The sequence below is a fragment of the Falsiroseomonas bella genome, assembly GCF_003173615.1.
In the GTDB taxonomy this organism is placed as follows: Bacteria; Pseudomonadota; Alphaproteobacteria; order Acetobacterales; family Acetobacteraceae; genus Falsiroseomonas; species Falsiroseomonas bella.
In genome coordinates this window covers 1-55,433 of the sequence record NZ_QGNA01000007.1, presented here as the reverse complement: position 1 = coordinate 55,433, position 55,433 = coordinate 1, and the positions used below count along the sequence as shown (strand labels likewise).

58 protein-coding genes and 1 pseudogene (1 of these 59 running past the window's edge) are annotated in these 55,433 nt (G+C 70.4%); 33 read left to right on the top strand and 26 right to left on the bottom strand.

The genetic code is table 11. The annotated features are described in order from the left end of the window. The 16 genes from DFH01_RS25190 to DFH01_RS28540 form a co-directional block, all read left to right on the top strand. On the top strand, positions 1-329 hold the final stretch of the coding sequence (locus tag DFH01_RS25190; protein ID WP_109873294.1) for a phage terminase large subunit family protein. 1,642 nt of this gene lie to the left of the window's left edge; 329 of the gene's 1,971 nt are visible here — the last part of the coding sequence; its start codon lies beyond the left edge, outside the window; it ends in the stop codon at positions 327-329. Between the two features lie 14 nt (positions 330-343). Beyond that, the gene (locus DFH01_RS25185) at positions 344-697 is read left to right on the top strand and encodes a hypothetical protein (protein WP_109873293.1); all 354 of its coding nucleotides are present in this window, start codon (positions 344-346) and stop codon (positions 695-697) included. Beyond that, a complete protein-coding gene (locus DFH01_RS25180) occupies positions 694-1,302 on the top strand; it encodes a hypothetical protein (protein ID WP_109873292.1) in 609 nt (202 codons plus the stop codon). The genes DFH01_RS25185 and DFH01_RS25180 overlap by 4 nt, the downstream gene beginning before the upstream one ends. Continuing rightward, entirely contained in the window at positions 1,302-1,538 is a 237-nt protein-coding gene (locus DFH01_RS25175; protein ID WP_109873291.1) for a phage head-tail joining protein, read from the top strand. The genes DFH01_RS25180 and DFH01_RS25175 overlap by 1 nt, the downstream gene beginning before the upstream one ends. Continuing rightward, positions 1,535-3,022: a phage portal protein gene (locus DFH01_RS25170; protein ID WP_233256280.1), complete on the top strand. Its 1,488-nt coding sequence runs from the start codon at positions 1,535-1,537 to the stop codon at positions 3,020-3,022. The genes DFH01_RS25175 and DFH01_RS25170 overlap by 4 nt, the downstream gene beginning before the upstream one ends. A 49-nt stretch (positions 3,023-3,071) precedes the next feature. Next, positions 3,072-5,189, top strand: coding sequence for a prohead protease/major capsid protein fusion protein (locus DFH01_RS25165; RefSeq protein ID WP_109873290.1), 2,118 nt, complete (start codon positions 3,072-3,074; stop codon positions 5,187-5,189). Between the two features lie 90 nt (positions 5,190-5,279). Then, positions 5,280-5,630: a DUF2190 family protein gene (locus DFH01_RS25160; RefSeq protein WP_109873289.1), complete on the top strand. Its 351-nt coding sequence runs from the start codon at positions 5,280-5,282 to the stop codon at positions 5,628-5,630. Beyond that, positions 5,627-6,283: a structural protein gene (locus DFH01_RS25155; protein WP_109873288.1), complete on the top strand. Its 657-nt coding sequence runs from the start codon at positions 5,627-5,629 to the stop codon at positions 6,281-6,283. Before DFH01_RS25160 ends, DFH01_RS25155 begins: the two co-directional genes overlap by 4 nt. Continuing rightward, positions 6,280-6,555 (top strand): hypothetical protein, encoded by a 276-nt coding sequence (locus tag DFH01_RS25150; protein ID WP_109873287.1) that lies wholly within the window; start codon positions 6,280-6,282, stop codon positions 6,553-6,555. The genes DFH01_RS25155 and DFH01_RS25150 overlap by 4 nt, the downstream gene beginning before the upstream one ends. A 6-nt stretch (positions 6,556-6,561) precedes the next feature. Continuing rightward, complete coding sequence (locus DFH01_RS25145) at positions 6,562-6,870, top strand: head-tail joining protein (RefSeq protein ID WP_109873286.1); 309 nt, start codon at positions 6,562-6,564, stop codon at positions 6,868-6,870. Position 6,871: 1 nt separating this feature from the next. Beyond that, complete coding sequence (locus DFH01_RS25140; RefSeq protein ID WP_109873285.1) at positions 6,872-7,594, top strand: DUF6441 family protein; 723 nt, start codon at positions 6,872-6,874, stop codon at positions 7,592-7,594. Then, on the top strand, positions 7,591-8,019 hold the full coding sequence (locus DFH01_RS29085; protein ID WP_109873284.1) for a hypothetical protein: 429 nt from the start codon (positions 7,591-7,593) through the stop codon (positions 8,017-8,019). Before DFH01_RS25140 ends, DFH01_RS29085 begins: the two co-directional genes overlap by 4 nt. Positions 8,020-8,040: 21 nt before the next feature. Next, entirely contained in the window at positions 8,041-8,997 is a 957-nt protein-coding gene (locus DFH01_RS25130) for a phage tail tube protein (protein WP_109873283.1), read from the top strand. Between the two features lie 70 nt (positions 8,998-9,067). Continuing rightward, positions 9,068-10,078: a hypothetical protein gene (locus tag DFH01_RS25125; RefSeq protein WP_199231404.1), complete on the top strand. Its 1,011-nt coding sequence runs from the start codon at positions 9,068-9,070 to the stop codon at positions 10,076-10,078. A gap of 166 nt (positions 10,079-10,244) precedes the next feature. Next, positions 10,245-10,622: a phage-derived protein YdaY family protein gene (locus tag DFH01_RS25120; protein WP_109873281.1), complete on the top strand. Its 378-nt coding sequence runs from the start codon at positions 10,245-10,247 to the stop codon at positions 10,620-10,622. Positions 10,623-10,786: 164 nt separating this feature from the next. Further along, on the top strand, positions 10,787-10,939 hold the full coding sequence (locus DFH01_RS28540) for a hypothetical protein (protein ID WP_199231403.1): 153 nt from the start codon (positions 10,787-10,789) through the stop codon (positions 10,937-10,939). On the opposite strand, the gene DFH01_RS25115 is transcribed toward DFH01_RS28540, so the two are convergent. Next, on the bottom strand, positions 10,936-11,538 hold the full coding sequence (locus tag DFH01_RS25115; RefSeq protein WP_233256279.1) for a PIN domain-containing protein: 603 nt from the start codon (positions 11,536-11,538) through the stop codon (positions 10,936-10,938). The two genes, DFH01_RS28540 and DFH01_RS25115, sit on opposite strands and share 4 nt — an antisense overlap. Before the next feature lie 3 nt (positions 11,539-11,541). Continuing rightward, positions 11,542-11,997: a helix-turn-helix domain-containing protein gene (locus DFH01_RS25110; RefSeq protein WP_109873280.1), complete on the bottom strand. Its 456-nt coding sequence runs from the start codon at positions 11,995-11,997 to the stop codon at positions 11,542-11,544. Between the two features lie 90 nt (positions 11,998-12,087). Between DFH01_RS25110 and DFH01_RS25105 the strand changes: the two genes are divergently transcribed. The 9 genes and pseudogenes from DFH01_RS25105 to DFH01_RS25065 all read left to right on the top strand — a co-directional run bounded on the left by DFH01_RS25105 (position 12,088) and on the right by DFH01_RS25065 (position 22,063). Then, the gene (locus tag DFH01_RS25105; RefSeq protein ID WP_109873279.1) at positions 12,088-14,256 is read left to right on the top strand and encodes a tape measure protein; all 2,169 of its coding nucleotides are present in this window, start codon (positions 12,088-12,090) and stop codon (positions 14,254-14,256) included. 5 nt (positions 14,257-14,261) lie between these two features. Further along, entirely contained in the window at positions 14,262-14,948 is a 687-nt protein-coding gene (locus DFH01_RS25100; protein ID WP_109873278.1) for a hypothetical protein, read from the top strand. After that, entirely contained in the window at positions 14,948-15,523 is a 576-nt protein-coding gene (locus DFH01_RS25095) for a hypothetical protein (RefSeq protein ID WP_109873277.1), read from the top strand. The genes DFH01_RS25100 and DFH01_RS25095 overlap by 1 nt, the downstream gene beginning before the upstream one ends. After that, on the top strand, positions 15,520-15,873 hold the full coding sequence (locus DFH01_RS25090) for a DUF6950 family protein (RefSeq protein ID WP_109873276.1): 354 nt from the start codon (positions 15,520-15,522) through the stop codon (positions 15,871-15,873). Before DFH01_RS25095 ends, DFH01_RS25090 begins: the two co-directional genes overlap by 4 nt. 1 nt (position 15,874) lies before the next feature. Continuing rightward, a complete protein-coding gene (locus DFH01_RS25085) occupies positions 15,875-17,875 on the top strand; it encodes a phage tail protein (RefSeq protein WP_109873275.1) in 2,001 nt (666 codons plus the stop codon). A gap of 10 nt (positions 17,876-17,885) precedes the next feature. Beyond that, the gene (locus tag DFH01_RS25080; RefSeq protein WP_109873274.1) at positions 17,886-19,718 is read left to right on the top strand and encodes a hypothetical protein; all 1,833 of its coding nucleotides are present in this window, start codon (positions 17,886-17,888) and stop codon (positions 19,716-19,718) included. Positions 19,719-19,881: 163 nt separating this feature from the next. After that, on the top strand, positions 19,882-20,463 hold the full coding sequence (locus DFH01_RS25075; RefSeq protein ID WP_109873273.1) for a cytochrome b/b6 domain-containing protein: 582 nt from the start codon (positions 19,882-19,884) through the stop codon (positions 20,461-20,463). Positions 20,464-20,532: 69 nt separating this feature from the next. Further along, positions 20,533-20,841, top strand: a pseudogene (locus DFH01_RS25070) (VIT1/CCC1 transporter family protein); the annotation flags it as partial. A gap of 68 nt (positions 20,842-20,909) precedes the next feature. Then, positions 20,910-22,063 (top strand): IS3 family transposase gene (locus tag DFH01_RS25065; protein ID WP_109873272.1). Its coding sequence is split into 2 segments (ribosomal slippage): positions 20,910-21,186 and positions 21,186-22,063, totalling 1,155 coding nucleotides; the frame shifts between segments, so codons are not numbered across the junction. A gap of 31 nt (positions 22,064-22,094) precedes the next feature. On the opposite strand, the gene DFH01_RS25060 is transcribed toward DFH01_RS25065, so the two are convergent. Beyond that, entirely contained in the window at positions 22,095-22,451 is a 357-nt protein-coding gene (locus tag DFH01_RS25060; protein ID WP_109873271.1) for a hypothetical protein, read from the bottom strand. A gap of 59 nt (positions 22,452-22,510) precedes the next feature. On the opposite strand from DFH01_RS25060, the gene DFH01_RS25055 reads away from it, so the two are divergent. After that, a complete protein-coding gene (locus DFH01_RS25055) occupies positions 22,511-23,062 on the top strand; it encodes a hypothetical protein (RefSeq protein ID WP_109873270.1) in 552 nt (183 codons plus the stop codon). A gap of 790 nt (positions 23,063-23,852) precedes the next feature. On the opposite strand, the gene DFH01_RS25045 is transcribed toward DFH01_RS25055, so the two are convergent. The 10 genes from DFH01_RS25045 to DFH01_RS25000 all read right to left on the bottom strand — a co-directional run bounded on the left by DFH01_RS25045 (position 23,853) and on the right by DFH01_RS25000 (position 36,662). Then, positions 23,853-24,926 carry an ABC transporter ATP-binding protein gene (locus DFH01_RS25045; RefSeq protein WP_109873268.1) on the bottom strand — a complete coding sequence of 358 codons (1,074 nt, stop codon included), beginning with the start codon at positions 24,924-24,926 and terminating at the stop codon, positions 23,853-23,855. Further along, a complete protein-coding gene (locus DFH01_RS25040; protein WP_109873267.1) occupies positions 24,923-27,136 on the bottom strand; it encodes an ABC transporter permease in 2,214 nt (737 codons plus the stop codon). Before DFH01_RS25040 ends, DFH01_RS25045 begins: the two co-directional genes overlap by 4 nt. Positions 27,137-27,145: 9 nt before the next feature. Next, positions 27,146-28,171: an ABC transporter substrate-binding protein gene (locus DFH01_RS25035; protein ID WP_109873266.1), complete on the bottom strand. Its 1,026-nt coding sequence runs from the start codon at positions 28,169-28,171 to the stop codon at positions 27,146-27,148. A 22-nt stretch (positions 28,172-28,193) separates the two neighbouring features. Further along, positions 28,194-29,216 carry an ABC transporter substrate-binding protein gene (locus tag DFH01_RS25030; RefSeq protein WP_109873265.1) on the bottom strand — a complete coding sequence of 341 codons (1,023 nt, stop codon included), beginning with the start codon at positions 29,214-29,216 and terminating at the stop codon, positions 28,194-28,196. A 60-nt stretch (positions 29,217-29,276) separates the two neighbouring features. After that, complete coding sequence (locus DFH01_RS25025) at positions 29,277-30,311, bottom strand: ABC transporter substrate-binding protein (RefSeq protein WP_109873264.1); 1,035 nt, start codon at positions 30,309-30,311, stop codon at positions 29,277-29,279. 31 nt (positions 30,312-30,342) lie between these two features. Continuing rightward, a complete protein-coding gene (locus DFH01_RS25020) occupies positions 30,343-31,383 on the bottom strand; it encodes an ABC transporter ATP-binding protein (protein ID WP_109873263.1) in 1,041 nt (346 codons plus the stop codon). Then, complete coding sequence (locus tag DFH01_RS25015; protein ID WP_233256278.1) at positions 31,380-33,122, bottom strand: ABC transporter permease; 1,743 nt, start codon at positions 33,120-33,122, stop codon at positions 31,380-31,382. The genes DFH01_RS25020 and DFH01_RS25015 overlap by 4 nt, the downstream gene beginning before the upstream one ends. Positions 33,123-33,131: 9 nt before the next feature. Beyond that, a complete protein-coding gene (locus DFH01_RS25010; RefSeq protein ID WP_233256277.1) occupies positions 33,132-34,415 on the bottom strand; it encodes an ABC transporter substrate-binding protein in 1,284 nt (427 codons plus the stop codon). A 358-nt stretch (positions 34,416-34,773) separates the two neighbouring features. After that, positions 34,774-36,180, bottom strand: a complete 1,407-nt coding sequence (locus tag DFH01_RS25005) for a GAF domain-containing protein (protein WP_109873261.1) — start codon at positions 36,178-36,180, stop codon at positions 34,774-34,776. Continuing rightward, positions 36,177-36,662, bottom strand: a complete 486-nt coding sequence (locus DFH01_RS25000; RefSeq protein ID WP_109873260.1) for a hypothetical protein — start codon at positions 36,660-36,662, stop codon at positions 36,177-36,179. Before DFH01_RS25000 ends, DFH01_RS25005 begins: the two co-directional genes overlap by 4 nt. Positions 36,663-36,947: 285 nt before the next feature. On the opposite strand from DFH01_RS25000, the gene DFH01_RS24995 reads away from it, so the two are divergent. From DFH01_RS24995 to DFH01_RS24980, 4 genes are all read left to right on the top strand, one after another. Further along, positions 36,948-37,898, top strand: coding sequence for a thiamine pyrophosphate-dependent dehydrogenase E1 component subunit alpha (locus tag DFH01_RS24995; RefSeq protein ID WP_233256276.1), 951 nt, complete (start codon positions 36,948-36,950; stop codon positions 37,896-37,898). 12 nt (positions 37,899-37,910) lie between these two features. After that, on the top strand, positions 37,911-38,903 hold the full coding sequence (locus DFH01_RS24990; RefSeq protein WP_109873259.1) for an alpha-ketoacid dehydrogenase subunit beta: 993 nt from the start codon (positions 37,911-37,913) through the stop codon (positions 38,901-38,903). Positions 38,904-38,974: 71 nt separating this feature from the next. Continuing rightward, positions 38,975-39,799, top strand: a complete 825-nt coding sequence (locus DFH01_RS24985; RefSeq protein WP_158287896.1) for a DUF5602 domain-containing protein — start codon at positions 38,975-38,977, stop codon at positions 39,797-39,799. A 712-nt stretch (positions 39,800-40,511) separates the two neighbouring features. Further along, a complete protein-coding gene (locus tag DFH01_RS24980) occupies positions 40,512-40,751 on the top strand; it encodes a hypothetical protein (protein WP_233256275.1) in 240 nt (79 codons plus the stop codon). A 5-nt stretch (positions 40,752-40,756) separates the two neighbouring features. Here the strand turns inward: DFH01_RS24980 and DFH01_RS24975 are convergent, their stop codons facing one another. From DFH01_RS24975 to DFH01_RS24920, 10 genes are all read right to left on the bottom strand, one after another. After that, positions 40,757-40,963 carry a hypothetical protein gene (locus DFH01_RS24975; RefSeq protein ID WP_109873257.1) on the bottom strand — a complete coding sequence of 69 codons (207 nt, stop codon included), beginning with the start codon at positions 40,961-40,963 and terminating at the stop codon, positions 40,757-40,759. A gap of 313 nt (positions 40,964-41,276) precedes the next feature. After that, entirely contained in the window at positions 41,277-42,221 is a 945-nt protein-coding gene (locus tag DFH01_RS24970; RefSeq protein ID WP_109873256.1) for an alpha/beta hydrolase family protein, read from the bottom strand. A 241-nt stretch (positions 42,222-42,462) separates the two neighbouring features. Further along, positions 42,463-43,305 (bottom strand): alpha/beta fold hydrolase, encoded by an 843-nt coding sequence (locus DFH01_RS24965; protein ID WP_199231417.1) that lies wholly within the window; start codon positions 43,303-43,305, stop codon positions 42,463-42,465. A gap of 343 nt (positions 43,306-43,648) precedes the next feature. After that, a complete protein-coding gene (locus DFH01_RS24960; RefSeq protein ID WP_146217140.1) occupies positions 43,649-44,068 on the bottom strand; it encodes a hypothetical protein in 420 nt (139 codons plus the stop codon). A gap of 509 nt (positions 44,069-44,577) precedes the next feature. After that, positions 44,578-46,215: a winged helix-turn-helix domain-containing protein gene (locus DFH01_RS24950; protein ID WP_109873252.1), complete on the bottom strand. Its 1,638-nt coding sequence runs from the start codon at positions 46,213-46,215 to the stop codon at positions 44,578-44,580. Positions 46,216-46,459: 244 nt separating this feature from the next. Further along, positions 46,460-46,870 carry a DUF6841 family protein gene (locus DFH01_RS24945; protein ID WP_109873251.1) on the bottom strand — a complete coding sequence of 137 codons (411 nt, stop codon included), beginning with the start codon at positions 46,868-46,870 and terminating at the stop codon, positions 46,460-46,462. 172 nt (positions 46,871-47,042) lie between these two features. Continuing rightward, positions 47,043-47,984, bottom strand: coding sequence for a class A beta-lactamase (bla, locus tag DFH01_RS24940; protein WP_199231416.1), 942 nt, complete (start codon positions 47,982-47,984; stop codon positions 47,043-47,045). Between the two features lie 213 nt (positions 47,985-48,197). After that, complete coding sequence (locus tag DFH01_RS24935; protein ID WP_109873249.1) at positions 48,198-48,596, bottom strand: RidA family protein; 399 nt, start codon at positions 48,594-48,596, stop codon at positions 48,198-48,200. Positions 48,597-48,986: 390 nt separating this feature from the next. Then, positions 48,987-49,397, bottom strand: a complete 411-nt coding sequence (locus DFH01_RS24925) for a DUF6220 domain-containing protein (protein WP_109873247.1) — start codon at positions 49,395-49,397, stop codon at positions 48,987-48,989. Between the two features lie 3 nt (positions 49,398-49,400). Further along, positions 49,401-49,991, bottom strand: coding sequence for an NAD(P)H-dependent oxidoreductase (locus DFH01_RS24920; RefSeq protein ID WP_109873246.1), 591 nt, complete (start codon positions 49,989-49,991; stop codon positions 49,401-49,403). Positions 49,992-50,076: 85 nt separating this feature from the next. On the opposite strand from DFH01_RS24920, the gene DFH01_RS24915 reads away from it, so the two are divergent. Then, the gene (locus tag DFH01_RS24915) at positions 50,077-50,979 is read left to right on the top strand and encodes a LysR family transcriptional regulator (protein ID WP_109873245.1); all 903 of its coding nucleotides are present in this window, start codon (positions 50,077-50,079) and stop codon (positions 50,977-50,979) included. Between the two features lie 95 nt (positions 50,980-51,074). On the opposite strand, the gene DFH01_RS24910 is transcribed toward DFH01_RS24915, so the two are convergent. The 3 genes from DFH01_RS24910 to DFH01_RS24900 form a co-directional block, all read right to left on the bottom strand. Then, the gene (locus DFH01_RS24910) at positions 51,075-51,908 is read right to left on the bottom strand and encodes an NAD(P)H-binding protein (protein ID WP_109873244.1); all 834 of its coding nucleotides are present in this window, start codon (positions 51,906-51,908) and stop codon (positions 51,075-51,077) included. Beyond that, positions 51,908-52,345 carry a nuclear transport factor 2 family protein gene (locus DFH01_RS24905; protein ID WP_109873243.1) on the bottom strand — a complete coding sequence of 146 codons (438 nt, stop codon included), beginning with the start codon at positions 52,343-52,345 and terminating at the stop codon, positions 51,908-51,910. Before DFH01_RS24905 ends, DFH01_RS24910 begins: the two co-directional genes overlap by 1 nt. A 365-nt stretch (positions 52,346-52,710) precedes the next feature. Then, positions 52,711-53,430 (bottom strand): SDR family oxidoreductase, encoded by a 720-nt coding sequence (locus DFH01_RS24900; RefSeq protein WP_199231415.1) that lies wholly within the window; start codon positions 53,428-53,430, stop codon positions 52,711-52,713. Positions 53,431-53,589: 159 nt separating this feature from the next. On the opposite strand from DFH01_RS24900, the gene DFH01_RS24895 reads away from it, so the two are divergent. After that, a complete protein-coding gene (locus tag DFH01_RS24895) occupies positions 53,590-54,561 on the top strand; it encodes an AraC family transcriptional regulator (protein WP_109873241.1) in 972 nt (323 codons plus the stop codon). Between the two features lie 244 nt (positions 54,562-54,805). Next, the gene (locus DFH01_RS24885) at positions 54,806-55,336 is read left to right on the top strand and encodes a DUF4269 domain-containing protein (protein WP_109873239.1); all 531 of its coding nucleotides are present in this window, start codon (positions 54,806-54,808) and stop codon (positions 55,334-55,336) included. The last annotated feature ends 97 nt before the right edge of the window (positions 55,337-55,433 follow it).

The following is a 55,433-nucleotide window of genomic DNA, read 5'->3' as shown; positions in this document are numbered from 1 at the left end:
CCGCGGGCGAGGAGTTCTGCCGGCAGCTCACCGCCGAGCAGTTGGTGGCCCGTGCCGGTCGCAACGGCTTTCGCCGACTGGAGTGGGTGAAGACCCGCGAAAGGAACGAGGCGCTGGACTGCCGGGTCTATGCCCGCGCGGCCGCGGCGGCGCTTGGCGTGGATGGCTGGGGCGACGGGCGCTGGGCGCGCATGGCCGATGCGCTGTCGTTGCCGGCAGCCGAACTTCCCACGGGCGGGAATGTCGCTCCCCCGTCGCCTTCGCCGGCCGCACCCGACACCCATCGCCCACGCGGCTGGCTCGCGCCGCGCAGCGGCTGGTTGCGCTGATCCTGGAGACCCTGATGACCGCGATCGTGCCCGTGCGCACCAGTATCGCCGCCGGCCAGGCGCTGAGCGGCCCTGTCGCCAGCGTCGGCTATGGCGTCTGCCTGCTGCTGCTGCCCGCCGCCTGGACCGACGCCCCGCTCACCCTGCAAGGCTCGCTCGACGAGGGCGAGCCTGCAGCCTGGGCGGATCTCTACGACCATCTCGGCAATGAGGTGGTGCTGGCCGCCGCCGCCGGCCGGGCACTCACCCTGCCGCCCACCCTTCTGCTCGGCTGGCGCTGGCTGCGGATGCGCTCCGGCCTCGCCGCTGCGCCGGTGAACCAGGTGGCGGAGCGCCCTCTCACCCTCGGCATCCGGCCCCTCGCATGACCGCGCTGTTCCAGCACTACCTGCCGCCGGCGCCGGCGATGCTGCCCCACGTCTCGGGGCGCTTCTACGCCTCGCAGCATGCGCGCGCCGTCGGCGGCGCGGTCGCGATGACGGCGAACCGGCTGTACTGCGTCCCCTACGTGCTGGCGCGTCCCGGGCTGTTCTCGGCCATGGCTGTCAGTGTGACGACGGGCGCGGCCGGACTCCTGCGTATGGCGCTCGCGGCGGACAATGGTGCCGGCCGGCCGGGAGCGGTGATCGAAGAGCCGGTGGTGGACGCCGACACCGCCGCCACTGGCAATGCACTCTGCCCCTTCGCGCAGCCGCGCTGGATCTCGGCCGGCATCTGGTGGCTGCTGCTGTGCTTCTCCGGGGCTCCCTCGGTACGCGGTACCAGCACGCAGGCATTCAGCGGCGGGAACACGCTGCTGCTCGGCTCGGCCGCGGCGGATGGCGGCGCCGGCGGTGGCACGACCGGCAGCGAGAACGGGTTCTTCGCGGCGCTGACGCACCAGGCCGGTGTGCCGATTATGCCGAACCCTCCCACCGGGCTGTCCTATCTCGTCAACGCGGCGACGCCGCTGCCGACGCTCAGGGCGGCGTGATGGATCCGACTGTTCTCGCGTGGGCGCTGGCGCAGCCGCAGGGGAGCCGCGCCGCGGCGCTGGCGGCCGCCTACACGGGCGGCACGACGCGCGTGAGCTTCGACGGGCGGACGGTGGAGTATCGCAGCCTCGATGAGCTCGGCCGCGCGCTGGCCGTGCTGCGCGGTGCGGAGATGAGCGCAACGCGCCGTCCCTCCGTGACACTCGCCAGCTTCTCGCGGGAGAGAACCGGGTGATCCGACGTCTCCGCGATGCATGGCAGGTGCTGCGCGGCTATGCCGCGGCGCAGGACCACCGCGCCTCCGCCTGGGCGCCCTCGGGCGGCAGCGCCAATGCCGAGGTCGGCATGGCTGCGGCCACGGTCGCCCGCCGCGCCCGCGATGCCGTGCGGAACGATCCCTATGCCAGCCGCATCGTTGATCTCTGGACTGGCAATGCGGTCGGCGCGGGCATCACCACCCGCTGGCCCGGCGACGCGCACGGCCGCGCCTGGCAGCGCTGGGCGGAGAGCAACGCCTGCGACGCCGAGGGACGGCTCGACCTCTACGGTCTGCAGGCGCTGGTGATGCGGGCTGTGGTCGAGAGCGGCGAGTGCTTCGTGCGCTTCCTGATGACTGCTCCCTCGCAGGCGAACCCGATCGGCCTGCGCCTGCAGGTGCTGGAGAGCGACCATCTCGACACGGCGCGGAACGGCATGGTCGAGGGCGCGCCGACCATCCAGGGCATCGCGCTTGGCGAGGCCGGGGAGCCGATCGGCTATTGGCTGCACCGCGTCCATCCCGGCGCCGCCTGGATCCTGCCGGGGGTGACCTGGCAGAGCAGCCAACGCATCCCCGCCGGCGACGTGCTGCACATCTACCGCAAGCGCCGGCCCGGCCAGTTGCGCGACGTGTCATGGCTCGCTCCGGTCCTGCTCCGTCTGCGCGACCTCGGCGACTACGAGGCCGCCCTCCTGATGAAGGCCAAGATCGAGGCCTGCCTCGCGGCGGTGGTCACCGAGGAGGGCGATGAGGCGCTCACCGGTGCGGCGACCGGCCTGCTCCGCGACGCCCAGGGTCGGACGGTCGAGAGCTTCGAGCCAGGGATGATCCTGTATCGCCGCGGCATGGGCTCCGTGGAGGTGGTGAACCCCTCCGGCGGCGGGAGCCATGCCGCCTTCGCCCGCCGCGCGCTGGAGGCCGCCGCGGTCGGCGCTGGCCTCACCTACGACCAGGTCTCGGGCGACCTGACGCAGGCGAACTACTCCTCGCTCCGCGCCGGCAAGATCGAGTTCCGCCGGCTCTGTGAGCAGGTGCAGTACGGGATGTTGATCCCGATGCTGGTCCGCCCGATCGCGGACCGCTTTCACGCCCAGGGCGCGCTGCTCGGGCTGTGGGGCGCGGAGATGCCGGTCGGCGTGTCGCACGTCCCGCCAGCGCACGAGATGATCGACCCGCTGAAGGACACCACGGCGCTCATTGCCCAGGTTCGCGCCGGCTTCGTGCCTCAGCCCGAGGCCGCCGGTGCCTTTGGCTACGACTTCCGCGCGGCCGTCGAGATGATCCGCGAGGCCAATGCGCTACTCGACGAGGCGGGCATCTCGCTCGACACCGATCCGCGCCGTGTCGCGAAGTCCGGCGCCGCCCAGGACGCTGCGCAGATGGCAGCGGTGGAGATCGCGGCGACAGGAGCGGCAGCTCCGCTGCGGCAGCCGGCCGGGAGCCAGGCGGAGCCTGGCTGAGCGTCCGCAGTCCACAGAACATCCCGACCTTTTCCACAGGGATATCCACATGACCGAGACCAATGGGCTGGGCGGCAGCGATGCCACGCCGGAGCCTGCTACTGCGCCCACCGCGGCGGACGTTCCGCTCGTGGCGCAGCGTGCCATCACAGCGCCTGCCACCGTCGATCGTGCCGCGCGCACCGTCGAGGTCGTGTGGAGCACCGGCGCTCGCGCGCGGAACTTCGTCCCGGCCCTCGGCCTGATCACCGAGGAGCTGGAGATGTCGCCCAACGCGGTGCGCATGGAGGCGCTGCGCTCCGGTCGCGCCCCGGTGCTCGATACCCACCGCCGCGGTGGCGCGCGCGACGTGCTCGGTCGGGTCACCGCCGCCCGCCTCGAGCTCGGGCGCGGCTATGCCACGCTGCAGTTCAGCACTGCCGCCGACGTCGAGCCTGTCTGGCAGCGCATCGCTGACGGCACGCTGCGGGCAGTGAGCGTCGGCTATCGCGTGCACCGCTACGAGCCGCGGCCTGATCCGGCCACCGGCGAGACCGTCCACCGTGCGGTGGATTGGGAGCCCTTTGAGATCTCCGTCGTGCCGGTCCCGGTGGACCGGGATGCGGCGGTGCGTGGCGAGGCGCCGCAGGGCGCGCCAGCCATCGCCATCGAGCCCGCCCTGCCTGACGAGGAACCACCCATGCCCGAGACGACGCCGGCCGAGCCGGCTGCTGCCCCGTCGGCGCCGCCTGCCGCGTCGCCGTCCACCGCCCCGTTCCAGGAGACCACCGTGACCACCAGCCCCGCGCCGACCACGCCGCCCGAGCCGACCCGCGCCGCGCCCGCACCGGCCGTGCCGGCGATCGACCTCGAGGCCGTCCGGGCCGAGGCCGAGCGCGCCGCCGCCGAGCGCATTGCCAGCTACGAGCCGGTCCTCGCCGCTGCCCGCGGCCTGCTCGCCGCGGACACCATCGACGCGCTGCGCCAGGCCGCCATCCGCGAGCGTATCAGCCCCGAGGTGCTGCGAGGCCGCCTGTGGGACGCCTTCACCCAGACGCAGACGAGCCGCCCGACGCTCCCGGCCCGCCCCGAGACCGGCCCCGGCCACGACGACCCGGCGCAGATCCTCGACGCCATGGCCGAAGCGCTCGCCGCCCGTGCCATGCCCGGCTACCAGCCGCAGGGTTCGGGCCGCCATGCCGAGTTCATGGGCTGGCGCCCCTCCGACATGATCGGCGAACTGCTGCGCGCCCGCGGCGCGCGGAGCGTGCCCCGCAATCCCACGCTCCTCGCCGAGCGCGCCTTCCACACCAGCTCCGACTTTCCGCTGCTGCTGGCTGCCGCTGCCAACAAGATGCTGCTCGCCGCCTACCAGCCGGCGCAGCCGACCTACCGCCAGATCTTTCTCCGCCGCGACTTCCGCGACTTCAAGCCGCACCGGCACCTGCGCATTGGCGACTTCCCGACCCTGCTGCCGCTCGCGGAGAACGGCGAGATCCAGGTCGGCACCATGTCCGAGAGCCAGGAGATCGTGCTCCTGCAGACCTTCGCGCGGCGTATCCGCGTCACGCGACCGATGCTGGTGAACGACGATCTGGGTGCCTTCACCGACTTCGCCGCGGCGATTGGCCGGCGCGTCGCCGAGTTCGAGAACGCCACCGCCTACAACCTGCTCAACAGCGCCAATGGTGACGGTCCGACGCTGACCACCGGCAGCGCGCCCGTATTCGCCACCGGTGCGGCGCGCGCCAACAAGGCCAGCACCGGCACGGTGCTCGACACCACGACCATCGGCGCCGGCCGCACCGCCATCATGAAGCAGCGCACGCTGGACGGGCTGCCCATCTCGATGGGCCAGACCATGCGGCTGCTGGTGGGGCCAAACCTCGAACTCGCCGCGCGCCAGGCGACGGTGGTGGTGCAGGCGAACGAGATCGGCAAGGCGAACGTCTTTGCCGGCTTCGTGCAGCCGGTGATCGAGCCGCTGATCCAGGCGAACCGCTGGTACCTGTTCTCCGACCCGGTCGCCGCGCCGGTCTATGTCTACGGCTACCTCAATGGTGCCGAGGGGCCGCAGGTCACGACCGGCCCGGTGCAGGGCGCCGATGGCGTCGAGGTCAGCGTGATCTTCGACTTCGGCGTCGGCGCCATCGACTGGCGCGGCGCCTGGTTCAACCCGGGCACCTGATCCCGCCGCTTCCCTCCCTCCCATCCGCATCGCGCCAGGGCGCCGCCGGAGAGCCGGTCGGCGCCCTGCGCGCTTTCAGGAGACCCTCCCATGCGCAACTGCATCCGTCCCGACGCGCGCTCCATCCCGATGGTGGTGCCCTATGCCGGCGGGATCCTCTCCGGCCAGGGCATGCTGGTCGGCGCCTTCTTCGGGGTGGCGGCGTCCGACGCCGCCCAGAACGCCAGCGTCGACTGCGAGACTCGCGGCGAGTTCGAACTGACCAAGGAGCCCTCGCTGGCCATCAGCCAGGGCGCGCGGGTGTTCTGGGACAACACCAACCGCCGCATCACCACTACCGCGACCGGCAACTTCCAGGTCGGCCTCTGCACTGTCGCTGCCCTGGCGGCCGATGCCACAGTGCGCGTGATGCTGGCCCGCGTGCCGGCGAGCGGCGCATGAGCGGCGATCCGAAGCTCAGCCGGGGCTACCGCAACCGCAACCCCGGCAACATCGAGCACCTGCCCACGAACAAGTGGCTTGGCCTCGAGACGCCGCCCTCGGACGGGCGGTTCTGCCGGTTCCGCTCGCACCAGCACGGCATCCGCGCGCTGGCGTTGCTGCTGCAGAGCTACCAGGACCGGCATGGGCTGCGCACGGTGCGCGGCATCGTCGCGCGCTGGGCCCCGAGCAGCGAGAACGATACGCGGGCCTACCAGGCGGCGGTCGCCGCACGGCTCGGGGTCGGGCTCGACGATCCCATCGACCTGCATGACGCGGCCACCATGCGCGGCCTCGTCGAGGCGATCATCCGCCACGAGCTCGGCGGCATGCCCTACGCGCCGGAGACGATCGCGGAGGGCCTGCGCATGGCCGGCCTGGTCCAGCTGGGTCTCGCGCACAGCGGGACGGTCCGCGCCGCCGCGGGCTCGGTGGTCGCCGGCGTCACGGCGGCGGCGGTGGTTGATGCCGTCACGACGCTGGCGCCGCATGCCGAGGGCCTGGCCGCCGTGCTGCGCTCGATCGGCCCCTGGGGCGTCGCCGCCGCGGTGATCGGCGTCGCGGCCTGGACCATCCACCAGCGGCTGCAGCGGCAGCGGGAGGTCACCCGATGACGGACCACGACCGCGAACTCGGCATCATCGTCACCCGCCTGACCGAGATCGAGCGACGCCTGGCCGAGGGTGACAAGGACATGCGCGAGCTGACCCGCACCGTCACGGAGCTGGTCAAGGCGATGGCCGGACTCACGGCGCGGCTGTCGCTGGCGGCGGGCGGAGTGCCGGGCGCGTCGCCCGCGATCCCGGCGACGGGCGCGGCCGCAGCCGGCGGAATCGTGGGCGCCGCAGTCGGCGCGAAGCTCGCCTCATGGCTCGGGCTCGGCTGATCCGACATGGGCGTCTTCGACGATGCACTTGCGGTGCTCGCCGCCGACCCGAACCTGAGCGTCGAGGCGACCTACCGCGCCGCGGGCACCGGCGCGCCTCTCCCCATTCGCGTCCTGCGCTCCAGCCCTGATCGCGTGGTGGACGCCTTCGACACTCCGGTGCTGCGCGCGACCGACGTGTTGACAGTCGCCATTGCGGCCCTGCCAGCGATCGAGCCGGGCGACACCTTCACCATCGGCCCGGACCTGCTGACGGTGGACAGCGCCGAGCGAGAAGCTGCCGGGGTCGCCTGGCGCGTGCTCTGCCGGCGGTAGCATGCGCCTCTCCGCTGTCGTCGGCGATCTCCGGAAGGTGCTGGCCGAGGAGGTCCGCGCCGGCGAGCGCGCCGCCTCCCACGCCGTGCGCGCCGAGACCGACGCGCTGAAGACTGAGCTCCGCGGCCAGGTCACCGGATCCCTGGGCGGGAAAGCCCGCGGCATCGCCAATGCCTGGCGCTCCCAGGTCTTCCCCCGCACCGGCGTGTCGATGCGCGCCGCCGGCCTGGTCTGGAGCAAGACCCCGCTGGTGATCGAAGCCTTCGAGCGTGGGGCGCTGATCCGGCCGAAGGGCGGCGGGCGCTTCCTCGCGATCGCCACCGGCTTCAACGCCGCCCGCGGCTGGCGCGGCCGCGGTGACAAGGGGCTGCGCGTCACGCCGGCTCAGATGGTCGCCTCCGGCCAGGGCTTCCTGCGGCCCTTCCGCTCGGGGCGGGGCTTCGTCTGGTGCCTGCCGCTGCGCCAGGGGACGCAGACCGGCCGACGGCGGCGGACCCGCCTGATCGCCGGCGGCGTCGCCGAGGTCGGGACGGCCAACCGCAAGGGCCGCGAGGCCTGGGCCCGCGGCCTGCTCGAACAGGGGATGGTGCCGATGTTCCTGCTGCTGCCCCAGGTGAAGCTGACCAAGCGCCTCGACGTCCGCGGAGCATCGCTGCGCGCCCTACGTCGCCTGCCGCGGCGCTTCGTGGCGGCCTGGGAAGCCGAGACGGCGAGGACCGGATGAGTGTGCGCGAGACGGCTCTGGCTGCCCTGTACGCCCGCCTGGGTGCCGCCCTGGCCGCGCGGAACCCCGCCCCGAAGGTCCTCCGCAACGAGACCGTTCCGCAGCGCCTTCCGCCCGGTGGGCTCGTCGTGGTCCGTGACGGCGAGACGGTGGAGGAAACCGCCATCCTCTCGCCGCTCGCCTGGGCGGTCGAGCATCGCGCCGAGGTCGAGGTCGTCGCGACCACGGGCGCGCTGCTCGATGCGCTGCTGGTCGACATCGCGGCCGCGATCGCCGGCGACCGCACCCTCGGCGGCGCGGTGGAGTGGGCGCAGCCCGGCGCGTCCTCCTTCGACGACGCCGAGACTGAAGGCGCCGCCGCGGCCCGCGCCGCCTCCGTTCCCGTCACGTTGTCCTTCACCGTCGCCGGCTCGCCGCTGGCCTGATCCCGCTCCCGGAGACGCCCCATGCCCCGTGCCATCGGTGCCAACTCGCGCCTGCTCATGATCCCCGAGGTCACCTACGGCACCGCGCCGGGCGGCAACTGGCGGCGCGTGCCCTTTCTCTCCTGCAACCTCGGCGCCGAGCAGCCGCTGCTGGATGCCGATGTTATCGGCCTCGGCGGCAATCGCGATCCGGCCGCGCCGTTCTTCGACACCGTCACCGTCGAGGGCGACGTCGTCGTGCCGGTGGACCTGATCAACATCGGGCACTGGCTGCGGCTGCTACTCGGCGCGCCGACCACCACCGGCACCAACCCGAACTTCACCCATACTTTCGGATCGGGTGCGGCGACGCTGCCCTCGCAGGCGATCGAGATCGGCTACCCGGACGTGCCGAGCTACGACGTCTGCGCCGGCGTGCGCGCGGACGCGCTGGAGATCGATTTCTCGCCGACCGGGCCGGCGACGGCGACAATCAAGCTGATCGCCCAGGGCTCGACGCGCTCGGGCTCGTCCTCCGGCGGCACACCGGTCTCGGCCGCCTACACGGCCTTCAACAAGGCGCAGGGCTCCATCTCTCGCGCCGGCTCTGCGCTGGCGCAGGTTACCGGCGCGCGGCTCGCCTACTCGAACAGCGTCGAGGCGGTGCGCACAATCCGCGCCGATCGCAAGATCGAGGGCGCGGATCCCGGCATCGCCCGCGCCACCGGCCAGATCACCGCGCGCTTTGCCGACACGACACTGCTGACGCAGGCGCAGAACGGCACCGCGGCGGAGTTCGCCTTCGCGTTCACCATCGACGCGAACCGCAGCCTCACCTTCACGCTGCACGAGGTCTATCTGGCGCTCGCGAAGACGCCGATAGAGGGGCCCGCCGGCGTCGAGGCGAGCTTCGAATTCCGCGCGGCGTTCAACGCGACGGCGACGCGGATGATGACCACCGTGCTGAAGAACCAGCAGGCGGGGACAGAGTACGCGTGACGCTTCAGCCGGGTCCGGCCTGGCGAGCTCTTCCGCTTTCGCATCAAGGCCGCCAGAATATCTCCCTCTCGTGAGCGCCGCCGACGGGGAAGAGGCAATAGCGTTGAGGGTCTTCATCGCGAACTTCGGTCAGTCGAATTATCTCTGGCCGAGATGTCTGGAGCGCGGCACCGTCGCGACCATCAACAACGAGCGCGTCCATCCCTTTTGGGAGCGCCGGGACCGCGACGGTTTCGTCGACTTCGCAGTGGCAAACCTCAAGACGGCCCGCATGGAGATTCCCACACGGGCGGTCGCTTCACGCTGGTTCGGCCTGAACGATGCCATCGCCGAGACAAGCGGTGACGTCTGGATCCACAGGGAGAAGGATAAGCTGTGGTGGACGATCTCGCGGCCTGAGCCCGTCGAGATCACCCTGATGCCCTCCTTCAATCCGCAGCGCGATGGCCCTCGCGTCTTCGAGCTGCACAAGCCAGCCGAACCATGGCGAGACCGCGACCGAAAGGGACGCCCCCTGCCTTGGGCCGGCCTCCACCCAAAGGCTCGCGATTTCCTCTTCACCGAAGGCACGTTGCAGCAGCTCTCACCCGACAATGCGGAATACGCGCTCGCTCTCATTGATGGCGTCGGCCTCGAGCCCTGGCACGGCAGGCCCGAATGGCAGGCAAAGGTTGTGCGAACCGGCCGCAACCCCGCGACCATCTATGACGCCAAGCGCAAGACCATATTTCGGATGGTTGAGACCGTGTTCAGCACGGTGGCTGCCGCGAATGGTCAGCAGGTGCTGCGCACCCTGAAGGACAAGCGCACGTCCTTCGACAAGCCGGCGCTGGAAAAGTACGTCGCATCCCTCATCGATGATCAGGACGGCCTCTGTGCGATCACCGGGATCGCGTTGCAATTTGATGAGGACGGTAGCGACCCCGAGCTGCGTTGCTCGCTCGATCGGATCGACAGTGCAGGACACTATGAGCCGGGCAACCTGCAGATCGTGTGTCGCTTCGTGAACCGCTGGAAGAGCGACAGCGCCGATGCCGACTTCCGTCGTCTCATCGGGCTCGTTAGGGCAAATACCTTCTGAGCCGCGGCCGTTGAACGTCTGAATCGACCCGAGGACCGGAGCGACAGCGTCGTATCGGTCCAAGCGCCATCGCTGGGGCACGCCAGTCAATGCGTGTGCGTTCCTCTTGAGCGTGCCCCAGACCTTAGCGGCTCAGCTCAATCACCCCCACCAAGGAATCTCCCCGATGCTCACCCTCGACCTCCCGGCCGAGCCGTACTGGCTCGACCTGCCGCGCGGCGTCCGCGTCGAGATCCGCCCGGTGACGACGGCGGTCATGTCGGCGGCCCAGGCCGCCGCCGCGCGCCGCCTCGCCGCGATCCGCATCGCCGACCCAGACCTCGACCCGGACATGTCGCGCGGCCTGTCCTTCGCCTTCCTCGTCAAGGCGCTGGCTCGCCATGCCGTCACCGCCTGGGAGGGCGTCGGCGACGCGGCCGGCAAGCCGCTGCCGCTCTCGCCCGAGGCGGTCGAGCGTCTGATGGACCTCGACGACATCGCCGCCGCCTTCTGGGACCGCGCCACGGCGCCCGTCGCCGCGGTGGCCGCCGAGGGAAACGGCTGAGGGCCCGCGCCGCCTGGCACTTCGGCCGCGGGCCCGAATACTGCCGCGGCTGTGCCGCCCTCGGCCGCGACTGCGCCGATGCCTGCCCCTACGCCGCGCACACCCCCGCCAGCGTTGAAGGGCACGCCTGCTGGGCCGCCGGCACCACCTGCGCCGAAGTCACGATGGCCGGCCTGACGCTCGACACCGCCGGCGCGCTCGCCGCGGCGCGCGAACTGGGCGCCGGCGGCTGGGCCGCCACCGAACTGCTACTCGCTATCCGCATCGGCATGGCCGAGGGCAGCGCAGAGCGCAGCGCGGCGAGTCCTGCCACCTAATCCGCCGGCAGGTCGCTCGGTCGCCGCTCCAGGATCGGAGCGAGCTTGCCAATCTGGTCCGCGATACGGGGAACTCCGGCCTTGCGGAGCGCGACGACATACTCGGGGAGCTCGAGCGGCGGGGCGCGGTAGTGATCCAGGTCTTCCCGCACCGCATCGGCGAAGGCCGACGGATCGATGCTCTCGACGTCGAGTAGGAAGTCGTCCGGGTGCACGGCGTGCAGGCCGTAGGGCGCCAGGCGGTCCGGCGGGAAGTCGGAGACGTTGAAGGTTACGATGCAACTCGCCTTGCAGACCACCGCGGCGGCGAGGACATGGCGGTCGTCAGGATCCGGCAGGACCATCGCGTCGATGAGCGGTTCGTAGCCCGTGACCAGTGCGTCCAGGACTGATGCGTCCATCAGCTGGCGGGTCCGCGCGAGATCAGCAGGCTTCAGGTCTGGCCGCTTCTGCAGCAGATTTCGGATCCATTCATCGTGCACCCGGTCGCTCCACCTCGCCCGGAACAGCTTCGTCTGGGCGAGGAAGAGCACGAGGCTGCGCAGGCGTGCCCCGTAAAAGACATTCGCGTCGAAGAACGCCGTGAAGGTCGAGATCACGCCTCAGTCCAGTCCCAGCCGGCGCGCCTCCGCGGCCATCTCCGCCAGCGCCTGCTTCCGCTTGTCGGCGGAGGTGCGCTCGAATGCCAATAGGTCTGCGAACCGCACACGCCGATGCCGCCCCACCATTCGGTGGGGGATCTCGCCCCGGTCGATAAGGCTGATGAGGAAGGGCCGCGACACGTTGAGGTAGTCGGCGGCCTGCTGCGTGGTGAGTTCGGCCTCGTGGGGGATAACCGAGATCGGCCGTCGCTCGGCCATGGCGCCGAGCACGGTGAGCACGACTTCAACCGCGCGAGCCGGCAGCGGGACGACCACGTTGGGCTGCTCGCGCAGCACCAACTGCACGCCCTGACCGGCCCTGGCGGCGGGGGCCAGGCTGGCGGCGGCGGTCTTGGCGATGGCGGCCTCGGCCTCGTCGGCGACGATGGGCTCGGCCTGGTCGAGCAGAGCGAGCATGGGGCCCTCCAGTGGCCTCTGGTTGCTCGCCCTTATACGAAGCGATCGCAGTAAACGCAACTAACGAAACCGATAGCCGGAGAGGGCACCATGGCCGACGCCACCCGCCGCGTCTCGGTGCGCCTCTCGCTGGACGATGCCGCCCGGGTCAAGGCGGGGCTGCGCGAGGTCGGCGAGACGGGCCAGCGCTCCCTCGACCAGATCAAGGGCGGCGCTGAACGCGCCTCCCGCTCCCTCGAACTGCTCGATGTCGCCACGCGCGGCATCCAGATCGCCGGTGTCGCCGTCGCCGCCCGTGCCCTGGTGCAGGCCGGCGACGCGCTCACCCAGGGCCTGTCGCGTCTGCAGAACGCCACCGGCTCCGTCGAGCGTGCCGGGCAGGTCTACGAGGCGCTCTATCGCAACGCGCTCTCGACCGGCGTCGCGGTCTCGGAGAGCGTCGACGCCTTCCAGCGCTTCTCGATCGCCGCCCGCGAGATCGGCGCCACCTCCGACCAGGTGGTCCGCCTCGTCGGTGGCCTGCAGCGCGTCGCCATCGTCTCCGGCGCCTCCACCCAGGAGATCAGCAGCGCGACCCTGCAGCTCGCCCAGGCGCTGGCCTCCGGCGTGCTGCAGGGCGATGAGCTCCGCTCCATCCTCGAGGCCATGCCGCTGCTGGCCGAGGGCCTGGCGCGCGAGCTCGGCGTCTCCATCGGCGAGCTCCGCAAGCTCGGCTCCGAGGGCAAGCTCACCGCCGAGCGGGTGTTTCCCGCCCTGCTGCGCGCCACCGAGCGCCTCGGCGCCGAGCTCGACCGCGCGCCGCTCTCGCTCGGCCGCGCCTTCGGCCAGCTGACGGCGGCGACCGAGAACTTCCTCGGCCAGCTCGACCGCGCCATCGGCCTGTCCAACGCGCTGGCCCGCGCGCTCTCGGCCGCCGCCCGCGCGGTGGACAGCGTCCGCCAGGGCGCCGGCCTGCGCAGCGAGGAGGAGCGCCTCGCCGGCCTGCGCCGCCAGGCCGAGGCGCTGTCGGTGCAGATCGGCCGGCTGGAGAGCGAGGGCGACGGCCGCGACAGCCTGCGCGCCCCGGTCCGCCGCGGCAGCATCCGCCCGGGCCTGATCGGCACCGCCGAGCAGCAGGCGGGCGTCGACAGCCGGGCGCGGCTGGAGGAGCTGCGCCGCGACTACTTCGCCACGCTGGCCGAGATCGACACCGCCGAGCGGGAGTCGCTCAACCGCCGCCTTGAGGAGCAGGAGCGCGCCGGCCAGGCCGCGGCCGATGCCCGCCGGCGCCGCGCCACACAGGACGTCCAGGAGCTCACCCGCGATCTCGACGACCGCTTCCGGATCAACCGGGAGTACGAGGAACGTGTCCGGCGCCTGCGGGAGGCCGAGGCGGCCGGCGCCGTCACCGCCGCCGAGCGCACCCGCCTCGAGACGCTCGCGCTGCAGGAGCGCGACGAGGCGCTGCGCCGGCTGGAGCCGCGCATCGCCGCGGTGCGCCGCGCCAGCACCGAGGGCGCGCGGGAGGCGCGCGACGCCGAGCGGCAGCTGAACGACCTGCTGCGCGAGCGCGAGCGGCTGATCCAGGACAACGAGACCGCCTATGAGCGCTACCAGCGCCGGTTGGAGCGGCTCGGCGACCTGGTGCAGCGCGCCGAACGCGCCGGCCGGCCGATCCCCGACGAGACGATCGGGCGGGAGGCGCAGCGCGCGCTGGACGATCTGGAGGAGGCCGAGCGCCGCCTTCAGCGCAGCACCGAGGGCACGCGCGAGGCGGCGCGGGAGCTGGGCTTCGCGTTCTCCTCGGCCTTCGAGGACGCGATCGTGCGCGGCGACAAGCTGTCGAAGGTCACGCAGGGCCTGCTGCAGGACATTACCCGCATCATCGCCCGGCGCACCATCACCGAGCCGCTCGGCAACGCCGTCTCGGCCGGTCTCACCAGCCTCGGCGCCGGCAGCTGGTTCGACGGCATCGGCTCCTGGCTCGGCGGGCTGTTTCGGGCCGAGGGCGGGCCAGTCGCCGCCGGCCAGCCCTACATCGTCGGCGAGCGCGGGCCCGAGTGGTTCGTGCCGGACCGCGGCGGGACCGTGCTGCCGAACGGCGTGTCGCCGGGTGGCCCGCTCATCCAGCAGACCATCAACATCGACGCGCGCGGGGCGGACGCCGGCGTCGAGGCGCGGCTGCGGCTGCTCGCCGGTCAGATCGCGCGGCAGGCCTCGGCGATGACGCTCGACGCCATCCGCCGCGGCGGCAGCGCCTACGAGACGGTGCGGGGGTAGCCGCCATGGTGGAATACGCCTGGCCCGAGGCGCTGCGCCCGACGCGGCTGACCTTCTACCTGCAGCACAACACCACGCGCTTCGTCTCGCCGGTCACGCGCGCCACCCAGGTGCTGCGTCGCGAGGGCGCGCGCTGGGTGGCGCAGGCGACCTTCGATCCGCTCGACCGCCTGCGCGCGGGCCTGCTCGAAGGCCTGCTCGCCGCGCTGGCCGGCTCGGTGAACACGGTCCGCATCTGGGACTGGCGGCGCGAGTTCCGCACCGGCGATCCGCGGGTGCAGGGCGACGTGCCGAGCGGGCCGTTCTCCTACTCCGACGCCACCATCTTCACGGACGGCACCGGCTTCGTCGTCGGCTCGGGCAATCCCTCGCTCGCCGCCGGCGCGCCGCGCGGGGCGCTGGCGATCCAGACCGGGGGCTGGTGGCCGAACGGCATCGCGGTCGGCGCGGGCGACCTGATCGGCCTGGCCGGGCGGCTGCACATCGCCACCGAGACCGTCACCGCCTCCGGCGCCGGCACGGCGACCATCCCGATCGCGCCGCCGCTGCGCGAGCCGCTGTTGATCAACCAGCCGCTGGTGCTCAGCAAGCCCACCGTCGCCATGCGCCTGGTCTCCGACGACGAGGCCGCCAACCCGACCCGGCCGGGACGCTTCACGGCGATCACCATCCGCCTCGAGGAAGCTCTGTGATGTCAGACAGCAACGGCACGCCGCGGCTGTCGCCGCATGCGGCTTCCTCCGCCACCTCGCCGGTCGCCGCCCCGGTCGTGCTGGTCGAGCTCGACTTCGCCTCCGGCCCCTTCCGGGCCTGGACCGGCCTCGGCCAGCTGAACTGGGCGGGGAAGGTGTTCGAGGGCGTCGGCTCGATCGGCGCGGTGGGGGAGGTCGAGGAGACGGTCGAGCTCCGCGCCGTGCGGCTGACGCTGGCGCTGTCGCCCGTGCCACAGGAGGTGGTGGACATCGCGCTCGCCGAGCGGAGCTTCCGCCTCCGCCCCGCCCGGCTGTGGGGCGCGCTGCTCGATGCCGAGGGCGCTTTCGTCGCCGATCCGTTCCCGCTCTGGGCAGGCCTGATGGACACGATGGAGGTGACCGACGGCGCCGAGCCGCGCGTCGCGCTCACCTGCGAGAGCCGGCTCGTCGACCTCGAGCGCGCCGAGGTCCGCCGCTACACCGACGCCGACCAGCAGGCCGAATACCCGGGCGACCGATTCCTCGAATACGTCCCCGCCCTGCAGGAGGCGGAGATCCGTCTCCCCGCCCAGTGACGCGGCAGCCGGACTGGGCGGTGCGGCTGGCAGCGCTGCTGTCGGCGGTGGAGACGCGCCCCTTCGATGCCCATCGCTGGAATTGCGGGCGCTTTGCCCTCGCGGCCATCGAGGCGGTAACGGGGGAGCGGCCCGCCTTCCGGGTGCTGCCCGATCTGGCCGCCTCCGTCGACAGCACTGGCTTCCCGCGGATGGCGCCGCTGCGGGCCCGCATGGGCGACGTCGTCCTCGCCCCCGATCCCGACCGCCTCGGCGTGGTGCTCGACGCCGGCCGCGTCGCCTTCGTCGGCCCGCGCGGCCTGCTGCGGGCGCCGATCACCCTCTGCACCGCTGCCTGGAGGATCGGCTGATATGCCCGCCGCCGTTCCCCTCATTGCGGTCGTCGCCGGCGGCGTCGCCTCGGCCGCGGTCGGCGGCGGCATCATCGGCGCGATCGTCGGCGCCGGCGCCGCCTTCGTCGTCTCGACCATCGGCGCCTCGGTGTTCCCCGCCAAGCGGCCGACGTCGCCGACGCCCTCCGCCTCGCTCCGCCCGGGCGACGACCCCACCGCACCCGGCGCCGGCCGCACCCAGTCCTTCCGCCAGCCCATTACCGAGCACCAGATCGTCTTCGGCCGCTGCAAGGTCGGCGGGCCGATCGTCTTCATCCACTCGGCCACCGACGACGCCGGCCGCGCCGATGGCTGGTTCTACGCGGTCGTCGTGCTCGCCGCGCACCGCGTCCGCACCATCGGCGACGTCTGGCTCGGCGACACGCTGGCGACCGACGCGAAGTTCGCCGGCCTGGTGCGCATCGATCGCCACCTCGGCGCCCCGGACCAGGCCGCGAACGCCAACCTGATCGCCGAGACCGGCGGGAAGTGGACCGCCGAGCACCGCGGCCGCGGCCGGGCCTATGTCGCCGTGCGGCTCAAGATTACCGCCGAGGCCTTCCCCTCCGGCCCGCCGAACATCGCCGCCCTGGTCGAGGGGGCCGACACGATCCTCGACCCGCGCACCGGCGCAACCGGCTGGTCGGACAACCCGGCCCTCTGCCTGGCCTGGTACCTCACCGCGCCCTTCGGCTGGAAGGCCTCCTGGGACGACATCGACATCCCCGCCCTGATCGCCGCGGCCAACATCTGCGACGAGCTGATCGGCACCCGCGCCGGCGTCACCGAGCGGCGCTACACGGTGAACGGCCGCGTCTCGCTCGGCGAGGGCAAGATCGCCATCACCCGCAAGCTCGTCGCCGCCATGGCCGGCGCGCTGGTCGTCTCTGGCGGGCGGTTCTTCATCCATGCTGGCGGGCCGGCGCTGCCGGCGGCGACGCTCACCTCGGATGATCTCCGGGGCGACGTCACCATCCAGGGCAGCCGTCCGCGGCGGGACCTCTTCAACGGGGTGCGGGCGGTCTACGTCGACCCGGCCAAGAACTGGCAGCCCACCGATGCGCCGCCGCTGCTCGCCTCGAACTACGTCGCTGAGGATGGCGGCGAGCAGATCTACCGCGACATCGAGTACCCGCTGACCACCTCGGTCGCGACCGTGCAGCGGCTCATGAAGGCCGAGCTGGAGCGCATCCGTCGCCAGCGCGAGGTCGCGTTTCCGGCCAACCTCTCGGCGCTGCGGCTCCGGCCCTGGGACGGGGTGACGGTCGCCCTCGACCGCGTCGGGCCCTTCCCGGCGCGGGTCACCGGCTGGCGGCTGTCGCCGGACGGCGGTGTCGACCTCACGCTCTCCGAGGAGGACCCGGCGGTGTGGGACTGGAACCCGGTGGTGGACGAGCGCGCCGCCGGCGACAGCCCCTCGGTGGTGCTGCCGAACCCGGGCGTCATCGCTGCCCCCACCAGCATCACAGTCGAAACGCCGCTCGCCCCGACTTTTGCCGCCCTCGGCGTGTCGTGGTCGGCGGTCGGCAGCGCCTACCTGGCCGGCTACGAACTCGAGTTCCGCCCCGCCTCCGTCGCCACCTGGCAGGGCTACGGCGGCGCCCTGGGCGCGACCGCGGCCTCGATCCCCACCGCCGAGCCGACCGCCTTCCGGGCGCGCGCCGTGGCGCGCAGCGGGGCCGTGTCGGGCTGGCGGGAGGCAGCCATCCCCGGCGCCGTCACCACGCCTGCCGCGCTCGGCGTTGCCGGCGGCGTGCGCCTCTCGGGCGGCTTCCCTGCAGATGCGGTCCGGCTGCAGGTGTTCGAGGCCAGCAGCGCCAGCCTCGCCGCTGCCGTGAAGCTCGTCACCGAGCCGACCGCGCTGCCCTGGGACCGCACCGGCCTCACCGCAGGCCAGGCCCGCTGGTACTGGCTCCGCGCCGTCTCCGCCGAGGGCAATGTCTCGGCCCTCGCCGGACCCGTCACCGCGACCGCCCTGTAGGAGCCGCGACATGGCCGCCCGCATCGACGACCTGATGGTCCTCGGCCAGAACATCTCCAAGACCGACCTGGCGAAGTACCTGCGCGACCGCGAGGCGGTGCTGCCGCGCGACTTCGGCGGCCTCGGCGACGGCGCCGCCAACGACCGCGCCGCCATCCAGGCCTGCTTCGACCGCGCCGCGGCGGACGGGAAGTTCGCCGTCGTCCCGCCCGGCACCTGGAACGTCGACGCCGGGGTGACGCTCGGTGGCGGCGCACGCGGCCTGATCATGCAAGGCGTGATCCAGTACACCGGTGCGGCCAATGCGCCGGCCACCGTGCTGACGCTGGGCGACGGCGGCACCACCCGCAATGGCGAGAAGCTGTACCTCAATCTGCAGGTCACGCGGCAGATCCAGTCCGACTGGCTGAGCGAGGCCGACATCGGCATCCTAGCGCGTAACCTCGACTCCTCGCTGCTCGACCTCCGCCTCGTCTCGGGCTTCACGATCGGGCTGCGCACCCTTGGCGACGGCCGCGGCTTCGAGGACACCACGCTGATCCTCGGGCGCATCCTCAACAACCGCTTCGGCCTCGACGCTCACTGCGGCACCGCCACGGCCTGGAACACCTCCATCCGCTACTATGGCGGCCACTTCGCCTGCGCGACCGGGATAAACCCAACGCTCGACCGCTTCGGGGTGCGCTTCTCGCGCCAGGCCGGAGCGTACAACAACCACAACCGGCACATCTTCGACGGGCCGAACTTCGAGCTCCGCCAGCTCGACCCGAACGTCGCCATCCCCTTCCTGAACGAGACCAGCGGCACCGCGATCATCGCGCGGGGGATGCGCATGGAGGCGTGCTCGCCGCTCGCGGCGCGGCACACCGGGGCGGCGACCGACTGCGAGTACGAGGTGGCCTGGGCGCAGACCTACGTCATCGGTATCGACTACACGGCGACGGCGACCCGGGCGGGGAACGGCGTGTTCAACCGCCACCGCGCGCCGGCCTCGCGGCTGACCCGCCTGCTGGCCAACATCCCGAACCTGCGCGCCGCGGCCTTCCGGCACAGCAACACCGAGATCGGCGTCGAAGGGGCCTGCATCATCGCGACCTCCACCACGACCGAGACCGCCATGGCGGCGCTGTCCTGGAACGGGCTGGACGGCATCGCCGCGACTGGACGAGGGCTTCTGCTGAACGCCAATCGCGGCGTCGCCTTCGTGGTGCAGACCACGCACGCGAAGGAGTTCGCGTTGGCCCATTGGCTGGTCGGTGGTGCCGATGGCGGGCGGCTCTGCGTGCGCTGTTTCGACGGCGCCGGCACCGTGCGGGAGAACCAGCCGCAGGACGTGCTGGCCTCCGGCACCACCATGCAGTGGGACACCGCCTCGAAGAGCTGGCAGGCGGGCGCGGTGATGCAGGACAGCTCGCTCAACCGTCGGCAGACGGTGCGGCTCGGGGCGGGCGTTGCCTTCGCGCAGATCGGCATCATCGGCTTCGACGGGCAGATCGAGCTCGAGGCGCTGCGGCTCTACGGCCTGCCAGAGGATGCCCCGGCGATCCTCTACGGCTGCCCGTCGCTGCCGGCGGGGACGCGGACGCTGGCGCTGGAAACCAGCTGGGACCTGCCGAGCCTCGGTCCTGGCGCGACGGCCAACGTCGATGTCACGGTGCCGGGTGCGCGGCGGGGCGACTTTGCGGACGCCTCGCTCGACACCAGCAGCATCGCCTTCGTGCTGGACTGCCATGTCTGGTCGAACAACAGCGTGCGCGTGACAGCGCGGAACGTCAGCGCATCGACGGTGGACCTCGCCGCGGCGCCGCTGGCGGTGCAGGTGGTGAAGCGGCGGGTACCGTAAGCGGCTATTCTGGACGGGGTGACCGTAAGCGCACAACCGTGGCCGCAAGCGCCGCTCACCTCGCCTCTCGGGCTGAAAGATTGACGTCCATCAAGGATATCGGCCGCGATCGCGCTTAGGCTTGCACCATACGGCATCCGTCGGCTGCCGCTGAAGGATCAACATGTCCATCATGCAGGGCCTACGGGCCTATCACGCCGTTCTCGGCCTTCTCGTCATTGCCACCTTTCTGACAGGCGAACTGGGCACGATCCACGCGGTGCTGGGTTACGCGATCGCGGTCATCATCGCAGGCCGGGTCATTGCTGCTCTCTCAGGTCTCCGGCAACTCGGGCTGACGCGTTTCTACCCGCAGTTTGATGGGCTGACGCTCGGCAACGCCTTCACCCACCCAGCCATCAGCAAGACGCTGCTGGCTGGTATTGCCGCCTGCCTGATCTTGGCCACGACCACCGGCATCGCGATGGATCGCGGTAGGACGCTCGGCATGGCCACCAGCGTCGTCGTGAGCGAAGCGCAGGCGCGAGATGACGGCCGTGAACGCCGGCGAGACGCGGAAGGCCCTGGCGGCGAGCGGGAGGATGGCGTCGTTGGCGAACTGCACGAGGGGCTATCGAACCTTCTCATGATCATTGTCGGTCTTCATGTCGCCTACCTGTTCCTGTTCAAGCGCCCGCTGGCGCGCTTCATGCTGTTCATCGCAACGCCCAAACCCCCACAAGTCGACACCGGTCGCGCGCCTTGATCCACGGCACGCGCGCAGCAACAGGCTCAAATCTCCGCAGGCAACGCCCGCACCCAGAAGGGAAATCCGATGCCTCGCCTCCACCTCCACCCGGAACGCCATCTGGTCTCGCGCATCGGGTGGCTCCGGGCGGCGGTGCTGGGAGCGAATGACGGCATCGTCTCCACCGCCAGCCTGATCGTCGGCGTGGCCGCCGCTGCGGCCACACAGAGCGACGTCCTGATCGCCGGCGTGGCCGGCCTGGTCGCCGGTGCCATGTCGATGGCGGCTGGCGAGTACGTCTCGGTCAGTTCTCAATCCGACACGGAACAGGCCGACCTCGCTCGGGAGACCCAGGAACTGAGGGACAATCCTGCCTTCGAGCGTGAGGAACTGGCAGAGTGACCTGCCCCCGTAGAAGCGGTCCGCCGGTAATGTAGTCCGGCGGCAGCGAAGGGGTGGCTGGGATGGCGCGGAAGAAGGCGCACACGCCGGAGGAGATTGTTGCGAAGCTCCGGCAGGCGGAGGTGCTGATGGGCCAGGGCAAGACGGTGGCCGATGCGGTGCGGGCGATTGGGGTGACGGAGCCGACGTACTACCGCTGGCGGACGGAGTTTGGTGGCCTGAAGCTCGACCAGGTGAAGCGGCTGAAGGAGCTCGAGCGTGAGAACGCGCGGCTGCGGAAAGCGGTGTCGGACCTGACGCTCGAGAAGGTCATCCTGAAGGAAGCCGCCTCGGGAAAGTGGTGAGCCCTGCGCGGCGGCGGGCCTGCGTCGAACACGTCGTGCGCGAGCTCGGCGTGTCGGAGCGGAGGGCCTGCGCGGTGCTGGGGCACCACAGATCGACGCAGCGGAAGGCGGCGCGTGCGCCGGACGACGAAGCGGCACTGACGGCGGACATCGTCGAGCTTGCGAAGCGCTACGGGCGGTATGGCTACCGGCGGATCACGGCGCTGCTGCGGGATGCGGGCTGGGCGGTGAACCGGAAGCGGGTGGAGCGGATCTGGCGTCGCGAGGGGCTGAAGGTGCCGCCGCGGCAGCCGAAGCGCGGCAGGTTGTGGCTGGGGGACGGGTCCTGCGTGCGGCTGCGGCCGGAGCACGCCAATCATGTGTGGGCATATGACTTCGTCGAGGACCGGACGCGGGAGGGTCGGAAGTTCCGGATGCTGTGCGTGGTGGACGAGTTCACGCGCGAGGCGCTGGCGATCCGGGTGGCGCGGAAGCTCTCCTCGGCCGACGTGATCGACGTGCTGGCCGATCTGTTCATTGCGCGGGGGGCGCCGACGCACATCCGCTCGGACCAGGGGCCGGAGTTCGTGGCCGACGCGGTGAAGGGCTGGATCGAGGGCGTCGGGGCGAGGACCGCCTACATCGAGAAGGCGAGCCCGTGGGAGAATGGCTACGTCGAGAGCTTCAACGGCAAGCTGCGCGACGAGCTGCTGAACGGCGAGGTGTTCAACACGCTTCGGGAGGCGCAGGTGCTGATCGAGGGCTGGCGACGGCACTACAACCGGGTCCGGCCGCATTCGGCACTGGGCTATCGCCCGCCCGCCCCGGAGACAGTGCCCTTGCCCGGGTCGCAGATCGGCTCACGAGCAGGTGCGGCTGTGATGGCCCACTAAAATTCCACCCGGACCACTCGATGGGGGCTGGTCACACTCCGGCGGCTACAGCATGCTCGTATCCGGTCTTGCGCGCCCTGCCCTGCTCGTTGAACCGCATCGCGTAGGAGAGCGAGTCCGCGACCTCCTCCCAGGTGACATGCCGCAGCTCCTGGCCGCGATGCTCCAGTGGCGCAGCCGGCGGCTGATAGGCGCCAAGCTCGCGCAGGATGCTCACCACCACCTCGTCGATGACGCTGGCCGGCAGCGCGGGAGCCAAGCCGCGTCCTAGTCCACGTGCCTCCGCCGCCGCCTCGTTGATGCTGGCGGAGCGCTGCGCGATGGCGAGGCGGATGGTCTCGCGCATGCGGAAGATGACCTGCGGGTCGATCGGGCTATGCTCGGGCATGGCGAGATCATGTTCGCTTTGTGTTCTCCGCGCAAGACCGTCTGTGGAGCCGCACGACGATGCCTGAGGAAACGCCGATCAAGGTCAACCGCGCGCCCGTGCTGACCCTGTGGGCCGCTGTTGTCGCGGAGCGGCTGGGACACCCTCCCGACACAGCCCTGAGCCTGGCGAGCGCGGTGGCGGGCACGGCGGCGCATGCGAAGGCGAAGCGGCTCGGCCTGGCCGAGGACCGGCCGCAGTCGCTGGAGGATCTGCGGGACGTGCCGACGCTCCGTCATACGGTCCGGCTGCTCGGCAAGGACATCGGCATGACCGCCGATGCGGACGGCGTGGTGCTGGCAGCTGGCAGAGACGGGAAGCCCTCGCCCGCCGAGCCCGTGCGAACCTACCTGCAGCGAGCGTTCGGCGAGCGGCTCGGAGAGGCGCGCAACGCGATGGAGGCGTTGGCGGCATCGGCGCCGCCGGACGAACTGAACCGTGTGGGCTTCCGCCTCTACGAGCGGTTCCGGCCGGAGGTGCCGGAAGGTGTGAAGGGCTGGGGTGCGAAGGGGGAGCTGTACGTCGCAAAAATCCGCGAAGCTTCGGCTGACGAATTCCGAAGGTCCCGCTGAACGCCTTCAGCCCGACCAGCAGCATCGTCACCGTTCCCGCCGGCGTCGGATCAGCGCGCGTCTGGGCGCGCGTACGGCATGACGGTCAGGGCGGCTCCGCGGCAGGCACAGTCTTCGCGCGCATACAGCGCAGCACGAATGGCGGCTCGACCTGGGACACCATAAGCGAGGGCACTGCCTCGCACCCGGGCGGCACGCCGGATCAGACCATTGACGTGCCGCCCGCGAACATCACCGTATCGCCGGGCCATCAGTTCCGGGTGCAGTGCGGGCCGAGCGGCACCTTCGGGCTGGTGTCCTACGGCAATGATCCGAGCCGCACGTTCCTGCGGTTTGAGTGGGGGGCGTGAGAGCGCCCTGCCCCTCGCGCAGATCGGGATCATCGGTTTCGACGGGCAGATCGGGCTTGAGGCGCTGAGCGAACACGCGCGCTTGCGCACCCGGACTTCGGTCAACCAGGCTATGCCCCCAAGCATCGTGAGGTCTGCCACCGCGGAAATGTACGCAGAATGACGATCCGAAAGAACGGCAACTTGGGCAAGTCGCAGCCGCCGTAGGCCACACGCGCTGTATCGTGCCGATTCGACGTCTCTCACGGCGTTCGATCGTGAGCGGACCGCCGGATGACAGAGTGACGCCAGCTCATATCAGTCGCTCGGCATCGCTGACGATTACCTGCCGTTGGTGCGCTCCACTGCCCAGTTTCGGCAAGCCGCGCGCCGCGAAGCGCCAAAAGCAATCCTCCGGGCCGGCGCTTGTCGCACTCAATGGGGCTGCACAGGCGCACGAGCTACGGCCGCACCAGAACGACACCCTCCACTTCGAATTGGACCCCCACCGCCTCGCCTGGAACGCGGCGCTGCAGCCGGTCCGGCGCGAGCGCGAATAGGTCGCCCAGCGGCGTCGACAAGTAGTACTCCGAGTGTGAGCCCATGTAGGTGGCGCGGGAAACAGTGGCAGGCATCGCCTCTACGGAAGCCATGTCCACCACGCGAATTGCCTCCGGCCGTATAACGATATCCACCGGGCCCGCCGACAAGCCGCGCACTGGGAGCTCAAGCCGCGTCGCATCCAGCACCACCTCCGCCGTATCTCCCCGCACCGCCTCGATGTGCCCGCGAACGTGGTTGGCCTCGCCCATGAAGGTCGCGACGAAGACTGAGTTGGGCTGCGTGTAGAGCTCCGCCGGCGTGCCGACCTGCGCGATCTCCGCGTTGCGCATCACCACGATCTTGTCGGAAACGGCGAGCGCCTCCGACTGGTCATGCGTGACATAGACGACCGTTAGGCCGAGCCGCTGCTGCAGCGCGCGGATCTCCTCCCGCATCGAGCGGCGCAGCCGCGCGTCGAGGTTCGACAGCGGTTCGTCGAAGAGCAGCACCTCCGGCTCCAGCACCAGGGCGCGGGCGACCGCGACGCGCTGCTGCTGCCCGCCCGACATCTCCGACGGGAGCCTTCCACCGAAGCCCTTGAGGCCCACCGTCTCCAGCGCGAGCTCGGCCTTGGCATGCGCGTCGCGCTTGCGCAACCCCGAAGAGACCAGTCCGTAGGCGACGTTGTCGAGCACGCTCATGTGCGGGAACAGCGCGTAGGACTGGAACACCATGGAGACGTTGCGCTCGCCCGGCGGCAGCAGCGTGACGTCGCGGCCGCCGATGAGCAGACGACCCTCTGTCGGCTGCTCGAGCCCGGCAATCATCCGCAGCAGCGTCGTCTTCCCGCATCCCGAAGGGCCGAGGAGCGTTACCAGCGTGCCGCCCTCGATGGCCAGGTCGAGCGGCTTCACGGCCTGCACCGCGCCGTAGCGCTTGCCCACGCCCTCCAGCCGCACTTCGGCGCCACGGCTTTTCAGCATCAGGGTCATGCGCGGCCTCCGACCGGAATGGCGCCTGCGCCGCCGGGTCCGCGGCGCCCGAGCCGGCGGCGCCCGACCAGCAGGTTGATCAGCCCGATCGCGCCCATCATCAGCACGATGAGCACCGCGCAATAGGCGATGGCAAGCCCATAGTCGCCATTGATCACGCGGTTGATGATGAAGACCGTCGCCATCTCGTACTGCGCCGAGACCAGGAAGATTACGGCGGAGACCGTCGTCATCGCGCGTACGAAGGAATAGACCAGCGCGGTGACGATGGCGGGCTTCAGCAGCGGCAGCACCACGGTGCGCAGCGCGCGGAAGGTGGAGGCGCGCAGCGTCACGGCCGCCTCGTCCAGCGACTTGTCCAGCTGGCTCATCGCCGCGACGCCCGACCGCACGCCGACCGGCAGGTTCCGGAAGACGAAGCAGGCGATGAGGATCATCGCCGTGCCGGTGATCTCGAGCGGCGGCAGATTGTAGGTGAGGATGTAGGCGACGCCGATCACCGTCCCCGGCACCGCGAAGGTCAGCATCAGCGCGAATTCCAGCGCGGTACGGCCGCGGAAGCGCTGGCGCGTCAGCACCCAGGCCGCGAGCAGGCCGAGCAGGGCCGTGATGGGAGCCGCGATGGCGGCGAGCTGGATCGTGGTGAAGAGCGAATGCCAGGCGCCGCCCGAGAACAGCAGCGTCCCCTGGGGCGTCCATTCGAGGGCGAAGGCGCGCTGGAAGTGGGAGAGCGTCGGCGTCCAGTCCCGGCCCCAGACGCGCACGAAGGCGCCGGCCAGCGCCATGGTGTAGACGACGACCGTCAGGACCGCCCAGGGGATGGCGATCGCGAAAGCGAGCGCCTTCACGCGGCGCGGCAGCGGCGTCGGCAGGCCGACATCGCCCTTGCCGGTCATCGAGACATAGGAGCGCTTCCCGACGACCGCGCGCTGCACGAGGAAGGCGACGAGGGCAACCACCAGCATGATCGCCGCCAGCACCGCCGCGCGGCCGAAATCCTGCTGCGCGCCGACGACGGCGAAGAAGATCTCGGTCGAGAGCACGCCGAAGGAGCCGCCCAGCACGATCGGGTTGCCGAAATCCGCGAGACTCTCGACGAAGACGACGAGCCACGCATTCGCAAGGCCGGGGAGCATCAGCGGCAGCGTGACGGACGAGAAGGTGCGCATCCGGTCCGCGCGCAGCGTCTGCGATGCCTCCTCCATGGTGGGGGAGATCCCCTCAACGACGCCGATCAGCACCAGGAAGGCGGTGGGCGTGAAGGAGAAGACCTGGGCGAGGAAGACGCCGTTGAAGCCGTAGATCCAGCGGCCGAGCTGCACGTCGAACATCGCCTCCGCCAGCTGGTTCACGACGCCGGAGCGGCCGAAGATCAGGATCAGGCCGAGGCCGATGACGAAGGGCGGCGTGATGATCGGCAACACCGTCAGCAGCCGCATCGCCCGCCGTGCCGGAAATGCGGTACGCGTGACGATCAGCGCGAAGCAGAGGCCGAGCAGCGTGGCGGCGCTCGCGGTCGAGGTCGCCAGCAGCAGCGTGTTCCAGAACACGCCGCAATTTACGTCGGCGCCGATGCAGGCGAGGCCCCAGATCTTGCCGTCCAGCAGGCGCGCGCCGAGCGCCGCGGCGACGCCAAGCTCCTCGCGCGGGGTGAACATCTGCGACAGAACCGTCAGCACCGGCCAGGCGGTGAAGATCGCGATCGCGGCGATCAGGACGCCGACGGCGCCGGAGATGAAGCGGTCGCCGCGGAACAGGCCGCGCAGCGCGAGCCCGTCCGTCAGCAGGATCAGGCAGCCAAGGAACGCCAGCGAGCCGCCAAGCCCGATGCCGAACTGCCGGTCATCCAGCTCGCCGAACAGCGCGGCGAGCCCGGGATAGGACCAGCCCTGCACGCCGATCACGAAGCCCTGCGCGACGATCGCCGCGAGCCCGAGCCCTCCGCCCCAGACCAGGAAGCGCGCGCGTCGTGCCGCAGTGCCCGCCGGCAGCGCGCCCGGCAGCGCCAGCGTGAGGGCCGCGATCACCGGCCAGAACCAGAAGCGCCCATGGGCCAGCGCCTGCCACAGCGCCGAGGCGGCTTCCGGGTCCTGCTGGCCGAGCGCGAAGAGCGTGCCGAGCGTCACGCCGTCCTGCTGCATGTGCCAGGGCAACAGGACCGCGCCGATCGCCGCGACCGACCAGAAGAAAAGGGAGGAGCCCAGGAACATGGCGGGGTGTCAGCGCGGCAGCGCTCCGACCTCCCGGTCCCAGCGCGCCAGCAAGCGGCGGCGTTCCGCGCTCGCGCCGAAGCGGGCGTTGTCGTAGTCGATGATTCGCGCCGTCGCCATGTTCGGCGCGCCGTCGGTCAGCGGCACGTTGCGGTTCGCCATGGTCTGCAGCTTCTTCGCCTCCCGGCTGGCGGTCAGCTGCGCCTCGGCCGAGAGCGCCCAGTGGTAGAAGCGCTGGGCGTTCTGCAGGTTGCGCGCCCCGCGGATGATGGACATGGAGCCGATCTCGTAGCCGGTGCCCTCGCAGGGAACGGCATGGCCCACCGGGAAGCCGGCCGCGGCTTCCTCCGCCGCGTTGTGCACGAAGGAGATCGAGATCGCCGTCTCCCCGCGCGCGACGGCGGTGATCGGCGCGGTGCCGCTGCGCGGATAGGCGTTGATGCTGCCGTGCAGGCGCTTCAGGTAGTCGAACGCCGGCTCCTCGCCCATCATCTGCACCAGCGTCGCGATCACGATGTACGCGGTGCCCGAGCTGTTCGGGTTCGCCACCTGGATCTCGCCGCGATAGGCCGGGTTCAGCAGGTCCGCCCAGCAGCGGGGTGCCGGCAGGTTGCGCCGCGCGATCAGCTCCGTGTTGAAGCCGAAGCCGAGGACGGAGGCATAGACGCCGACGGTTCGCCCCTGCGTCTGGCGCCACTGCGCCTGCGCCCAGTCATGCAGTTCCGCGATGCGCGGGCTTTCATAGGCCTCGGTCAGCCCTTCCTCGCCGGCGGCGACATGCGGGTCGCCGGTGCCGCCCCACCAGACGTCGCCCCGCGGGTTGCGCGCCTCGGCGCGGATCGCGGCCAGCATCTCGCCGGTGGAGCGCTGCGTCAGGTTGACGCGGACCCCCGTCTCGCGCTCGAAGCCGCGCGCGATCGGCTGGCACCACTCGATCGTCGCCGAGCAGTAGAGGTTGAGCTGCCCCTGTGCCGCCGCCGGCAGCGCCGGCAGCAGGGCGAGGGAGGCAAGGAGCGCGAGGCGGCGCGGCGTCATGGTCTTCCTTCCGTCCGGGGTGTCAGCGCGGCAGCGAGCCGATCTCGCGGTCCCAACGCTCCAGGATGCGGCGGCGCATCGCGGCCTGGCCGAACTTCGCGAAATCGTAGTCCACAAGGCGGATGGTCGAGAGGTCCGGGATGCGCGGATCCGGCGCGGCGCCGCGATGCGCCGGCGCGTGCCACTGGTTGACCTTCGGGCCGATGTCCATCGCGGCTGGCGTCAGGTACCAGTCGTAGAAGCGCCGCGCCTGGCTGATGTTGCGCGCGCCGCGGATGATGGACATGCAGGCGACCTCGTAGGAGGTGCCTTCGGCCGGATAGACGATGTCGATCGGGAAGCCCGCCTGCTGCATGGAGGCTGTCTCCATGTTGAAGCTTGCGGCCAGCGCCGTCTCGCCGCGGGCCACCGCCTGCATCGGCGCGGCGCCGGAGCGCGTGTAGGCGTTCACATTCGGATGCAGCCGCCGAAGGTAGTCGAAGGCGCGGTCCTCGTCCCAGAGCTGGATGAGGCCGGCGATGATCGTGTAGGCGGTGCCCGACGAGTTCGGGTTCGGCAGCTGCACCTCGCCGCGATAGGCGGGGCTCGCCAGGTCTTCCCAGCTGCGCGGGATGGGCAGGTTCTTCCGCGCCATCAGCTCGCGGTTGTAGGCGATGCCGATCGCGCCGGAGGATACGCCGACGCAGTGCCCGTTGGAGAGACGATGGGCGCGCTGCGCCCAGTCGTGCAGCCCCGCCATGTTGGGCGAGGTGTAGGTCTGCAGGAGGTTGCGCTCGGCTGCGGTGATGTGCGTCTCCGCGCTGCCGCCGAACCAGACATCGGTGCGGGGGTTCTGCGCCTCGGCGGTCAGCTGGGCGAGAATCTCGCCGGAGGACTTGCGCGTCATGTTCACGCGGATGCCGGTCTCCCGCTGGAAGCCGGCGGCGATCGCCTCGCACCAGTCAGCGGCGGGCGCGCAGAGCATGTTGAGGCTGCCCTGCGCCAATGCGGGCACGGACAGTGAGGCGGCGAAGACGCCGGCCAGAGCAAGACGACGGAGCAGCATGGCGGGTGGCCTTGGCAAGCGATGGTGGGGGCCGGCGCGCCGCGCCGGCCCGTGTTGACGTCAGCGGGGCTGCGAGCCGACCTCGCGGTCCCAGCGCTCGATCAGGCGCCGCCGCTCGGCAGCCCGGCCATACTTCGCGAAGTCGTACTCGATCAGCCGGATGCGGCCGAGATCCGGCGCGTTCGGCGGCAGCGGCGCTGCGCGGTTGGAGGGCGTCTGCAACTGCCCGCCCGCCTCGAAGCCGAGGCGCTGCGCGGGCTCGGTCAGCGCCCAGTCGTAGAAGCGCCGCGCCTGCGTCAGGTTGCGCGCACCGCGGATGATGGACATGGAGCCGATCTCGTAGCCCGTGCCCTCGCAGGGCGTGGTGTAGGAGACGGGGAAGCCGGCGTTCCGCTCCGTCACGGCGTCATGCACGAAGGAGAGCGAGACGCCCGTCTCGCCGCGCGCCACGGCCTTGATCGGCGCCGTGCCGGAGCGGGTGTAGGAATTCACGTTCGGGTGGAGGCGGCGCATGTAGGCGAAGGCCTCCTCCTCGCCCATCAGCTGCACCAGGGTCGCGATGACGACATAGGCCGTGCCGGAGGAGTTCGGGTTCGCCACCTGGATCTCACCGCGGAAGCGCGCATCCAGCAGGTCGGACCAGCAGGCCGGCGGGGCGATGTTCTTGCGGGCGAGCAGCTCCGTGTTGAAGCCGAAGCCGACCGCGCCGGCATAGACGCCGATGGCGCGCTGGTTGGACTGGTTCCACTGCGCCAACGCCCAGGGGTGCAGCTGGGCGTTGTTCGGGCTGGTGTAGGCCTGGGTCAGGTTCTCCTCCGCCGCGGCGAGGTGCGGATCGCCGGTGCCGCCGAACCAGACATCGGCGCGCGGGTTCTGCCCTTCCGCGCGGATGGCCGCCAGCGTCTCGCCCGATCCGCGCTGCGTCATGTTCACGCGGATGCCGGTGTCGCGCTGGAAGTTGGTGGCGATGGCCTGGCACCACTCGACCTGCACCGAGCAGTAGAGGTTCAGCGAGCCCTGCGCCGCGGCGGGCGCGGCTGCGAAGCCAGCGCCCGCGAGGAGCGCGGCGGCGAGGAATGTGTGTCGGCGTCGCATGGAGCCTGGTCCTTCCCTTGCGTGTGGTTGGTCAGTGGCGCAGCAGCGTCGTCTGCGCCGGGTCCACGGCCACGCCGACCGGAGCGCCCGGCGGCAGAGGCTGAAGCCCGCGCAGATGCGGTTCCTCGGCGATCAGTCGGATGCCCTGGCCGGCTTCGAGGGTGTAGCGGACATGGCCGCCGAGGAACTCGGCGCGCACCACCCGGGCAGGCAGGGAGCCGGCCCCGTCGCGCAGCAGGCTGAGCGCCTGCGGCCGCAGCGCCAGGGTGGCGCGACCCGGCGTGGCCCCGGCATGCACCGGCAGGGCGATGCCGCCGGCCCGGAACCCGTCCGAGGTCACCTCGCCGTCGATCAGGTTGGCGGTGCCGAGGAAGCCGGCGACGAAGCGATTGGCCGGGTGGTCGTAGAGCTCGGCGGGGCTGCCGACCTGCAGGACGCGGCCCTCGTCCAGCACGGCCATCCGGTCCGCGGCGGCGTTCGCCTCCTCCTGGTCGTGGGTCACCAGGATCGTCGTCAGGCCGAGGCGGCGCTGCAACTCCACGAGCTCGGCGCGCACGCCCGCGCGCAGACCGGCATCGAGGTTGGACAGCGGCTCGTCCAGCAGCAGGACCTCGGGTTCGATCGCGAGGGTGCGCGCGATCGCGACGCGCTGCTGCTGCCCGCCGGATAGCTGCGCGGGGCGCCGGTCCATCAGGTGCGCCAGCCCGACAAGCTCGAGCGCCGCCTTCACGCGCTGCTCGCGCTCCGCGCGAGGAACGCGGCGGCGCTCGAGGCCGAAGGCGACGTTCTGCGCGACGGTCATGTGCGGCCAGAGCGCGTAGCTCTGGAACACCAGGCCGACATTCCGCGCCCAGGGCGCCTGCCGCGTCGCGTCGCGGCCGCCGATCAGGATGCGGCCGGAGTCCGGCATGCCGAAGCCGGCGATCAGACGCAGCAGCGTGGTCTTGCCGCTGCCCGAGGGGCCGAGGAAGGCGAAGAACTCGCCCTTGCGGATGGTGAGCGAGACATCCTCTAGCACGCGCGTCGCGCCATAGCCGAAGGAGACGCGCTCGATCTCGACGCCGGCGCTCATGCCGTGGCCCTTCCCTCGCGCATGCGGCGCGATCTTTCGCGCTCGGCGATGCGGTGCGCGGCATAGGTGCAGACCGCGACCGTCAGCACCGCGATGACGCCGAGCGCCGCGCCCGGGCCACGGCCGGCCGCGCTCTGCATGAAGACATAGATGCCGTAGGAGAGCGGCGCGTCCACGTCGCGCGTGGCGAGCACCAGCGTGGCCGAGAGCTCGACCGCCGCGGTTGCGAAGCTGGTGACGAAGGCGGCTGCGAGGCCGCCCGCCATGAGCGGCACGACGATGCGCGTCAGCGTCGTCGTCTTGCCGGCGCCGAGATTCTCCGCCGCCTCCTCGAGGCTGCGATGCACCTGCTGCAGCGCCGCGGTGGCTGCGCGCAGGGCGTAGGGCAGGCGCCGCACCGCATAGACGATGGTCAGCATGATCCAGGAGGTCGCGAGCGAGGCGCCGTCCGGCATCTTCACGTCGAAATAGGTCCGAAGGATCCCGATGCCGAGCACGAGGCCGGGCACCGCCAGCGCCGACATCGCCATCAGGTCGAGCAGCTTGCGACCGGGGAGCTTCGTGCGCAGCACCAGCCAGGCGATGACGACGCCGATCACCACGTCGATCGCGCCGGCGAGGCCGCAATAGAGCAGCGTGTTCGTCAGGAACTGCGGCGTCTCGCGCAGCACGGTCGCATAATGCGCCAGCGTGAAGCCGTCGGGCAGCGGGCTGAAGGACCAGACGGTGGCGAGGCTCAGCAGCAGGATGCCCACATGCGGCGCCAGCACCAGCAGCAGCACGGGTATCACGAAACTCCAGGCCAAGGCCTTGCCGAGCGGCGAGAGCGGCCGGCGCGCGAGCCCGCCGCCGCCGCGTTGCTGCGTCGCGAAGTCGCGCCCGCGCAGGATCAGCGCCGCGCCGGCCATGGCGATCACCGAGACGACGACGAGGATGACGCTGATCACATAGCCCATCGGGTCGCCAAGACCGACCGACGTGACGCGCAGATAGGCCTGCGGCGCCAGCATGTTCGTGACGTTCAGCAGCAGCGGCGTCGCCAGGTCGTCGAACACCTTCACGAAGACCAGCGAGGCGCCCGCCAGGTAGCCGGGCAGGGCCAGCGGCAGGACGATGGTGCGCAGCAGGGTGAAGCCCTTGGCGCCCAGGTTCTGCCCCGCCTCCTCCATCGCGACGTCGATGTTGGAGAGCGACGCGGTCAGGTTCATCAGGATGAAGGGGAAATAGTGCAGCGCCTGGACGAAGATGACGCCGTTCAGTCCCTCCATCAGCGGAATGCGGAAGCCGAACCAATCCATCAGCAGCAGGTTCACCGTGCCGTTGCGGCCGAAGACCAGCTGCATGGCAACCGCGCCGACGAAGGGCGGCATGACCAGCGGCAGCACGCCGAGCGTCGTGATCAGCGCCGCGCCGGGAAAGCGGTGCCGCGCCAGGATCACCGCCAGCGGCACGGCGATGAGCGATGCGACGACGACGCTCATCGCCGCGACGTAGAGGCTGTTCCAGAAGCTCTCGATGAAGAGGCTGGTGCGGAAGAAGTCGCCGAAATGCACCAGGGTGAAGCCGCCCTCGGCGCCGGTGAAGGCGACGACGAAGACGCGCCCGACCGGAACCACCAGGAAGGCGAGCAGGAAGGCAAGAACCAGCAGCGCCGCCAGCACCTGGACCGGCGAGGCCTCGATGCGCCAGCGGGCGCGCCAGGGGCGCGCCGCCGCGGAAGGCAGCGTCGTTGCGGACACCGCGCGCCGTCAGCGCGCGCTGCGGGCGCGTTCGGCCAGCTGCCGGGCCTCCGCGTAGTTCGCGACGGCGAAGCGGTCCCACTCCTCCTCGAGCTGCGCCTGGCGCGGGCCGGCGGGCCGGTTCGGGCGGGTCGGCTGGAAGGCGCCGGCCGTCGCCGGGTCGATGGCCTGCTCGGCCGTGATCGGCACGCGGGTGAGCTTCACGCGCGCTTCCGCCACGAGGCGCCGGCCTTCGGCATTGTCGCGCCGGGCGAGCGCGGCCTCGGCCTCGTGCACCGCCTTCCAGGCCGCGGTCAGCTCCCGCAGGCGGAAGGTGACGAGGCGATCGAACAGGCTGTTCAGCAGCTCGTACCGCTTCTCGGAGAGGTCGTTGTCGAAGCGCACCCGTGCCCCGAGGGAGGCATCGGTGAAGGGGTTCGGGAAGCCTTGCGGCGCCTTGGCGTAGGTTTCGGGCCGCACCGGCAGACGCATGACCTTCGGATCCAACAGCACCTCCTGCCCGGCGGGCGAGAGGAGGAACTGGATGAAGGCGCGCGCGGCGTTAGGGTTCGGCGCGTTCTGCACCATGGCGATGTTCGCCGGCACCAGCGTGGTGACCGACGGATAGACGAACTCCACCGGGAAGCCGGACGCCTTGGCCGAGAAGCCGAAGAAGTCGATGACGATCCCGATGCCGTACTGGCCGCTGTTGACGGCGTCCGGCACGCCGAAGCTGCGGTCGGAGACCTGCGCGAAATTGCCCGCGATCTCGAGCAGCTGCGCCCAACCGGCCTCCCAGCCCTCGCCCTGGAGGATCGTCTCCACCGTCAGGTGCGTGGTGCCGGACCGGCTTGGCGAGGAGATGCCGACATGGCCGTGATATATGGGCTTCTTGAGATCCGCCCATTCGCGCGGCACCGGCAGGTTGTTCGCCCGCAGGTAGCGCGTGTTGTACATGATGCCGTAGCCCGACACGGCGAAGCCGAAGTAGTGGCCCTCCGGGTCGTGCGTCGGTCCGCCGCCGACCCGCGGCGGGATGCCGGATGTGTCGATCTGCGGCTTGGCCAGCAGGTTGCCGGCCTTCAGCACCTCGAAGGCGTCGGGGGCGCTGGCCCACATCAGGTCGGGCGGGCTGGAGCGCGTCTCGCGGATGAAGGCGACGGCTGCCGTGGTGCTACGGTTTTGCACCTCGACCTTGGTGCCCGGATGGGCCCGCTCGAAGGCCTGCACAAAGGGGGTGGTGACGTCGCGCGAGAAGCTGGTGATGATGACGACCCGCTGTTCGAGCGCTGTCTGGGCGCGGAGTTGCGCCACGGGCAAGAGAGCTGCGGAAGCAGCCGCGAGAACCGCACGCCGCCCTGTGCGATTTGGTTGCGCCATGCGCTTGTCCTCCCTGTGCCGCGGGCGTCGACTCTAGCACCCGCCCTCTGCGCCGCTGTCACATCACTGCAACATACATGTCATGACGGCAAGCCGGGGGTCCAGCGCCGCCGGCTGGGGAACGCGATCGGGAACTCCTGGCGCTGGATGTGCCCTACTAGACGTCTTGGCGCTCCCTTACCCCGGAGGTCGTCCTTGGTTCAGGCGGCGCGCGGCGGGATCGGCCGGCGGCGGTTCGAATCCGGGCGCATTCCCTCCGGCAAGAAGGAGCCGCATGCCCTCGCCGGTCCTTTCACTGCATCGGTCTTCCCTCTCGCGGCCGTGCGGCCTGTTGGACCGCGCCGCGGTCTGCCGGCTCGCCGGCCGGTGCGACATCTTCCAGGACTAGCCTCATCGACACGTCCAGGCGGAACCTGCCGCGACCGCACTTCTCTATCCTGATGCAGCCAGCGCGCTCGGCGAGCCGGCGCTGCAGCAGCACGAGGCGCGCCTCGAGGTTCTCGGCGTGCTCCGGCAGCCGGATCTCGGGATCGAGGCGCAGTTCCCGGTTCGAGAACTCGGTTCGTCCCTGCTGCGAATGCTCACGCACGAGCTTCCAGAAGATGGCGCCAGCGACGCCCTTGATGAGGTAGTCGTGATCCAGGAAGATGCTGTCGTCCGCCTGATAGTGGCGGACGACAAGGCTGCGCGCCGGCTCTGGCGCGGCGGCCGCGACCGCGGCGGTGGGCGCGCCCGCCTCCTCATGCGGCATCGCCCGCATCATCATCCCAAGATGCGAGGCAATCACGGCGAGCGCATCCTCGTCGTCGTACCAGAAGCTCATCGCCTGGGTGCTCTCGACGAACAGCACGCCCGCGACCCGGTTATCGCCGAGGATCGGCAGCGCAAGCTGGCTGTGCGGCTGCTGCAGCCCCGGAAAGGGGATCTCCGTCATGCTCGCCCAGCTCATCCCGGACCGGCGGGCACTGTCGGCTATGGCCCTGCCATAGCCGTATTCCGAGGTCGCATGCGTGATGCGGATCGGCACGCCCTCGCGTGCGCAGACGCCGATCACGCCCTCGCCGAAGGCGACCTCCGAACCGATGCCCGACGCGGCGTAGCCCTGCGACGCCACGGTATAGAGGCGCGACGCCGCGGTATCGGCCATCAGCACCATCGCGTGCTCGATCCCGAACAGGCTCCGCAGCTCCGCCAGCGTGGCGTCGAACAGCTCCGCGAGCTCCGTGCAGGCCGAGATCCGCGCGCAGCAACGCCGCGTCGCGGCAAGCAGGCTGCGCCGCGGCGGCGGGGGAAGCGTGGGCCCGGGCACCCGCTCGATGGACAGCACGCGATAGAGATCGGAGCCGAGCAGGCGGAACACGCCTTCCATGCCGTCATAGGTCGCGATGCCGGCGAGCCGCGCCTTCATGATCTCGAACAGCGGCCCTTCCGTCTGCGTCCCCAGATAGGCGAGGCGAAGCCGGTACTGCGCCATCGTCACCGGGTCGATGACCAGCACGCTCGCCCGCCGCGTCGCCAGCACGTTGCGGCGCGTCTTGTTGAAGAACTGGTAGGAGAGCGCGACGTGCCCGCTGTCCACGTAATGGACCTGGGAGAGGATCGAGACATTCGGGACGCCGTCGGCATCGCAGGTCGCGATCTTCGCCGGCACGAACCCCTCGAGGCAGTCGCGGATGGCGTCGATGTTGAGCTGGCTCATCGCGGCAGGGCGCCGCCGGCGCCGGGGCCCGGGGTCTGCAGGAAGGCGTCCCTGGGCGAGAAGCTCAAGACCGCCAGTCCCGCCGGATCGTGGGCGCAGTAGGCGGATGCCAGGGTCTCCGAATAGCCCGCGCGCACGAGGATGCGGCAGAAGGCGTCGGTCTGCTCCGCGGCGCGGCGGATGTCCTCGGGCTGCGCGACCTCCGCGCAGGCCAGGCCGCCCTTGAACTGGATGGAGCGATGGCTGCCGGGCTGGGAGAAGGTCGCCGCGATCGCGCCGCTGCGAGCCGCGGCCGCCAGCAACGCCTGGTTGGCGTCCCGCGACATCACCAGGCGCAACCGCTGCGCGGCGACGTCGGCCGCGCAGGCCAGGGCGAGACCGACCATGGGCCAGCCATCCTGCCCGCTGCAGGCGACCACGATGCTGAGGCCGCTCTCGCAGAAGGTGGCGAGGTCGGCGTCGAGAGGACCTGCCGTCAGCACGGCAGGCCTCGCGGCGCAGGGGCGATGCCGGCCGGAGTTCCGCGGGAGGGTGGCGAATGACATGAAGCCACGGAGTTCATCTCAACCGTTCCGCTGTTGCGGCTTCGCTCTTGGGGCGTGACTCTAGCGGCTGGTGGACACGACAGGAAGCCGCGGCCGGCGCCCGGGCGGCGCCGTCGGTCCCGCGCTTAGGATCAATTTAGCATTTCGCTCAGGAACACTTAGCAAGCCTTCCCGCGCGCCCCGGCCTATCACCCGCCCCACCGAAGCATTGGGAGCGGCGCCGTGACACCTAAGCAGCGCATCGAGGCCCTGGAGCAGATGTTGCTCATCAGGGCCCATGAGGAAGCAGCCGTCGCGCTGCAGGGCGCCGGCAAGGCGGGCGGCACCTGCACGGCGGTCGGGCAGGAGGCCTCCGCCGTCGGCGTCGTCATGGCGCTCACCGAGAACGACCAGATCCTCACCAATCATCGCAGCATCGGGCACCTGCTGGCCCGCGGCGCCGATCCGCGCCGCACCATGGCCGAGATCCTGGGACGACAGGATGGCTACTGCGCCGGCAAGAGCGGCTCGCTTCACATCTCCGCGCGCGAGCTCGGCGTCGTGCTCACTTCCACGATCGTGGGCGGCGAGCTTGGGCTGGCGACCGGCGTGGCGCTGTCGCGCAAGATGCTCGGCCAGCCGGGCATCGTCGCCTGCTTCTTCGGCGACGGCGCGGCCTGCGAGGGACGCTTCCACGAGTCCCTGAACCTCGCCGCGGTGTGGGAACTGCCGGTCCTCTATGTCTGCGAGAACAACCACTGGCAGGCCTTTGTGCACCGGCGCGAGACGATGCTGGTCGAGAGCATCACTGCGCATGCGCCGGCCCACGGCGTCGAGAGCAACGCGGTGGACGGGAATGACGTGGAGGCTGTGCACGACGCCGCAAGCGCGGCCATCGCCCACATCCGCAAGACCGGCCGGCCCTACCTGCTGGAGACGGTGACCTATCGCCTGCGCGGCCACTACGAGCCCGACGACCAGTCCTACGTGGACCCGCAGGAGCTGGCGCATTGGCGCGCGCGCGACCCGATCCTGCTGCTGAAGCGGAAGCTGGACGGGGAAGGCGTACTGGACGCCGCCGGGCAGCAGCGCATGGAGCAACGCGTGCGCCGGCGCATCGAGGAGGCGGTCGGCTTCGCCGAGGCCAACCCGTATCCGTCGCTCGATGCCCTCACCACCGACGTCTACGCCTGAGGAGCAGCAGACATGCCACGGATGACGGCGAACGACGCGCTGACCAGCGCGCTTATCGAGGAGATGCGCCGCGACAGCCGCGTCCTCATGTTCGGCGAGGGCGTCGCGACGAAGCGCAGGGATCTGCTGGAGGAATTCGGCGCTGCGCGCGTCCGCAACACGCCGCTTGCGGAAGGCATCATCGCCGGCACCGCCGCCGGCGCTGCGGCCACCGGCCTGCGCCCGGTCATCGACCTGCTGTTCGCGCCGTTCCTGTGCTACGCGATGGACGAGATCGTGAACAGCGCCGGCAAGCTGCGCTATCTCTCGGGCGGGCAGTTCGCCTTCCCGATGGTGGTCCTGGCCGCCACCGGCGCGGGCTGGGGCGTCGGCGCTCAGCACAACCACAACATCGAGGCCTGGTTCGCGCACAGCCCAGGCCTGAAGGTGGCGATGCCGTCCACGCCGGCGGACTTCAAGGGTCTGCTCAAGGCGGCGATCCGCGACGACAATCCGGTCTTGTTCTTCACCGACCTCGCTCTCGGCTTCACCGAGGGTGACGTGACCGACGAGGTCGTGCCGCTCGGCCAGGCCGCAATCCGTCGCAACGGCCGCGATGTCACGCTGATCTCCTACGCGAAGACCGTCCACACCTGCCTGGCGGCCGCGGAACAGCTGGCCGATCGCGGCATCAGCGCCGAGGTCCTGGACCTGCGCACGCTGAAGCCGCTCGACGAAGAGACGGTGCTCGCATCGGCTCGCCGGACCGGTCGCGTCGTCGTAGTCCACGAGGCCAGCCGAATGTGCGGCATCGGCGCGGAAGTCGCCGCCATCGTCGCGGAGAAGGCCTTCCGGGACCTTCGGGCGCCCGTGCTGCGCCTGACCGGCCCCGATGCGCCGGCGCCCGCAAGCTTCCCGCTCGAGCAGGCCTTCGTGCCGCAGCCCGGTCAGATCGTCACCACGGTGCGCGACCTGCTCGGCACGCGGGATGTACGGGACGTCGAACTCGCCGGCGTCCCCGTGTGAAATCAACCAGGGGACCACGCACGGCCCCAGCTTCAAGGAGGAGGCAGACAGTGAACACCATCCGGACATGCTTGGCTGCGAGCACCCTCATGGCCCTGCCGGCGATCCTGCAGCCATCGCAGGCGCACCCCGCCCATGCCGGCCCCGCCCCATCGGTAAGCCGAGCGGCCCCGACGCTCGTCTCCGTTGCGACCCAGGCCGAGACGGCGGTCGCGCCCGCGCGGACCGTGGAAGGGCCGCGCCAGGCGTTGGGCCGTGGCGAGGCCTTCAGCTGGGTCGGCCTGGACGCCGCCGGCAGGCCGATCTCGCTCGGCATCGGCGTGACGCAGACGGCCCTGGACGAGCTTCCGGACGCGGCCACGGAACTCAACCTGGCACTGCCCGCCGAGGCCGGGACGCTCGGCTACGACCATGTGGGGCTGGACTGGATCCCGCACGGGCACGAACCGGCCGGCGTCTATGACAAGCCGCACTTCGACCTGCACTTCTACCGGATCAGCGTCGCCGCTCGCGACCGCATCACGCCCGAGGATCCCGACTACGAGGCGAAGCTGGCGCGCGAGCCGGCCGCGGGCCTCGTGCCCCCGGGTTTCGCACGCGTGCCCAGCGGCGTGCCGCGCATGGGCGCGCATTGGGTGGCCGCCGATGCGCCAGAACTTGCCGGACAGCCCTTCGAGAGGACGCTGCTCCTCGGCTCCTATGACGGCGAGCTGACATTCGTCGAGCCCATGATCACCCGCGCCTTCCTCCAGGCGCGAACGGAGGCGATCCTGCCGGTCCGGGCACCGCAGGGTGCGGTGGGCGCGCTGGCCTGGCCTGCGGCTTACCGCGTCTCCTTCGACCAGGGTATCCACCACGTCGCGCTTGTCGGTCTCCGGCCGTTGCCTCAGCGGTAAGGGGAAGGTGATCCGCCTCGCGCTGCGGCGCTACGCGACGGATCACCTCCTGTCGCGCCCTCGCCTCCGCATCGCCGTACGGCGCGGGCGAGCGGCAGCGCGGCGGCGGGCGGCGATCATCCGGACCGTCCGCTCCAGTTCCGCAGTCGCCGCCAGCCAGAGATTTTCATTCCACGGTTCCCACCGCTGCTCCAGTCGGTCTCCTCACAACCTGCCTCTCCTCACCGGGCCGCCGCGCTGAGGCGCAGTTTGGCCAGTGTTCGGCGCGGGAGGGTTGATACTTCGAGATGGTAACGACGGCCTCCGGGCGTCTCTCTTTGCCCGATTCTCTCCGAACCTTGGGACTTGGCAGCTTTGGTCTACAAGGTTCAGAGTCTTGTTTTTCCATCATTTTCGCGGCGCGCCCGTCCGACACTTTCAGCAAGCGCATTGCTCGGGCGATCGCCTCGGGACGCCGAATCGCCAACCTTCCCCCCAAGCCTAAGCCCGGGGATTCCGCGCGGTGGATGGCTCCCACTGCCCCGCCATGCTTCTGCTAACGGCCGAAGGCAGGGCGAGAGATGGGAAGCCAACGATATCCTCGCCGCGGCAGCCGTGGCGGAGGCGCCGTAGAGGCGCTGCGGCTCTACCGCCTGCCGGAGGACGCGCCGGCGATCCTCTACGGCTGCCCCTCCTTGCCGGCCGGGACGCGGACGCTGGCTCTGGAGACCAGTTGGGACCTGCCGAGCCTCGGCCCCGGCGCGACGGCCAACGCCGACGTCACCGTCCCCGGCGCGCGGCGGGCGACTTCGCCGATGCCTCGCTCGACACCAGCAGCATCGCCTTCGTGCTGGACTGCCATGTCTGGTCGAACAACAGCGCGCGCGTGACGGCGAGGAACGTCAGCGCCTCGACAGTGGACCTCGCTGCGGCGCCTCTCGCGGTGCAGGTGACGAAGAGGCGGGTGCCGTAGTCGAGTTAGAATACGCGATCGGTCATCAGGAGCTGTGTGCCTGCCGGTACCAGGCCCTGATCGCGCGCCAGCGTCCGCGCGAAGAACAGCATCAGCTTGCGGCCGTCGTCATCGACATGGCCCCAGATCCGAAGCAACTCGCCGCGCTGTGCAAGCGCAGGCTTGCGACCAGGGACGCGCCTGAGCTTCGCCCCGGTCGCATTGTCGGTCATGGCGACGCATCCAGTGTGATCTGACGGTAAGACGATGCCAGCTGACGAAGGCTTGGGCCAGGGCATATCTGCAAGCACAACGGTGGCGTGATCTTCGCCCAGGGCGGCTTCATCGGTGTCGATGGATCGAACGCGCTCGAGGCGCGTCCCGCTATACAGCCTGCCAAAGGATGCACCGGTGGTGCTCTACGGCTGCCCGTCGCTGCCGGCGGGTGCGCAGACACCGGGGCTGGAGACCAGCTGGGATCTGCAGGGCCTCGGGCCTGGCGCGATGGCCACCATCGACGTGACGGTGCCTGGCGCAGGGCAGCATTCACTTCGTTTCAACACGCCCTTCAGGCGTCCGGCCGGTCACATCGGCGATCGCATCGCGCCAGCTGACATCGTCGGGCTGGAACACGCTCAATAGGAATGCGGTCGAGAGGCGCTGGATGGCCGCTACCCGTCTTGGCCGCTCATCGGTTGTCTCGCGCGCCTCGTAGTTCGGAATGCCGCCCAGCGAATGTTCGCCACCATGGAGCGTGAACAGCGCTTTGGGCCCGGGGCTCTGGTCGTATGCCTCACGCCACCACTCCGGCCCGCGGACGGTCATGGCGCCCTTGTCGGCGCCGCCTGCCACGATGAGGGCCGGAGCGGTCATCCCGGAAAAGTCCGGATGCATGAAAGGGAACCTCTGGGCCGCAAAAGGGCTCAGATTGGCGCCGCCCGTCCCCGGAAGGGTCAGCAGGATCCCGGCCCTGACACGTTCGTCGCGGATAATCACAACCGATCCGTCGTCAGGATCCGGATGGCGGGCGCCCAGCAGCATGCTGGCCGCCTGCGCTCCCCAGGAATGGCCGGCAACCGCGATCCGATCACGGTCGACCCGGTCGGACAGCGCCGGAACGGCGGCGAGAAGCGTGGGCAGCGCGTCGAGGACGTGGACCAGGTCGTTCTCCCGATGCCGCCACAGCTGCGGCCGACGTGGGTCGTCCTGCGCCAGCCCGAACATGCGCGAATCCAAGTGAGTGGGCTGTATGACCACGAAGCCCTGTGCCGCCCAGTGGTTCACCAACGGGCCGTAGGCATAGAGCGACTGGCCGTTGCCATGGGAGAACACGATGACCGGGAGCGCCGCCCCGTCGAGCGGTGCCGAGATGCGTACCTGGAGAGGCGCTCCGCGCCCCTGCAACGGGAGGCTGATGGGCGCTACCGAAAGTATGGGGCGGGTGATGCCCGCCACGTGGTCTCCCCCAATGTCAGTGGCTGCTTCGGACATTCATCTCTTCCTCGCTGGACCGGGACCAAGGCTCCGTTGCCGCCAGCAGGCCGGCCTCGCCGTTCCGGCGTGGCTGCACCCCCATCCTCACCCGCCGTCGTCGCGGCGACATCGCAGCGACGACACCGGTGTGGCCAGAGGCGGGCACTGCGAGGCGATGCCGGGCCGCGCATTCGGCTGCGGGAGCTGGCTCGGCACGCGGTGGGAGCAATCGGTCCGGCCGATCGCCCCACCGCTCCAGTCAGGCCCCGCCGCGCACGAAGGCGAGCAGGTCGCGGTTCAGCACGTCGGCGTTCACCGTGAGCATGCCGTGCGAGAAGCCTGGATAGGTCTTCAACGTGCCGTTCTTCAGCAGCCTGACCGCGATCCTAGCCGAGCTGTCGATCGGCACGATTTGGTCGTCCTCGCCGTGCATCACCAGCGTCGGTACGGTAATCGCCTTCAGGTCATCGGTCTGGTCGGTTTCGGAGAACGCCTTGATGCCCTCGTAGTGCGCCTTGGCGCTGCCGCTCATCCCCTGCCGCCACCAGTTCTGGATCACGCCTTCATGCGCCGTGGCGCCCGGCCGGTTGAAACCGTAGAATGGCCCCGCCGGCACATCCCGGAAGAACTGCGCACGATTGGCCGCCAGCGCGTTGCGGAAGCCGTCGAACACCTCGATCGGCAGACCGCCCGGATAGGCTTCCGTCTTGAGCATGATCGGCGGGATGGCCGCCACCAGCACGGCCTTGGCGACGCGACCGGCCGGCTGGCCGTGCTTCGCCAGGTACCGCGCGACTTCGCCGCCGCCCGTGGAATGTCCGATATGCACTGCGTTGCGGAGGTCGAGATGCTCCGCCACGACGAAGGCATCCGCCGCGTAGTGGTCCATGTCGTGACCGTTCGAGACGTGGGCCGAGCGGCCATGGCCACGCCTGTCATGCGCGACAACGCGGTAGCCGTTCTGCAGGAAGAAGAGCAGCTGTGCATCCCAATCGTCGGAGGACAGCGGCCATCCGTGATGGAACACGATGGGCTGGGCATCGCGCGGACCCCAGTCCTTGAAGAAGATCTCGGCGCCGTCGTGGGTCGTTAAATAGGGCATGCTGGTTGTTCCTTGTCGGTTGGTGTTGCTCTGCGCTCCGGCCGCGCGCGGCAGGCCGGCGAGCGCGATCATTGCGGCCGCCCCCAGTTCGATTGCCTGGCGCCGTGTCCGATCGAGTGCCGCGTCCATATCCATGACTCCCTGTCCTGTTCCGCTCGTCGCGGGCCGTCCTCACCATGTCTTGGGGCGGCAGGACGCGTCGTTGCGTGGCGGCCAAATTCTTCCAAAGAGATCGAGCCGACCGCTGTCGCCCTTGCTGCGCATGGCGATCGCATCCCGATCGGCAGAGAAGGCTTGCGGAAGGCGCGCGATGGCGCGCGTCTTCCTCGTCGTTGTGGGATGATCAGCCGCGGTCCGGCGCGCCGCCGAACAGCCGCGCGAGCGGGTTGTGGGTGGCGGCTCCCTCGGCCGGCAGCGAACCGTCGCCGCCGATGAGCGCCAGGCGCCACGGGCTCGTGCCGGCCGCAACCCAGACGACCGACGCGTTCTCGCCCGAGCCGACGCTCACGGGAACGAGGCCCGGCACCGGCTGCTGGGCGAATTGGGGATCGAGGTGCCCGATCTGCATGTTCTCGCCGCTACCGGTGACGACGACGCGGCCGCCGCCAATGATGTTGCCGCGAGGGCCGGGACCGTAGTCGATCTCGACATTCTCGCCGTTGCCCGTGACGCGCGGGTAGAACCCCTCGGCGAAGGCGGTTTGAGCGTAGGGCAGCGCAAGCAATGCGGCGCCGCCGATCAGGATGCGAAGCATGCGAGTCATGGTGCAGGATCCTCTACGTGTCGTGCCGACGCACCGTGCGTCGGCTTGCGGAGGAGAATGGAGAGCGCCACCTGAGACGTCCTTGGGCTCGCCTTGGCATGTCCTGAAGCCGTCTGCGCCGCGGTTCAGCCGTAGGTCGTGCCCTCGGCGCCCCCGAGATCACCGCGGGCACCCTCACGGAAGGCGCATGGCGAGGACGACGATGGCGGCCGGGCACCTCCGTCGTCCACGCACCGGGAGGATGTGGGAGCTGTGCGGCACCGCGGCCGGCACGAAGGCGGCGCCGCCGGACGCCCCGCCGAAGTGCCTGGTGCCGATCCGAACGGCGATGCTGACCTTGCCGGCAAACCTGCTGCAGCGGCCGGTCGAACAGCCGAACGCCATCGCACCGCAGCTCCACCCGCCATCATCGTCCTCCCGATGGCTTGTCAAGACGGAGACGATGAACGGCGTGTGCGCGGAAGTCGTCGGGCGGGCGCTGCAAGCCCCTCCGGCGGCTCTCAGCGGCGCTATGCGCCGGACAGCGCTTCGGCGCGACGCAGACCCTCCAGCACGCGCCTGCCGCCTGGAAGGGGGCCCTGGGCGGGGAGCAAGGGCGTCGGCTGCGCCAAGTACTCCAGCGCCGCATCCGGCTCGGCGCGGCGGAACACGGTGATCGCGGCCCGCGCAGCGTCGTCCTGGCCGGCCATGGCCAGCGCCGCCGCGAGCAGGGCGTGGGTGGCGGCAAAGGTCGGATTGCCCGCGATGGATAGGCGCAGCGCCTCCACTGCCTCGATGTCGCGGCCGAGCTCCAGCAGGGCGCGGCCTTCGCCCTGCAGCCAGATCCAGCGCATCGGCTCGCTGGCGCCGAAGGCGTCGGCGCGGCGGAACCAGTCGAGCGCCTCCTCGGCGCGGCCCAGATGCAGCAGATTGAGGCCCAGCTCGCGATGGATGAACACCTCGGCAGGGTTGCGCGCCAGCATCGCCTTTGCGGCAATGATGGCATCGTCGAATGCGCCGCGCGCCCGCAGCAGTCCGAGGCCGCCCTTCAATGCGAGATAGTGGCCCGGTGCGAGCTTCAGCGCTCGTTGGAACATCTCGTCCGCCTCGGCGAGCTTCGCGTCACGCGCAGCAGCGTCGTCGAAGGGAGCCCCCTCCACGACCGCCTTCACCGCTAGCATGCCGATCCCGGCCAGCGCATCTGCGTGCTCAGCGTCGCGCGCCAATGCGCGGGTGAAGTACGCGCGCGCGAGGTCCAGGTGCTCTCGCAGCGGGGCACCGCGACAGAAGGCGGACCAGCCGAGCAGCGTGTAGTCCTCGGCCGTGCCGCCGCCCGGACGCTCACGTTCAGCGCGCTCCGCCCGGTCGGCATCGGCATTGATGAGGCGCGGCGCGATGGAGCGGACAACGCGCCCTACGATCACATCCTGAAGCGCCAGCACATCGCCCGTGCAGGGGAGATCGAAGCGGTCGGCCCAGAGATGCGCGCCGGTGTCGGCACAGATGAGCTGAAGGTTCACGCGCACGCTGTCGCTGACCACCAGCACGCTGCCCTCGACCACGTAGCGCACCCGCTGCGAGCGCCCGATCTCGCGCGCGTCGGCCGCGTGCAGGCGATAGGTGTCCGCCGTCACCTGCGCGGCGACAGCACCGCCGCGCGGGAGGGCGCGCGCAAGGTCGGTGGTGATGCTGTCGGTCAGCGCATCGGCGAACCATTGATGCGCCTTGCCCTCGCCGCGACCGGCGAAAGGCAACACGAGCACGGAAAGCGCTGGCGCCTCCGCGGCTGCGTAGGCCGCATGGGTCACCGTCGTCGGCTCTGCGATGATCGTGACCGGCGCAGTAAATCGGTAGCCGCGCCCCGGCACGGTCGCGATCCAGTCCCGGAATGGCCCGAGCGCACGACGCAATGCCGAGATCTGAACCTGGAGGTTGTTCTCTTCGACGATGACGCCGGGCCACACCCTGTCGAGCAGCGCCTCCTTGGTCAGCAGCTGCCCGCCCGAGGCGAGCAGTTCCAACAGCACGTCAAGGGCGCGACTGCCGAGCTCGACGGAAACGCCTTCCTCTAGCAGGACGCGCTCGCGCACGCGCAAGAGGAAACGGCCGAACGCATAGGCGTCCGGCGAGTCGGCTGGCGCGGCAAGGGCATTGAAGCCGTCGAGCATCTGTCTCTTCCTCGTCTGCGGTCGACATCAACCGGGCGCCGCTTCGGGCGGCGATGCGCCCGGCATCCACGTGCCGGCGCGACGGCCGTGGCGGAGAAGATCAAGGCGCGCCGGGTCGGAAACGGGCTTCCTCCGCCAGTCCCATCAGCATGGATACGTCGTCGGGTGTGCGTCCGCCGGCCCGCAGCGCAGCCGGGCCGCTCGCGGCGGCTCGCCCGGACGAAGAGGCCCGCCGCAGCGCACGTCAGAGCCACGCCCCTTTCGCCGCCCACGCCGCCATCTCGCCATCCGCGACTGTCAGTGACACGCGCCACCGGTCGCTGCGGCGCAAGATGTAGACATGCTCCCACGCGGCGACGATATCAGCCTCCTGGCCGTGCATGCGCCAGACCAGGCGGGCCTGGGCGACGTTAGGGAACAGCTCACTTGCGGAAAGCACGCGGGCCTCGGCACGCACGACGCCCTGCTGGCGGTAGAACTCCATCAGCCCCACGCAATGCGCGCGGAACGCCTCGCGCTCCATGGCGAAGTTGCCGGTTGGCGAGGGGAACAAGCCGACCTCGTCCCAGAGCTCGCTGAGCGCTGCGGCAGCGTCGCGGTTGAACGCATCGACGTAGGCGCCAAAGAATTCGGTGACGTCCCCGTGAATGCTCATGTGTGCTCCTCCCGGATGAATGGGTGCGCGGAGCGACGCTTGCTCCGGTGGCGGGATGGCCTCAACGCCACGCTGGCGCAGCGCTCGTTCCGGGCCGTCGGTGGCTGGTCGCGATACCCGTCCCGCATCATGCCCGCCTGCGCACGACCCATCCCGCTCCACCGGTCGTCATTCACAGGATGCCCGAAAGGGTGCTGCCGCGATCCTGAGCCGCAGAGCGCCAGGGTCTGCCATCGCGCCACGCCGCCGCGACCGAAGCGCCAACATCGGCAAGCGCCGCGTCGCGCGTCGCCATATCAGCCGCTCCCTCCGTCAGGTAGGCGGCAACCAGCAGCGGCGCGCCGCTTGGCGGCCATACCAGGCCCACATCGTTGCTCGTGCCGTTCGGCCCCGTTCCGGTGCGTTCACCTGCCTGCCAGCGCGGCGGCAGGCCAGCGCGCAGCCGCGTACCGCCCGTTCTGTTGGCGCGAAGCCAGGCGAGCAGATGCGCGCGACTACCAGGCGAGAGCACGTCGCCAAGTGTGAGGCGCTGCATCGTCGCCAGCATCGCGGCCGGCGTCGTGGTGTCGCGTGGGTCGCCCGGCCGAGCCTCGTTCAGCGCAGTCTCCCATCGGTCTAGGCGCGTGACGTCGTCACCGATGCCGCGCAGCCAGGCAGTCAGGCCCGCGGGGCCGCCGAGGCCACGCAGCAGAAGGTTGGCGGCGGTGTTGTCGCTGAGCGTCATCGTCGCCTCGCAAAGCTGGCCTACGGTCATCCCGTCCGCGCCCGCATGGCGCTCCGTGACCGGCGAATAGGTCACCACCTCCTCACGCCGGTAGCGGATGCGGTCATCGAGACGCATCCGGCCGGCATCGACCTGCGCGAGCACGGCGCCGGCGGCGAGCAGCTTGAAGGTGCTGGTCAATGGAAAGCGCTCCGTCGCGCGATGACCTGCCGCCTCGCCGCTGGCGCTGTCGAGCACGGCGACACCAAGCCGGCCTCCGCGCGCCGCCTCGATCTCGCGCAGGGCGGCCTCGAGCTGCCCGAAACGCCCACTCGTCCTTGCGGGTGATGCGATGGGCGCGCTGGCCGCGATCGCCGACGTTCCGGCGAGCAGTGTCCTGCGCCTAATCACCGTGCGACCTCGGTGCGCCAAGCCGATGCATGAGCGACGTGTGTCATGAGCCGTCTCCTTGATTGAACACGGTCGGCGTCGGTCACCATCGTCACGCCAGCCCCGTCCATCATGCGGCGATGGGCAACAGACGCGACGGCGCGGCGACGGGGGCGGTGCCGAGGATGCTGGACAGCAAGGCACGGCGGCGCGATGCGGGCAGGCGTCGCATTGTCACGGACTGACCGGAATGCGCGCGACGACCTTGACTTCGAAGTCGAAGCCCGCGAGCCAAGTGACGCCCACCGCCGTCCAGGCCGGGTAGGGCGGCGCGGGGAAGACGCGGTCCTTCACCTTCAGCACCGTCTCGAACTGGGCCTGCGGATCGGTGTGGAAGGTCGTGACGTCGAGGACGTCCGCGAAGCCGCAGCCGGCTGCCGCCAGCGTCGCCGCGAGATTGTCGAAGGCGCGCTCCACCTGGGCTTCAAGGCCGGGCTCGGGGCTGCCATCGGCGCGGCTGCCGACCTGGCCCGAGACGAAGAGCAGGTCGCCGGAGCGGATGGCCGCCGAGTAGCGGTGCGCCTCGTAGAGGGCGTGACGCCCAGGCGGAAAGACGGGCTCGGGCCGGTTCATGCCGGTTGCTCCATGGGTGCTGGTGGAAGAACGCGCTCGCGTCGGTCGGGCGGTGCCATGGCAAGGCCCCGGGCCTCGCCAGCGCCCATCACCGAGGGCCGCATTCCCGGCGGGTCGGATCCCGGTCGCAGCGCTGGGCGCGGGCACGGTCGCTGATGATCTGCGCGTTGAGGGCGGTAGTGCTGGCAAGGTTCGCCCGGTAGGCGCTCTCCAGGGAGCCGCCAGCCGAGCCGCACCCTGCGACGGAGAAGCCCATCAGCAGGGCGACGCCCGCGCGGCGGGAGGTGCGGAAGGCAGGGGAGACGCGATGGGAAGACATGGTGCTCGGCCTTTCGTGGATTGGCGATGTCCGGGCGGTCGCGGCGCGGTCCGGCCCGGGTGCGCGTGCGCTCACGGCTTCGCGCCGGCCGGCGCCGCGGCCATGGCATCCCGCCCGCGCTCCACCCGCACGAGCAGCACGAGGCTTGCCGCGAGCAGGAGCGCGCCGTTGAGCGGATGGAGCGAGAGGGGCAGCGCGGCGTCCGCCGCCCCCAGGACGACTTGCGCCACGTAGAGGCCCGCGATGAGGCAAGCCGATGTCGCAAAGCCGCGCAGTCGCCGCACCAGCAGCGCCCCACCGAGCAGCCCGCCCACCGGCAGGGCCAGCGTCACGCCGAGCGCGGCATGGGCGTCCCAGAGCCCGCCATCGCGGAACAGCGCCTGGCCCGCGGTGAGGAACTGCGCCAGCAGCCCGAGCGGCAAGGCGCGGGCCGCCAGCACGAAGGGGGCGGGCGGGGGCAGGGCGTCGGGAAGGGACCGCACCGCTCAGGCCTCCGCCGAAAGCGGCAGCAGGCGCGAGCGGGCCGCGACGGACTGCGCCGTCGCCGCGATCCAGCGCCGCAGCCGCGCGGCATAGGCCTCGCCCGCCGCATCACGCTCCGCGGGGGAAAGCCGGTTCGCCCGGAAGAGCAGATGGGGCCGGGTCCAGGCGAGGCCGCAGCGATGGGCGGTGGCCTCCAGCGGCCGCAGCAACTCCTCGAGCGGGTAGAGGTTCACGCCCGCCGGCCCATAGGCCTCCGGGACATTGCCCGCCGTCGCGGCCACCAGCACAGGCAGGTCGCGCAGCCGCTCGCCTTCCTCGGGACGGGCATAGACCATCCGGCTCAGCACCGCGTCCTGCCAGACCTTCAGCAGCGGCGGCGTCGAATACCACTGCACAGGGAATTGCAGCACCAGCCGGTCAGCCCGGTGGAGGCGACGGACCTCTGCGTCCGTGTCGAACACGCCCTCGGGGTGGAGCCGCGCCATGTCGGCGACCTCGACGCCGGGCAAGGCCCGGGCTGCGGCGAGCAGCGCGGCATTCGCTTTGGAGCCCGCAGGATCGGGGTGGAAGAAAAGGATCAGGGTTCGGGTCATCGAAGCCTCCGGTGTACGGGCCGGAAACTGGGCGACGGGACGAAATCCTTCCAACAGATAATCTGTATATGGCATTATCCATCCCATGAAGCTTCGCGGCGTGGACCTGAACCTGCTCGTCATCCTCGACGCCCTGTTGGAGGAGGCGCATGTCTCCCGCGCCGCGGACCGGCTCGGCCTGTCGCAGCCCGCCACCTCCAGCGCGCTCGAGCGCTGCCGACAGCTTTTCGGCGACCGGTTGCTGGAGCGTGCGGCCGGGGGCATGCGCCGCACGCCCCGGGCCGAGGCGCTGCGGCCGCGGTTGAAGGAGGCGCTGGCCGTCCTCGGCGGCGTACTCGACTTGCCGGAGGTGCCGCTCGCAGAGCTGCGCCAGACGGTGCGGCTGCTCATGGCCGACAGCCTCGCCGCCCTGCTCCTCGGCCCGCTGGTGGCGGCGCTGGCGCGCAGCGCGCCGGGCTTGGATGTGGTCGTGCAGCCCTGGCAGGGCGGGGCCGCCGCGCTGGACGGGCTGGCGCGGGGCACGCTCGACCTCGCGGTTTCGCTGATCCCGCCGGCCGGGCCCGATCTCCGCCGCAAGGAATTGCTGCGCGAGGAGTATGTCGTGGCCATGCGCCGCGGCCACCCGGCCCTGGAAGGCTTCGACCTGGAGCGGTGGCTCGCCTACCCGCATGTGCTCGTCTCCACCCGCGGCGACATGCGCGGCGCGCTGGACGAGGCGCTGGCGCGGCATGGGCGCACGCGGCGGGTCGGCTGCGTGGTGCCCCACTTCCTGCTGGTGCCGCCGCTGCTGCTGGGCTCGGACCTCATCGCCCTGCTGCCGGGCGGGTCCATCCTGGGCGCGATGCGCGAGGGGCTCTCGGTCCTGGAGCCGCCCGTCGCCGTGGAAGGGTTTCCAGTACACCTGGCCTGGCATCGCCGGCGGGAGGGCGATCCGGCGGTACGACACGTGGCAGAGACGCTGCAGGCGGTGGCGCGGGTTGCCACGTGATCAACCGTTGCCGTTCGCGGCTTCGCCATCGCCAAGCAGCCGAGCCACGCATTCCGCCATGCCACGAAGGCGATCGAACGCGAGCCGTCGGAGCGTCACTTCCATGTCTCGCGGACGCGGTCGGCAAAGGCGCGGAACGACGCAGGCCGCTGCCTGGTCACCTGCTCGACGCCCAGTGTCGTGCGATCCTCGGCGCCTGACGCGATATCCGCGTCCAGGCCCGTGAGCATCTCGGCATAGTCAGCCCGGAGGCCCTGCGCCACGAGGCGCGTTGCGAGAGCGGCCGGGTCGAGGGACACGTGGCGCACCGGCCGGCCAAGGGCCGCAGTGATGATTGCCGCGGTATCGTCGTAGCTCAACGCTTCCGGACCCGTCAGCACGATGTCGGAATTGAGGGGCGTTGCGGCAGTCAAGGACGCGGCGGCCGTAGCGGCGATGTCCTCGGCGTCGATGAAGCCGACCCGCCCTGTGCCGGTCGCGGTGTAGATGATCCCCTCTTCCCGGATCGTCGCGGCGTGCGGCCCTTCCGAGAAGTTCTGCATGAACCAGGAGGGGCGCAGCACCGCCCAGGCCGAGGCGTTCCTTGCCAACCATGCATGAACCTCGCCCATCATGGGGCCGCCGGCCTCCAGAAGCGACGAACTCAGCAGAACGAAGCGACGGACGCCCCGTCCCATGGCTTCCTGCAGAAGTGGTTGCATGACCGCCAGGTGGTCGGCGCGATCCGTTGGCGCGACAAGGTAGGCCGCATCGCATCCATCGAAGGCCGATGCGGACGACGGATCCGCCCAGTGGAAGCGCCTGTGCCGGGGACCATCGGGCGTGCGTGTGCCGATCGCGACGTCGATGCCCATCGCGGTCAGGCGGGCGGCCACGTGACGGCCTGTCTTGCCCGTGCCTCCAGTGATGAGGACGCGCTCAACCGCCATCAGGCTGCCCCCGCATACGCGGCGGCCGCGGCCTCGGTGCCTCCCAACGCCGTCAGGACGACGAGCGGGTTCCAATAGTCGCGGTAATGCGCAATCCGCCCTTCCCGCAAAGTGACCACCGAGATGTAGAGCTGATTGTAAGGCGCACCTGTAGCCACGCCTTCGCCACTGCAGGAAAACTCGAAGACCACCGTGTCGGCAACGGCATGAACTTTGCCCAGCTCCATGGGCCCGAAGGTGAGCAACGGGCCGAGCCTTTCCAGGTGGGCCGCAAGGGCAGCCGTCCCTTCCAGCCGCCTGGGCAGCCCGTCAGGCGCATAGGGAAACTCGAAGACGACATCGTGTGTGAACAGGCCGAGCAAGCTGTCTGAAGAGGCGAGCCTGTCACCGAGGGCGGCACGAAGGAGGTCAGAGAAGCTATCGAACGTGTCAGCCATGATGGAACCTCGTCTGGATGAAACGTCAACGCATTGATCATGAAGGAGAGCTGAGGACCAAGTTTCTGGTCATGCCGGCCTCCTGTGTTCGGGTCAGACACTGGGAGGTCAGGCGAAATGCTTCCAACAGATAATTTGTATTTCCCATTATTCATGCCGCGAAGCTTCGCGCCGCAGACCTGAAACTGCCTGTCATCCTCGACGCCCTGTCGGAGGAGGCGCATGTCTCCCGCGCGGCGGAGCGGCCCGGGCTGTCGCGCGCGCCACGACCAGCGCGTTCGAGCGCCAGCGCCAGTACACAGATTGATGCTGATGCGACGGTGTCCATTGCGCAGGCGCCTCGGCGGTGGACACAGCATTCAAGATCAGGCGCTGGAGGTAGGTCGGATGACGATCTCGCTCGTATCGACCTCGCGCGGCTGGGCGATCACGTGGGCGATCGCGTCGGCGATCGCTGCGGGCTTGAGAGCGATCTGGCGGTAGGCGACCATGGCCTCGGCCGCGACCGGATCGCTAATCGTATTCGCCAGTTCCGACTCCACGACGCCCGGATAGACGCAGGTGACACGGATCTTGTCGTTCTCCTGCCGCAGCCCGTCCGAGATCGCCCGCACGGCGTATTTCGTCGCGCAGTAGACGGCCGCGGTCGGCGCTACAGAGAGCCCACCGATCGAAGAGACGTTGATGATCTGCCCCGCCCCCTGTCGGTTCATGACCGGCAGCACCGCGGCGATCCCGTAGAGGACGCCCTTGATGTTGACATCGACCATGCGGTCCCATTCCTCGACCTTGAGGGAGGCCATGAGCGACAGCGGCATGATGCCGGCATTGTTGATGATGACGTCGATGCGGCCGAACGCTTCGACGGCGGCATCCGCAAAGCTTTGCACATTCGCGCGCGAGGTGACGTCGAGGCTGCGGGCCAGCACCTTGCCGCCCGCGGCCTCGATGTCGGAGGCAAGGCGTTCCAGGCGATCGATGCGGCGCGCGCCGATCACAACCCTCGCGCCGGCAGCCGCCAGCGTGATCGCCGTCCTCTCGCCAATGCCGCTGCTGGCGCCCGTGATGAGAACGACTTTGTCCATTCTATCGGTCACGGCCTGAACTCCTCCGTTCGTCGGGCACCGTGTTTTGGCCGATTGGTGCTCGGCGGCGGTAGACCATTCGTCCGGAGTTCTTGCACGATTGTCCGAACCTGGCCGATCGCCTCTTTCCCCTACCTCGCCCTCATGCGACACGCGGCCATGAACCAGCTCGCGGCGCTCACGGAGACACTGAGCCGTCACGCACCTGCGGACGGCATCCATCCGTGCCCGTTGCCGGGCGTATCACTGCTGCGTTCTTCGACGCCGACGATGCCGATGCCCGTCGTCTACGAGCCGACGCTGTGCATCGTCGCGCAGGGGCGCAAGCGGGCCGTGCTGGGTGCGACCGCCTTCATCTATGACGCGGCGAGCTATCTGATCGCGTCGGTGGACCTGCCGCTCATGGGATCGGTGATCGAGGCCAGCGCGGAGCGGCCATATCTCTGCCTGCGTCTCGACCTCGACATGACGGCGCTCGGAGAGCTGGCGATCCGCCATCCTGAAACCCGCCCCGAGGCGGACGGCCTTCCCGTGGGGATTGCGCTGAACCGGACAACGCCCGCGCTGCTCGACGCCGCGACCCGGCTCGTGGGCCTGCTGGACACGCCTGACGACATCGAGGCGCTTGCGCCGCTGACGATCCGCGAGATCCTCTATCGCCTTCTGACCGGGGACAGCGGCGCCACGATCCGGCAAATGGCACGCGCCGACAGCCGCCTCAGTCAGATCGCCCGTGCCATCGTCTGGATGAGAACGCATTTTCGGGAGGCCTGTCCGATCGAGAAACTGGCTGAGGTTGCGGGCATGAGCCGCTCCGCCTTCCACGCCCATTTCAAGGCGATTACGTCGATGAGTCCGCTTGAATTCCGCACTCATCTGCGAATGCATGAGGCGCAGCGGCTCATGGTCGGTGACGCCGTGGACGCCGCTGGCGCAGGCTTCAGCGTCGGATACGGCAGCCCTTCGCAATTCAGTCGCGACTACACCCGCATCTTTGGTATGCCCCCCGCCAGACACGCTGGCCGGCTGCGCAGCTGCGTTGAAACCCGGCCCGAACCGCAGGAGCCAGCGTCCGTCTCGAAACGCCATCGATGTGAGTTGGCGGGGCTGGATGGCCGGGCCGCATCGTAACTCGACCGGGTTGCTCCGACACTCTGGATGGACCACGCGATGTGGACCCCAGTCAGCGGGGGCACATCGGAGGAGGTGGCGGAGGTGATCGTGACAGCCGTCAGCGGTGGTATCGACCATTTGCACTCTGTCGCGACCGAGGGCATGCGAGCATGGGTCGCAATGCACCGCGAAGCTTCCGAGAGGGAGTCTGTCGCAGTCATGCGAAGGGAGGAGAGGCTTGGCTGAGACGCAAGCGCGGGCGGTGGCGCGACTGCCATGGCAGGAGGTGCTGCGGTACCTCGATCCGGCGCGGCGGCTCGATCCCTTCGACCCGCGGGTCGCCGGCACGCCGGCGCTCGGGCTCGACCTGCCCGGCAGCGACCTCGACATCCTCTGCCACGCACCGGATCCAGATGCGTTCCTCGCCGTGCTCTGGCCGCTCTGCTCCGGCTGGCCGGGGTTCGCGTCGTGGCAATGGCGCGGCGCCTACCGCCCGCTCGTGGCGCGCTTCCAGGCCGGCGGCTGGGAGGTCGAGATCTTCGCCGCCGCCGAACCGGTTGAACAGCAGATGGCCTGGCGGCATGCCCGCATCGAGGCCAGGCTGCTGCGGATTGGCGGCATGGCGCTTCGAGACCGCGTGATGGATCAGCGGCGGCAGGGCATGAAGACCGAGCGTGCGTTCGCGGCGGTGCTGGGGCTTGAGGGAGACCCGTATCGCGCGCTGCTCGCATGCGAGGCTTGCGACGACGACGCGCTGCTGCGGCTAGGTCCTGGACTCAAACCTGGTCCATAGCCTGATGGCGGCGATGGCGACGGCGCTGAGGTAATTTCGAGCGAGCTTGTCGAAGCGCGTGGCGATGCGGCGGAAGTGCTTCAGCCGGTTGAAGCAT

Coding starts and splice junctions, on each gene's coding strand:
- DFH01_RS24960 (WP_146217140.1), bottom strand. CDS start 44,068: ATGACTCGCATGCTTCGCATCCTGATCGGCGGCGCCGCATTGCTTGCG.
- DFH01_RS25160 (WP_109873289.1), top strand. CDS start 5,280: ATGCGCAACTGCATCCGTCCCGACGCGCGCTCCATCCCGATGGTGGTG.
- DFH01_RS25140 (WP_109873285.1), top strand. CDS start 6,872: ATGCGCCTCTCCGCTGTCGTCGGCGATCTCCGGAAGGTGCTGGCCGAG.
- DFH01_RS25020 (WP_109873263.1), bottom strand. CDS start 31,383: ATGAGCGCCGGCGTCGAGATCGAGCGCGTCTCCTTCGGCTATGGCGCG.
- DFH01_RS29085 (WP_109873284.1), top strand. CDS start 7,591: ATGAGTGTGCGCGAGACGGCTCTGGCTGCCCTGTACGCCCGCCTGGGT.
- DFH01_RS24895 (WP_109873241.1), top strand. CDS start 53,590: ATGAACCAGCTCGCGGCGCTCACGGAGACACTGAGCCGTCACGCACCT.
- DFH01_RS25120 (WP_109873281.1), top strand. CDS start 10,245: ATGCTCACCCTCGACCTCCCGGCCGAGCCGTACTGGCTCGACCTGCCG.
- DFH01_RS25185 (WP_109873293.1), top strand. CDS start 344: ATGACCGCGATCGTGCCCGTGCGCACCAGTATCGCCGCCGGCCAGGCG.
- DFH01_RS24905 (WP_109873243.1), bottom strand. CDS start 52,345: ATGGCTGACACGTTCGATAGCTTCTCTGACCTCCTTCGTGCCGCCCTC.
- DFH01_RS25085 (WP_109873275.1), top strand. CDS start 15,875: ATGCCCGCCGCCGTTCCCCTCATTGCGGTCGTCGCCGGCGGCGTCGCC.
- DFH01_RS25110 (WP_109873280.1), bottom strand. CDS start 11,997: ATGCTCGCTCTGCTCGACCAGGCCGAGCCCATCGTCGCCGACGAGGCC.
- DFH01_RS25180 (WP_109873292.1), top strand. CDS start 694: ATGACCGCGCTGTTCCAGCACTACCTGCCGCCGGCGCCGGCGATGCTG.
- DFH01_RS25095 (WP_109873277.1), top strand. CDS start 14,948: ATGTCAGACAGCAACGGCACGCCGCGGCTGTCGCCGCATGCGGCTTCC.
- DFH01_RS24965 (WP_199231417.1), bottom strand. CDS start 43,305: ATGCCCTATTTAACGACCCACGACGGCGCCGAGATCTTCTTCAAGGAC.
- DFH01_RS25105 (WP_109873279.1), top strand. CDS start 12,088: ATGGCCGACGCCACCCGCCGCGTCTCGGTGCGCCTCTCGCTGGACGAT.
- DFH01_RS25165 (WP_109873290.1), top strand. CDS start 3,072: ATGACCGAGACCAATGGGCTGGGCGGCAGCGATGCCACGCCGGAGCCT.
- DFH01_RS25080 (WP_109873274.1), top strand. CDS start 17,886: ATGGCCGCCCGCATCGACGACCTGATGGTCCTCGGCCAGAACATCTCC.
- DFH01_RS25045 (WP_109873268.1), bottom strand. CDS start 24,926: ATGACCCTGATGCTGAAAAGCCGTGGCGCCGAAGTGCGGCTGGAGGGC.
- DFH01_RS24910 (WP_109873244.1), bottom strand. CDS start 51,908: ATGGCGGTTGAGCGCGTCCTCATCACTGGAGGCACGGGCAAGACAGGC.
- DFH01_RS24950 (WP_109873252.1), bottom strand. CDS start 46,215: ATGCTCGACGGCTTCAATGCCCTTGCCGCGCCAGCCGACTCGCCGGAC.
- DFH01_RS24900 (WP_199231415.1), bottom strand. CDS start 53,430: ATGGACAAAGTCGTTCTCATCACGGGCGCCAGCAGCGGCATTGGCGAG.
- DFH01_RS25130 (WP_109873283.1), top strand. CDS start 8,041: ATGCCCCGTGCCATCGGTGCCAACTCGCGCCTGCTCATGATCCCCGAG.
- DFH01_RS25030 (WP_109873265.1), bottom strand. CDS start 29,216: ATGCTGCTCCGTCGTCTTGCTCTGGCCGGCGTCTTCGCCGCCTCACTG.
- DFH01_RS24920 (WP_109873246.1), bottom strand. CDS start 49,991: ATGACCCGAACCCTGATCCTTTTCTTCCACCCCGATCCTGCGGGCTCC.
- DFH01_RS25075 (WP_109873273.1), top strand. CDS start 19,882: ATGTCCATCATGCAGGGCCTACGGGCCTATCACGCCGTTCTCGGCCTT.
- DFH01_RS25060 (WP_109873271.1), bottom strand. CDS start 22,451: ATGCCCGAGCATAGCCCGATCGACCCGCAGGTCATCTTCCGCATGCGC.
- DFH01_RS24970 (WP_109873256.1), bottom strand. CDS start 42,221: ATGTCCGAAGCAGCCACTGACATTGGGGGAGACCACGTGGCGGGCATC.
- DFH01_RS24915 (WP_109873245.1), top strand. CDS start 50,077: ATGAAGCTTCGCGGCGTGGACCTGAACCTGCTCGTCATCCTCGACGCC.
- DFH01_RS25005 (WP_109873261.1), bottom strand. CDS start 36,180: ATGAGCCAGCTCAACATCGACGCCATCCGCGACTGCCTCGAGGGGTTC.
- DFH01_RS25175 (WP_109873291.1), top strand. CDS start 1,302: ATGGATCCGACTGTTCTCGCGTGGGCGCTGGCGCAGCCGCAGGGGAGC.
- DFH01_RS25025 (WP_109873264.1), bottom strand. CDS start 30,311: ATGCGACGCCGACACACATTCCTCGCCGCCGCGCTCCTCGCGGGCGCT.
- DFH01_RS25040 (WP_109873267.1), bottom strand. CDS start 27,136: ATGTTCCTGGGCTCCTCCCTTTTCTTCTGGTCGGTCGCGGCGATCGGC.
- DFH01_RS25100 (WP_109873278.1), top strand. CDS start 14,262: ATGGTGGAATACGCCTGGCCCGAGGCGCTGCGCCCGACGCGGCTGACC.
- DFH01_RS25035 (WP_109873266.1), bottom strand. CDS start 28,171: ATGACGCCGCGCCGCCTCGCGCTCCTTGCCTCCCTCGCCCTGCTGCCG.
- DFH01_RS24935 (WP_109873249.1), bottom strand. CDS start 48,596: ATGAACCGGCCCGAGCCCGTCTTTCCGCCTGGGCGTCACGCCCTCTAC.
- DFH01_RS25155 (WP_109873288.1), top strand. CDS start 5,627: ATGAGCGGCGATCCGAAGCTCAGCCGGGGCTACCGCAACCGCAACCCC.
- DFH01_RS24990 (WP_109873259.1), top strand. CDS start 37,911: ATGCCACGGATGACGGCGAACGACGCGCTGACCAGCGCGCTTATCGAG.
- DFH01_RS28540 (WP_199231403.1), top strand. CDS start 10,787: ATGGCCGGCCTGACGCTCGACACCGCCGGCGCGCTCGCCGCGGCGCGC.
- DFH01_RS25055 (WP_109873270.1), top strand. CDS start 22,511: ATGCCTGAGGAAACGCCGATCAAGGTCAACCGCGCGCCCGTGCTGACC.
- DFH01_RS25150 (WP_109873287.1), top strand. CDS start 6,280: ATGACGGACCACGACCGCGAACTCGGCATCATCGTCACCCGCCTGACC.
- DFH01_RS24945 (WP_109873251.1), bottom strand. CDS start 46,870: ATGAGCATTCACGGGGACGTCACCGAATTCTTTGGCGCCTACGTCGAT.
- DFH01_RS25145 (WP_109873286.1), top strand. CDS start 6,562: ATGGGCGTCTTCGACGATGCACTTGCGGTGCTCGCCGCCGACCCGAAC.
- DFH01_RS24975 (WP_109873257.1), bottom strand. CDS start 40,963: ATGACCGACAATGCGACCGGGGCGAAGCTCAGGCGCGTCCCTGGTCGC.